Source organism: Suttonella indologenes, from assembly GCF_900460215.1.
Taxonomy (GTDB): domain Bacteria; phylum Pseudomonadota; class Gammaproteobacteria; order Cardiobacteriales; family Cardiobacteriaceae; genus Suttonella; species Suttonella indologenes.
In genome coordinates this window covers 219,181-276,851 of sequence record NZ_UHIA01000004.1, presented here as the reverse complement: position 1 = coordinate 276,851, position 57,671 = coordinate 219,181, and the positions used below count along the sequence as shown (strand labels likewise).

Sequence of the window (57,671 nt, the reverse complement as noted above, 5' to 3'; positions counted from 1 at the left end):
TGCTGTAGCTGATCAGCACCGCTACGATGAGTATCAAGCTTTGCCCGAGGTATTTGCCGAAGACGATTTGCCAGCGCGCCACGGGATAAGACAGCAGAAGCAGCATGGTGCCGTTTTCGATTTCGCCGACCAAACTGTCATAGGCGAGCAGCAGGGCGATAAGCGGCAGCAGGAAGATGTTGAGGCTTGCCAAGCTCACGATGATGATGGCGATGGGATTGGCTTTCACATTGCCGACCGGCGCGCTGCCCAAAAAGACGAGGCTGAGCGCAAAGAGGCTGAGCAGGCAGGTAATGGCTAAGACCCAGCGGTTGCGGATGCCGTCGGTAAATTCTTTGCCGGCAAGGCTGAGTAGGGCGTTCATTGGCTGGCTCCTATGTTTTGGGCGGCTGTTTCTGCTTCGCTCATCGGGGCGCGTTGCAGGAAAGCGGCGTATAAATCGTCTAGGGTGGGCGGCAATATGTCGATTTCGCGCGGTGTGAGAGCGGCAAAGAGTTCCGCCAATACGGCGGTTTTTTCGCTTTGCGAGACAAAGCGGCGCCATTGGCTGTCGCTGATTGCCTGCCACTGCGGCGGTAGTCGGCTGTTCGGCTCGGTATAGCAAATTAGCTGGGTCGGTAATTGCGCCTGTTCGCGCAGTTCGTAGAGATTGCCGTCCGCCATTTTGTGTCCGTGTTTCATGATGACGATGCGATCCACTTGCCCGACCAGTTCGGAGAGCGCATGGGTGGAGAGCAATATGCTCGCGCCTTTGCCGCGCAATTCTTGCAGCAGTTCGTAGAATTGCTGACGTGAGGCGGGATCGAGCCCTGTGGTGGGTTCGTCAAAAAAGAGGATTTGCGGATTGCCCAATAGGGCTTGCGCCAAAGCCAGACGTTGGCGCATGCCTTTGGAATAGGTGCCGACGCGGCGTTTGGCGGCATCGGCAATGCCTACCTGTTCCAGCAATGCCATATTGTCGCGTTTGGATAATCCTTTTAATTTACTGAAGAAATTTAGGGTTTCAATCGCATTGAGCGAGGGGTAGAGTGAAACGGTTTCGGGCAGATAGCCGATTTGGCGGCGCAGTGCGTAATCCTGCGGAGATTTGCCGTTGATGCGGATGTGTCCGGCACTGGGCTGGATGATGCCGAGCATCATTTTGATGAGGGTGGATTTACCCGCGCCGTTATGTCCGGCAAGGGCGATACACTCGCCTTGGGCGATGCGTAAATTAACCTGATTGACCGCGGTGAAACGGCGGAAGGTTTTACTGAGGTTTTCAATATCAATGCTGTGCATGGTTTGGTGGTGCTTGTGGAATGGTCATGAGGGGATAGGGGTCGCTGACGCCGCCCGGCAGCAGGCTGGGAAATTGCTGCTGCGCGTATTTGAGTAATTGGGCGGAGGGACTGTTAATCAGCAGTTTGGCAGAGGGCGCGCGCCATAGCACTTGATCCATCAAATTATTGGGTTTGTAGGGCGTGTCGGCAATGCCGTCGCCGTTTAAATCAAAGGCGCTGTGGTCGCTCCAATAATTGCCCTGTCCTTCGTGCTGCCACAGGACTTCGCGCGTGCCCACATACATGGCTTGGCTGCGGTTGTTGATAAAGGCATTGTTGGCGATATGGTTTTTTTCCGATCCGGCGGTGAAATGGATGCCGAGGAGGCTGTTTTCAAAGCGGTTGTAGAAAATCTCATTAAAATTTGCGTTGTAGATAAAAGTGGCTTTGTTGACGTCATCGACTTCATTGCCGATGATTTGCGCGTAATTGACGCTATTAAGCATTACGCCGTGTTCTTTCGCTTGCTTGATGCGGTTGTTGATGACGCGGATGCGGTTGGAAAACATCAGCACATAAGCACTTTCAACTTGTTCCGCATGATTGTCGCGGACTTCGCTGTCTTCGGTGTACATATAATGCACGGCAAAGCGCAGGTCGCGGAAATAATTGTTTTCAAATAGATTGTGTTTGCTGGCATTGGTGGCGATACCGTCGCGTCCGCCGCTGAAACGGTTGTGGCGGATAATGCTGTGGGGACTGCGCCATAAACTCACGCCGTCGCCGCGGCTCGCCATACGCGGTTCATTGCTGTTATTCACACGGTTATGCTCGACGATTGCCTGATTCGGACCCCAGACGTAAATGCCGAAGAGGTTGTTTTCTAAATTGTTGTGATGAATATGGGCATGATGGGCGATTTTGTCGAGAAAAATGCCGGAATCCATGGTTCTGAGTGTTTTGCCCGAATTGTGGATGTGCAAATGCGCCAGTTCGACCTGTTCGGCTTTGACCCAAATCACATGTCCTTTGCCATTGCCGATAATGCGGGAGACGCCGTTTTCCGCACCGATGATTTGGATGGGGCGCGTGATTTCGATATTGCCCTGATAATCGCCGGCGGCTAATAAGAGGCGGTCGCCGTCTTGGCTGTTATCGATAGCGGCTTGTAAATCTGCGCCGCTTGCTAGTGGAATATCGGCTGCCAAGGCGGGCAGAATAGAGAAAATGACGGCCGAAGCCATCATTTTCTTGAAGATAGAAAGCACTGTCTGCATTAAGAAGCGGCTTTCTTAGGTTTGACAAGCATGCGTCCGGACATTTCCATATGCAGAGCGTGGCAGAACCATTGGCAGTAGTACCAATAGACGCCGGGACGCGTGGCTTTGAAAGTGACGGAAGAGGTTTGCTGCGGTCCGACTTCCATAGCAATGCCGTGGTCGCCCAATGTGAAGCCATGCGTGAGGTCTTCAATCAGCTCTTTGTTGGTCACATAAACGGTGACTTCGTCGCCTTGCTCGACTTCAAAAGAATTCAAGCTGAATGCCGGCGCGGTCGCGGTCATATAGACGCGCACTTTGTTGCCGTCGCGGATAACGTGGGCGGATTCGTCCAGATTCACGCCGTCGGCTTCCGCCTGCTTACGTGCATCTTCCCAGTACGGGTCGTTTCTATCCCAAATGCTGATCGGATTGACTTTGGAGCGGTGGACGATAATCATATCGTGCGGCTCGGCAAAGCTCGGGCCGTCATGCACCAATTTCATGTGTTCGCCGGAAATATCGATCAATTGATCGTTTTCAGGCTTGAGCACGCCTACGTCTAAGAAGCGGTCTTTTGAGAATTTGTTCAGAGAGACTAGCCATTTGCCGTCCGCTTCTTTGGTTTCGCCCATCGAGCTGTGGTTATGACCCGGCTGATAATGCACATCGATTTTTTCGATAATCGGATCCACGTCTTCGCCTTTGTATTGGCGGATGGCTTTGTCGATGTTCCATTTCACCATTTGGCTGTCGATGAATAGGGTAGTGAAGGCATTGCCCTGACCGTCAAAGGCGGTATGCAAAGGTCCGAGACCCAATTCAGGCTGGGCGACAATCACGTCTTCTTCGGTGATTTTGTCGTCAAAGAAGTCGTCTAATTTACGCACGTCAAGCACGGTAACGGTCGGCGACAATTTGCCGTTTAAAATGATGTGAATACCGTCCGGTGCCGCATTACAGCCGTGCGGCGAACTGGGCACGGAAATATAGCGGGTGTAAGGGCTGCCGTGCGTGCCGTCCACGACTTTAACGCCGTTGATTTCTTCGTAATCGCCTTTTTCCAAAGCCTCTTCAATGCGTTTGACATTGAAGATAACCACCCAGTCGGTTGGGTTTGCCGACATCGCGCCGACGTCAAAGCCTTTTTCCGAGTTGTAGCAGGTAGAGAAGACGTATTTGCCTTGATAGTCGGTGTCGAGGTTATCAAGGTTGCCGTCCACACGCACTTGGTAGCGAATTTTCATGGTTTCCGCATCAAGGGCGGTCATCATTGTCCAGTAATCTTTTTCAGGCGTATCGCTGTCTAAGATGGTACCGTCATTGATGGTCGGCACGATGTGCTCGCCGTTGGCAAAGACCACTTCGGTTTTAGGAAAACGTTGCGGACGCAGACCGTGAATACCCTGTACGTTCGGGATTTCGGTGATTTTATCGGTTTTCATCACATCGCAGCGGATACGCGCCACGCGGGTATTGGCTTTATCGTTAACAAAGAGATATTTGCCGTCATAAGTGCCGTCTGTGAAAGACATATGCGGATGGTGCAAATCGCCGTTGAAATACACGCCGCCCTGATCTTTCAAAAACTCTTTGGTTTCAGGCAACATGCCTTCTTGCATGATTTTGATACTTTCATTGGTTTGCCCCCAACCGGTTGCGCTGCAACGGTTGAATACGGGAATGCGCAGCATTTCGCGCATTGAAGGCAGGCCTAATACGCGGACTTCGCCGGTCTGACCGCTGGAATTGAATACATAGTATTCGTCGAGCTCACCGGGATTGACATGAATGCTTTGTCCTTCATGCTTGCCTTCTTGAGCGAAAGCCTTAGGCAGTACCGCGCCGCCGGTGGCAACTACGCCGCCGGTAGCAGCCGCAGCACCTAAAAAGCCGCGACGCTTAAACTTCATTTTTTCTTCTGACATACTCTGTCTCCTTCATTAATTAACGAGGCATAATGAATGCGAACAACTCATTATACGGGATTGTGAACACCGACCGCCGCCTCGTTTTCGGCAAGTCGCTGGGCATTTCTTTTCGCTCGGGCTGCGTATTTCTGCTGCTTTTCGATTTCAAGCAGCAAGTGCATGCAGCGCTGTTTGTCGTGATACAGCACTTGGCAGTTCAAGCATTGGATACATTCGTTTTCATTGATATTGCCTTCGGGGAAAATCGCCTCCACCGGACATTCTTGAGCGCATTTTTGGCAGGGATTGCCGCATTCCTGATAGCGTTTGAGCCAATTGAAGAGGCGTAATTTGGCGGGAATCGCCAAAGCCGCGCCCAAAGGGCAGAGATAGCGGCAGTAGAAACGCTCGATAAATAAGCCGATTGCCAGCAAAATCAGGGCGAAAGCCACATAAGGCCAAGCGCGTTGGAATTTTAAAATAATCGATGTTTTAAAGGGTTCGACTTCTGACAAATGCTCCGCCAAGCCCAAATCATACAGAGAAAAACCGAATAATAATAAAAAGATGATGTATTTCAGCGCGGTCAGACGTTCATGCACACGGAAAGGAAATTTGATTTGTTTGACGCCGAATTTTTTCGCGACGGCATTAGTCAGCTCCTGCAAAGCGCCGAAAGGACAGAGCCAGCCGCAGAAAGCGCCGCGATTCCATAGCAAAGCACCGAAAGCCGTCGCGCACCAGAGCATAAAAATCATCGGATCCATGAGGAAATACGACCAATCAAAGCCCGAAATTAAAGAATTGGTAAACGTCAGCACATTGACCACCGATAATTGCGCACCCAAATAGCCGCCGATCCAGAATAAAGTAAAGCAGAGATAGGCAATGCGCAGCCTCTTGTAGAAAACTTGATGTTGGGCAAACCAATCTTGGAACATAAAGATAGCAATCAGCAAGACTAAAGCCGTGCTCAATATGGCGATATGTACGGTTTTGCGCTGCCAAGCATCGCGGGCGATTTTAGCTTGAATACTCTCTTGCTGAACGGAAGCCGTATTTTGCGCCGCTGATACTTCAGTCTTTTCCGCGCTGTTTTCCGCAGCGGCGGGCGGTGGTGCCACATAATCGGGATTGGCGCGTTTTGACAATAAATGCTCGGGCAGACGGTAAGGCAGATTGAAAGAAATGAATTCCTTGCTGGTCGCCCCTGTGGCGCGGTTGGATAAAAGCGTCAAATTCCAATGGTTTAAAGGATTGAATTGATTGTCTTCCGTCACGGTAAACAAGGCGATTTCCTTAAATTTCGGCGCGCCCGCCACCATGATATCGCCGACGCGGCGGTGATTGCGGTCGCGGAAATGGAAACCGGCGCCGTCTTGTTCGACCTTAATGCGGTCAAAAATCCCGCCGCGCACATAGCCCGAACCTTTGAAGGAATACAAACCCTCGCCCGCCACCAAAATCAAAGACTCGTTTTCTTTCAAGCGGCTGCTGGCTTGCTGATACAGCGCATCGCCCAATAAAACCTTGCCGAGCGCCGGATGGCTGACCAATGCGGTGTATAAATCGATATAGGTATCTTCAGGATTATCGGACTCGCTGATGCCTGCCGCCTGCGTTTTGCCCGCATCGCTAAAGGCTTGATTAACCTGCCCTACGCTTAAATGCAAATGCGCGATTTCGCCTTTGGCAATCATCTCCTGCCAATTGGCAGCGGTTGCCGCCTCTGCATTGATATCAAATAAAAATTCCGGCACCGCCGCCGTTTGCGGACTGCTTTGCGCCTCATTCTGCAATTGGGCGGCAAGGGATTGCACGGCGCGGGCAATGGTTTCATTGATCACCATCACGGTAACCGTCGCTCCAGAAATGACCTCGGGCACGGGAATATCGCGCTGACTGATGAAATTCCGACCGCTGTATTGCTTCATGAAATCATTGATTTTTTGCTCAGGGATGCCGATGAGGACAATCGGCTCGGAATGCTTGACCAGTTTGACCGCACGAATCACAAATTCCTTGTCCACGCCGATTAAAATCCGAATCGGTTTGCCGGAATAGCCGCCGCTGTTGACATAATCGGAATTTAAAAACACATAGCCTAAGACTTCCTGCCCTTTCAAAACCGGCACTTGATGAGGATTTTTCTGCACCTCGCCGTAGCCCTCCGCCTCGGGGAAAAACTCGGTGGCCGGTACGGTGGCGATAAATTCTTCTAAGGTGGATAAATTGGATAAATAGGCCTTCTGCTCCGCCATATCGGCATGGCTGAGCGAAAAAAGGTTGAGTAAAATCACAATCAATACGCAGAACAATGTTTTCATGATGATTTGGAATCGTAATAAATTTTGCCGAATTGTAAGCTTTCGCCCATGTTTTGTACTTGATATGCATCAAGCGCTTAATAAAATTTTTATAATATTCAACAGAGAAACAAAATACTCAAGCACGCCATTATTGCTTGAGATATTTGCCGATCACTTGCGCCATCGTCTTATGCTTGACCTGCGAGGTAAAAACTTCCAAACGCTCGCGTTCAGGTGAGAGCAAATACGTCAAACTGCTATGATAAACGCCATAGCCCAAAGGCAGATCAGGCGGCGCAACCTCTTGCCCCTGATGTTTATAGCCGAAAGTGGCGCCATAAGCAGAGGCCATTGCCTTCAAACTCTCATAGTCGGCGGTTAATCCCAAGATGCGTTTGTCAAAATAACCCACGTATTGCTGCAAGCGCTGCAAATCATCATTATTCGGATCAATGCTGACAAAAATCACCTGCAATTTTTCGGGATGCTCTAGCAATTTCAAGGTTTGCGCTATTTCATATAATACCGTCGGGCAAATATCCGGACAGGAAGTGAAGCCGAAAGTCAGCAAAATATATTGTCCTTTAAAATCACTATCGCTGACCTCTCCTGCATGACCTTGCAAATTAAATTGATAAGGCGAGGCAAAAATAGGCTGATTTATAAAAAACAAGAAACACAATAACAAATATTTTTTCACCGCAAACTCCATAAGCAACAAATACAAATACAAACGATTGCGATTAGATTTTGAACAACCGCAGACGTATTAAGGAATCTTAGCTTAAAATACTTCTTAAGGTAAGGTGATTAATTAAATTCATTTAGAATATTTTGTTATTTTTATTTTCACGACTTAAAAAATATTAATATAGCCGAAGAGTTTAAAAAGAGTGACAGCTTCGCCTCTCTTTTCCATACTCTCTACCGTCTGCAATTTGCCACTTGTATCAGTTTTCAATTCTTCGACGATATGACAGATAATTAATATCAACATAATCCTACATCGCATCGTTAGCTAAGCATAAAAAACGCCCTACCGCTAAGACAGGGCATTTTTAAGCGCTAAACTTTACGTCCGCGCCAAGACCGTTTTAACCGATTCGGCAAAATATCGAATCATGTCATCATTGCGCAAACCGGCAAGGTTAATCCGCCCGGTGCCGACCATATAAATGGCGAATTCTTCACGCAAGATCTGCACTCGCTCCGCACCCAACGGCAGCAATGAAAACATGCCGTGATGACGGGTAATGAAAGACCAGTCGCGACCGCCGGCATCCGCCATTGCCGCCTGCAATTTCTCACGCCGACTGCGGATAAAGCCGCACATATCGGCAAGCTCCTGTTCCCAATCGGCTTTCAAAGCGGCGTCGTTTAAAATCGTCGCCACAATTGCCGCTGGATGGTCGGGACTCATGGAGACAGTGGTACGGGTAGCGGCATTGACCTGCGTTTGCAAAGCACTCACTTGCTCGGCATTTTCCGCCACGCTGATAATCACGCCGCTGCGATCGCGGTACAAACCGAAATTCTTCGAGCAAGACACCGCAATCAAAGCCTGCGGCACGTTTTTAACCACATGGCGTACGCCCCAGGCATCGTCCTCCAAATTCTCGCCCAAACCTAAATAGGCAAAATCAATAATCGGCACAAAGCCTTTTTCATTAGCCAATTGCGCGATTTTTTCCCAATCTTCGCGACTAAAATCCGCACCGCTGGGATTATGGCAGCAGCCGTGCAATAAGACGCAATCCTTGTCGCCCAATTGCGCCAGAGCGGCAAACACCTTATCGCGCGCCACTTCGCAGGTTTCGGGATCCAGATAAGGATAGCGGTCAAATTTCACGCCCGCCGCCGTAAATACCGCCATATGATTACCCCAAGTCGGGTCAGGAATCCACAAAGTCGCCTCAGGCTGCACGGCGGCAATCACTTCGCCGATGACGCGCAAAGCGCCCGTGCCGCCGGTGGATTGGTTCACGCGCATGCGCGCGCCGTCAAAAGCATCGCCTAAAACCAATTTACCCATCGCGGCATTGAACTCGGGATTACCCGACAGCGGCTGATATTTCTTTGTGCTTTGGCTTTCCCATACGCGTTGTTCTGCCGCTTTTACGGCGCGCATGACCGGCGTATTGCCCTGCTCGTCAATAAAAATCCCCACCCCGACATCAATCTTGTGGCTGCGCGCATCATCGCGGCACAACTGAGAAAGACGCAAAATAGGATCGTCTGGCAATTGCTGAATTTCACGAAACATGTTTTTTACTCCGTTTGATTTTGGGATAAGGATTTTGCTGCACGCGCAGAAGCTGCGTGCGGCTCAGTATATCAATAAGACTGCGTTTTTGCGGAGAAAGATACGCGCTACCATAGATAAGCGGCAGCGGCAGCAATAGCGCCGCATACAGCGTGCCGCGTTGCTCGATAGTCAGGACTGCCGACAGCCACAGCAGCGTAAAAGGCGCAAGTGCCAAACCTAGGGCAATCGCCCACCGCCACAGCACCCGCCCGAAAGCCGGCGCATGCCCACTGCCGTCGCTTAAGACCAATTTCCATGCGCGCATGCCCAACGTCTGCCCTTGGCGCGAGCAGAAATAAGCGTAAAATCCGCCCCATAAAGCCAGCATTGCCAGACGCAACAGCTGCAATTTCCAACCTTCGCGAATCGGCTGCGCCGCATTCAACGCAAAAGCGACGAAGCCCAAGGCAACCAAACAGCCTACAATCAATAAGCCGTCATAAACCATGGCGGAAAAAATGCGCAGCATACCTGCCGGTTCGCCGATAAGTTTTGCGCTGTTGCCGATAGGCGCTGTCGTCTGTTCTGTTTTCACTGCCGTTTCGCCGCTAAAAACACTTATCCTAGCATATTTATTCCGACATGCCGCCCTGTGGTAGAAAAACAAGTTACTCAGATTAACTGTTGTAAAAAAACTACTTCATCGCATCAAAGACTAGTCGGCAGCGAAAAAAAAAGTTACACTACGCAAGTTTTTTGCATTCAAATTATAGGGAAATCTATGGCATTGCGCACTTCTCGTTGCATTCTCACAATAGCCGTTTTAGGGACTTTACTCACTGTTGCTCAAGCACAACAAATTGACGCGACTGAGGATAGTATTTTTGACGAGGCGCCGCCAAGTCTGGCGGATAATCTGCCGCCGGATGCCAATCCGGAAGACATCTTAAACGCTCAAACTATTGAAGCGGAGACAGTCGTCCCTGCACAACCCAGCATCCGCAGCGAGATGATGCCCTTCAACAGCCGCCGCATTCATCTGATGGAAGCCTTGCAACAGCCGCTTAGCAGCGTATCTATCAATCACAATGCCGTAAAGCTCAATCAGCCGCAACTGGTGGCCGAATTTTACCGGCGCGAGCAATTCCCGACCATTTGGACGCATGAAACCGTTCCCAATCCGATTATCGCGCAATTGCAGGAAGCGATTAAGGCATCCGCAGATGATGCCTTAAACCCTAATCGGTATCACGCAAACATTATCAATTATTTACAAGCCGGCACACATTATCAGGACATCACCGCTCTAGAGATTTTGCTCACCGATGCTTGGTTGTCCTTAGTCTATGATTTGGCCAACGGCATCGTGGATGCGAAAAAAATCGACCGCACATGGAATGCGCCCAAAGTCAGCCATGAGCAATTAGCCGCTTGGTTGGCAGAAGGCATCAATGCGCAAGACGTACTGAGCCCGATTCAGGCAATCAATGCACAAGATACCGCCTATCAAGCGCTCAAACAGCAATACATACTCAACCGCGATCAGCAGCTCAAAACCGATGATTTGGTCATCAATATGGAGCGTATTCGCTGGATGGCGCAGGATTGGCATGAGCAGCGCTACATTTTCGTCAATATTCCTTCTTATGAAGTCACCGTCGTTGAAAACGATAAAAACATCTATCAAACCAAAGCGGTTGTCGGACGCAAAGACCGTGCAACCCCGCGCTTTGTCGATCGTATGCGCCATGTGGTCATGAGTCCGACATGGACAGTGCCGCCCACCATTATGCGCAAAGACAAACTGCCGCAACTTATCCGCAATCCCGCCGCCTTTAACGGCAGCTACGAAGCCATTTCGCCCGGCGGCAAAGTCGTCAGACCCAGCGATGTGAATTGGAGCAGCGCCGGCACCAGTTACCGCCTGCGGCAGAAACCGGGCGGTCAAAACGCCTTAGGACGCGTCAAATTCCTCTTCCCTAACGAACATGCCATCTATCTGCACGACACCCCAAGCAAAGGCTTGTTCGGCAGAAGCAATCGTGCGCTCAGTTCCGGCTGTATTCGTCTGCAAGATCCCATGGATTTTGCCAACCTGCTCTTAAAGGGCAGTTCATGGACGCCCGAGAAAATCAAAACCGCCAGTAATCAAAGCAAAGAGCAATGGGCGAATCTACAAAAGCAAACCCCTGTATATTTAGTCTATTGGACGACTTGGGCAGATCCGAGCGGTAATATTCGCAGCGCAAAAGACGTGTATGAACTTGACGCGAAGCTCACAAATGCCTATAAAAAGGCGCTGGTAAATTAATCAAAGAGAACAATATGACCCCATTTAGTCCTAAAAACAGCTACAGCTACGAAGAACTCATCGAATGCGCCAAAGGCAATCTGTTCGGTGCAGGCAATGCCCAATTGCCGCTGCCGAATATGCTGATGATCGACCGCATCGTCAGCATTACCGCCGACGGCGGCAAATACGGCAAAGGCGAAATCATCGCCGAATTGGATATCCGCCCCGATTTATGGTTTTTTGCCTGTCATTTTGAAGGCGATCCCGTTATGCCGGGCTGTCTCGGCTTAGACGCCATGTGGCAATTGGTCGGCTTTTTCTTGGGTTGGTCCGGCGGCAAAGGGCGCGGACGCGCACTGGGCTGCGGCGAAGTCAAATTTGTCGATCAGGTGTTGCCGAGCAATAAAAAAGTCACTTATCGTATTGATATGAAACGCGTCATTATGCGCAAACTGGTGCTCGGTATTGCCGATGCCACCTTAAGCGTGGATGGCAAGGAAATCTACCAAGGCACTGATCTGCGAGTGGGATTATTCACCAACGAAGAACAGCAGCCTTAATCATTAAGGAGAATCATGAAGAGAGTCGTCATCACCGGCATGGGCATTGTGTCCAGCCTAGGCAATAACATCAAAGAAGTGTTGGATTCATTGCAACATTTGAAATCCGGCATCCGCTTTTGCGAGACCTACCGCGAATTAGGTCTGCGTTCGCAAGTACATGGCAATATTAAAAATCTGGATTTCAAAGAGTTTATCGACCGCAAAGCCCTGCGCTTTATGAGCAGCGCCGCCGCCTATTGCTACATCGCTATGCAGCAGGCTATCGAGCAAGCCAAGCTGACAAAAGCCCATATTTCTCATCCGCGCACCGGCTTAGTCGTCGGCAGCGGCGGTGCGGCGGCATCAGTGCAAGTCGAAGCGGCGGACATTCTACGCAACAGCGGCGTCAAACGTATCGGTCCTTATGCCGTGACCAAAGTTATGGGCTCGACCACTTCCGCCTGCTTAGCCACGCCTTTTGAAATCAAGGGCGTCAACTATTCCATGAGCAGCGCCTGCTCAACTAGCGCGCACTGCATCGGCCATGCGGCGGAACTGATTCAAATGGGCAAGCAAGATATTGTTTTTGCCGGCGGCGGCGAAGAAGAACATTGGGCCATGACTTCCCTGTTTGATGCCATGGGTGCGCTTTCCAGCAAATACAACGATTCCCCCGAACTCGCCTCGCGCGCCTACGATGCCGATCGCGACGGTTTTGTCATCTCAGGCGGCGGCAGTATTTTAGTGCTTGAAGAATACGAACACGCCAAAGCGCGCGGTGCGGAAATCCTCGCCGAAGTCACCGGCTACGGTGCGACCTCCGACGGCTACGACATGGTTGCCCCCTCCGGCGAAGGCGCGGTACGCTGCATGCAAATGGCACTCGAAACCCATAAAGGCACAGTGGACTATATCAATGCGCACGGCACATCCACACCCGTCGGCGATATGCGCGAACTAGAAGCGATTAAAGAAACCTTCAAAAACCAAGATATTCCGCTAATCAGCTCGACCAAATCCCTTTCAGGACATGCCCTAGGCGCAGCAGGAGCGAACGAAACCATTTACAGCCTGCTGATGATGTTAAATGACTTCGTTACCGCCTCGGCGAATATCTTCACGCTTGACGAAGCGGCGGACAAACTGCCGATTGTGCGCGAAAACATTCATAAAACCCTTAATGTCGTCATGAGCAACAGCTTTGGCTTCGGCGGCACTAATGCAACCTTGATTTTGAGCCGTGTTTAAAAAAATCATTCTCCTTATCTGCTTGGGCGCAATCGGCGCCCAAGCACAGCAGACCAGCTATGATAGCTACGGACGCTTAATGACCGATTACGAACAAGTCCAACGCGACCGTGAAGCCGGCGTTTTACAACGCGGCGGCTACGATCCGCACGCTGCCGCCGTGGGCGCCGCGCAAAGACAGGCACGCGCAGGCAATGCACCTACCATTGGCAACAGCAACACCCCCAATCAAAACGGCATATCCGACCGCAGCATCTACCGCTGCAAAAACCAAGGTCGCGACGTCTATGTCGATGAAGACGGCAAACGCAAATTCAGCCAATGCCAACTCATCCGCCGAGGCAAAGCCGAAGAAGAATTCGTCGCACAGCAAGCCCCGACTCAGGCCGACCCTAGCCGCGCCGATGCGCAAACCCATCTCGTACCTTCTGCTTACGCAAGCACGCAAGCCCCTGCCGAGGAAGCGGCATTCAGCCAAGCCGAAGTCCATATCCCTACGATTAACGCGCAAGGCAGCGGCAATCTGCCTTGCAGCGGTGCAATCCTGTACAAAGGCAGCACCTATATTTTCAGCGAACACGAACCCTGCCCGATTCCGGCAGACGTATTTAATCAACGCCGCCCCATTGAAGCAGAACCCAATTACTACTTGGAATAAACATGCAATTACACGAACGCCCCAAACTCGTTCCGCCCGACGGGCATAACAAAGTCTTACTGCATTCCTGCTGCGCGCCCTGTTCGGGCGAAGTCATGGAAGCCATGCTCGCCAGCGGCATCGATTACACCATTTTTTTCTACAACCCCAACATTCATCCGCGCAAAGAATACAATCTGCGCAAAGATGAAAACATCGCCTTCGCGGAAAAATTCAACATCCCCTTTATTGACTGCGACTACGACAGCGACAACTGGTTTGCCCGCGCCAAAGGCATGGAATGGGATCCCGAACGCGGCGCGCGTTGCAGCATGTGCTTTGACATGCGTTTTGAGCGCACCGCCTTATATGCGCATGAAAACGGCTTTCCCGTCATCACCAGTTCTTTAGGCATCAGCCGCTGGAAAAACATGCAGCAAATTAATGAAAGCGGTATTCGTGCGGCAGCCCCCTACCCTGACGTGCAATATTGGACCTTCAACTGGCGCAAAGGCGGCGGCAGCCAACGCATGATAGAAATCAGCAAACGCGAAAAATTCTATATGCAGGAATACTGCGGTTGCGTATATTCCCTGCGCGACACCAATGCGTGGCGTATCAGCAAAGGACGCGAAAAAATCAAAATCGGCGTCATGTATTACGGCGAAGACGATACGCCTGAACAAGCCTAAGCGGCGGCATACGGCGCCGCCTTCTCAATCCAAGAGGCTTTATTTTTAGCCCGCAATGATGCAAAATACCGCGTTTGTTTTTAAAATCAGCATAAAAACAAAGTGATAAAAAGGCTTTGTTGAATCTATCGAAGGGAGTAATGCTATGAATATTGACAGTATTTTGAAATTAATTGAAGAAGAAGAGGTTCGCTTTGTCGATCTGCGCTTTACCGATACGCGCGGCAAAGAACACCACATCAGCAGCCCCGCCTCCAGTATCGACGAAGATTTTTTTGAAGAAGGCAGAATGTTTGACGGCTCTTCTTTTGCCGGTTGGAAAGGCATCCACAACTCGGACATGATTTTGATGCCCGACCCTGCCACCGCCTACATCGACCCCTTCTATCAGCATAAAACCCTCGTCATCACCTGCGATGTCATCGAACCCGATACTATGCAGGGCTATGCCCGCGATCCGCGCTCCACCGCCCGCCGTGCCGAAGCCTATCTGCAATCCTTAGGCATTGCCGATACCGCCCTTTTCGGACCCGAAAACGAATTTTTCGTCTTTGACGAAATGAAATTCAGCAGTGCCGCACATAAAGTCATGTTTGAAATCATCACCGAAGAAGGCTATTGGAACGGTGAAAAAGACTATGACACCGGTAATAGCGGGCATCGTCCCAGACAGAAAGGCGGCTATCTGCCGGTAGCGCCGGTGGATTCGCTGCAAGATTTGCGCGCGGAAATGTGCGAACTCTTGGAGCAAGTGGGACAAAGCGTGGAAGTGCAGCATCATGAAGTCGCCACGGGGCAATGCGAAATCGGTGTGCGTTTCAACACCTTAGTACGCAAAGCCGATGAAGTTCAGCAGTTGAAATACATTATTCACAACACCGCTCATGCCGCCGGCAAAACCGCGACCTTTATGCCCAAGCCCATCGTCGGCGATAATGGCTCGGGCATGCATGTGCATATGTCTTTGGTCAAAGACGGCAAGAATCTCTTTAGCGGCGACGGCTACGGCGGCTTATCCGACATGGCGCTTTACTACATCGGCGGCATCATCAAACATGCCCGTGCCTTGAATGCCTTTACTAATCCTTCAACCAACAGCTACAAACGTTTGGTGCCGCATTTTGAAGCGCCGGTAATGTTGGCTTATTCGGCGCGCAACCGCTCGGCTTCGGTGCGCATTCCTTATATTACCAATCCTAAGGCGCGCCGCATTGAAGTGCGTTTCCCCGATTCCAGCGCCAATCCCTATTTGGCATTCGCCGCCCTGCTGATGGCAGGCTTAGACGGCATCAAAAATAAAATCCACCCCGGCGAAGCGATGGATAAGGATTTATATGATTTACCGCCGGAAGAAGCGGCAAACATTCCGCAAGTGGCGTTTTCATTAGAACAAGCCTTGGACGCGCTGGAAGCCGACTGCGATTTCTTAAAACAAGGCGGCGTATTTAACGACGATTTACTTGAAGGCTATATTGCCCTCAAACGAGAAGAAGTGGCGAAAATGCGTTTGCAAGTCCATCCTTTGGAATTCGAACTGTACTACAGTTGCTAATACAAAGTTGCTAATACAAAATTGAAGCGGCAAGATCAAATTGCCGCTTTTTTTATCTTCATCTCTCGCTAAAATCCTTAAATGCCGTCGTCGTCGATGACGACAGGATTGTTTTTTATCCGACTTTGCAATAAGGCGGAGTAGCGGGCGATGCTGTCGCGGGTGTTTTGCACGAGGTTTTCGGCGAAATCCGCCACGTTCTCCGCTTCGTCGCGTTCCATCACGGCTTCAATCAGCATGGGCAGATTCATGCCGCTGATGATTTCGCAGTCGGGGCGTTCGTTGGCAATCAATGCGGCTTGGCGGAAGGGGGTGCCGCCCATGATGTCGGTAAAAATCAATATCGGCTTGTCTTGGCAGGCGGCGACGATGTTTCGCAGGGATTGGGCAAGACTTTCGCTGCTCATGCCTTCGGGGAAGTTGAGGCTGTGGCAGGCGTTAACTTCACCTGCCAAGAGTTTGAGTCCTGACAGAAGACCGTCGGCGATTTGTCCGTGCCCGCAGATGATGAGATGTATCATTTTGCTTCCTTATTAATCTGTTTTCATTCGGAACAAGGCGTAATGCCCTGCCCCGATTTACCGAAAAAGCACAGGCGGCGCTTGGCGCCGCCTGTCTATTGTCGCTTAATTGCCCCAAGGTTTGCCGAATAAATTGCCGCGTTCCATTAAGACGGCAGGGTCGATGATTTCCCAGCCGAACATGGTTTTCAGCAGCACCGGCAACAAGGTGCAAACTAAACCGAAGACAACGGTCATGATGACCAATTTCAGCGGTGAGCTGCCTTTTTTAATCCGCCACAAAATGAAGAGCGTCCATAAGAGCGGCAGCAATGCCGGCATGATTTTATCGACCAAATCGCCTTGCAGGGTGTAGACAAAGGTGGCGTCGCCGGCTTTGCGTACCAGTTGCAGACCTGATTCCAAGCGGACATAGCTGGCGGTCATCGCGCCGATTACCATCAAACCGACGATTGAGGCGGCATGCGCCAGTTTTTTGGTTTGGTCTTTGAGGTTTTTAATCGCCGATACGCCCATTTTGTAGCCGTAGCTTGCCAAGCCGAAGCGCAGGGAGAAATGCACGACGTTAAACAGCACAAAGAAGAAGATCGGCCCCAGCCACGAACCTTGCAAGGAGAAGGAAGCACCGATGCCGCCGCAGATAGAGAGCAGGGTCAGCCAGAATACGGCGTCGCCGATGCCGCCGCCCGGCCCCATGGTGGAGACTTTAATCGCGCGGATGGTGTCGATGCGTTCTTTGGCTTCTTCCATTGCCAGCACCAGTCCCGAGATGAAGGTCACCAAGAGCGGATGGGTGTTGAAAAATTCCAAGTGCATTGCCATAGATTTTTTCAGGTCGTTTTCGTTTTTGTGGATTTTGCGCAGCGAGGGCAAGATGCTGTATAGCCAGCCGTTTGCCTGCATGCGTTCGTAGTTGAAGGAGGCTTGCAGGAAGAGCGAGCGCCAAGCCATGCGGCGCAGGTCTTTCGGGGTAATGACTTTAGGTGCGCTTAAATCTTCATAAGCACCGCTGACGATTTCTTTTTGATGTTCACTCATTTTAGATACCCTCTTCATAATCTTCGGATTTATCGGCTTTGGCGCTGCCTTGCGGCACGGCTTCGCGCAGATAGTATTCAATCAGGGCAAATGCCACGCCGACTAAGGCAATCGCCAGCAGCGGTTGTTGGAAATAGGCGGCGAGCAAAAAGCCCATGAGGAAGTAGGCGATGTATTGGCGTTGTAACATGATGTTAAGCAGGATGCCGAAGCCGATTGCCGGCATCAGTCCGCCCGCCATTTGCAGTCCGTCGGTAATCCATTTCGGAATCAGGCTGACTAAGCCGCGTGCGGCTTCCGCGCCGAAGTAAATCGCTGCAAAGGCGATGAAGAAGTAGAAGACGAATAAGATGCTCATGCCGAGATAGTTCAGATTGGCAATGCCTTTGAAATTCAGGGTTTGCGCATATTTATCCGCGGTGCTCATCAGCGGCGAGAAGGCGGTGAATAAGAAGGTGATGCACATTTGCACGAATACCGCCGCCGGTATCGCGACCACAATCGCCTGTTCGGCGGTTTGTCCTGTGGCAATCACAAAGGCGGTGCCGATGATGCCGCCCAGCACCACGTTCGGCGGCTGCGCGCCTGCCAGCGGCACCAAGCCCATCCACATCAGCTCGAAGCTCGCTCCTGCGACCAAGCCCGCCTGCGGATTACCTAAGAGCAAGCCGACAATCGGACCGGCGATAATCGGGCGGTGGATATGGGTAAGCACGTTAAAGAGGTCAATCCCTGCAATCCCTGCAAAGATGGCGACCGCCAAAGCCTGCCAAAGGCTGAATTGGGCAATGATTTCTGTGGCTTCCATGGTTTACTCCGTTTCAAGCAGTTGAAGAATCGGCACTTTTTTATCATCGGGCGTGCCTTGTGCGGTACAGGGAACGCCTTTTGCTTCCAGCGCCTTAAAGCAGCGGACATCGTCTTCGGTGACGGAAATCACTTTCGAGACTTGCCGCTTGCCTTCGGCAAAGTGCAGGTTGCCGACGTTGATTTTGTCAATCGGCACGCCACCTTCTACCAATTTCAATGCGGCTTGCGGATCACGCACAACCAGAAAAATTTTCTGTCTGTCCGCCGCTTTGTGAATCACATCAATGGTTTTCTGCAGGCTGAAGAAACGCGATTCCGCACCGCCCGCAATCGCCATTTCCATCAGGGCTTGCTGGGTTTCGTCATTCGCCAGCTCGTCATCGGCGACGAGAACCAAATTCGCGCCCAGCCAATTTGTCCACGTCATCCCGACCTGCCCGTGAATCAGGCGGTTATCGATGCGCGTCAATAAAATATTAGGCATATCTCTCTCCTTTTTTATGATGTCGAATAAGGGTATAGGCGAACGCCTTTCACCACGCGGTTCACTTGTCCGCTGGGGTTGGGATTATCGGGGGAAATGCGGCGTTCAATCGCGGCACGCAGACCGAGCAATTGCGCGTATTGCACCGCCAAGACCGCCAGATAGTCGTCGCTGAAGCTGTCGCCTGCCGCCGCATAGGGTAGCGCAATGACGCTCGGATGCGCCGCAATATCCTCAAAACGCGCAAAAAATTCCGCACTTGCCGGCACGACGATTGCCGCCGCGCTGCCGTCATTGGCTAATTCGCGGATGATGTCGGCGTCAAATTGTTGGGTATAGGCATGATTGCTCGGCAGAACCATAACCGCCGTTTGCGCATTAATTAGGGATTTCGGTCCGTGTCGGAAGCCGAGCGAGGTTTCCGCCATGGTGGGAATCGCGCCCGCGGTCATTTCCAAAATTTTCAGCGCACATTCGCGTGCCGCGCCGTAAAGCGCACTACTGCCTAAGAAAATCAGACGCTGCGCTTGTAGCAAGGTGTCCGCCGTCGCGCTGTGATAAAACTGACGGTTAATCTGCTGCGAAGCCTCGGCAAGCGCGCTAAAGTCCGATGCCGCCAATCCGAGGGCTTGGCGGCATAAGGCGGCGGTGTAGAGCGTCATGGTAGAAAAGCTGGATGTCATGACAAAGCTGGCGTCATGGGTTTGCGGCGGCATCAGCAAACTATAGGTGCGTCCGTCCAGCGCCAATTGTCCCTGTGCATTGCAAGTTACCGCATAAGGCTGCATTTTTGGCGCGACAATCGCCAGTTTTTCAATACTGTCCACACTTTCCGGCGAATTGCCCGAACGCGCAAAGGTAAAGAAAATTCCTTCGGCATGACGCGGCAGACGGTCGGCAGGTTGGGCGACAAAATCGGTGCTGGCAATCGCTTGGCAATGCGCGGCGGCAAGCGGCGCAATCAAGGGCGCGACAATATCGCCGACATAGGCGGAAGTGCCGGCGCCGCTAAAGATGACCGTCGCCTGCGGATTGTTCAGCGCAGCGGCAAGCGGCTGCAATGCGGCTTGATCATGCTGTAATAATTGGGGAATTTCCAACCAAGCCTGTGCCTGTCCGCTGATTTCCCGTGCGGTGGCTTGCGCGCCCTGCGCCTGAAAATAAGCAATATCTTTGTCTGCAATCATGCGCCTGCTCCGTCTGTGGCTGAATAATAGGGCTCGAGAGCAAAGCGGATATGCTGCTCAATCAAATTGGCGGCACTGAAGGCTTCGCCGTGATTGTGGCAGACTTCTACCGCCTGCGGCAGATATTGATGCAAAACGCCGTAAGGCAGCTCGGCTTGGTCAAAGGCTTGATGGAATTTGGCAATTTCTGCCTGCACCGCCGCCTGCGGCCAGTAATAACGCATACGATCGGACAGACTGTAAACGCGCAGCAATGCCTGCTGCTGCGCATCGCCGTGATAATATTTCTGCCAACGCGAAGGCTCGGCCAGCATCGTGGCTTCCATGACCGCCGCCACATCGGCAGCCGCATCGGGATAAACCGCCAGCAAGGCGCGGTTAAGCGCATACAGGGCTTCGCGATAAGCGAAAGTCAGCGCCGGTCCGACTTTTAAAATCGCAAAATGATCGCGCACCAATTGGGCGAGATGATGGCGGCTTTGGTAATCGGTGGAATGCGCTTCAAAAACCGCATGGGGGAAAGTCTCCGCCAAAGCCACCAATTCGCGCGCTTTTTCAGGTACATAATCCACCACTTGCAGATGATCGAATTCCACACCGGGCTGCACCACCAAGCCGATAACGCGCGGCCAAACCGCGCTTAAACCTTCCTGTGCAAAGACTTCCTGATGCACCGCCAAGGTTTTTGCCGCAGCAGCGGCGGAAGTCGGCGTAATGCCCTCGATATCTTCCTGCGCACCGCCCGGCACCGGCACTTCCGTGCCCACGATATAGACAATATCCTGATTCGGCGCGGCGGCTTCGGCAATTTTGCACAAACGCGCGGCACGGGTGGCAACGGTCAAATCGTCCAACGGCACAGGGTCGTCGGCGCAGCTCATACTGCAATCCAAATGGATTTTCTGAAAACCTGCCGCCGCGTATTGGCGCAGCAATTCTTCCGCCTTGTGCATCGCTTCTGCCGCCGTTTCGTGCTGCCAAGCATTCGGCCCGAGATGGTCGCCGCCAAAAACCAGTTTTTCCAAAGGAAAACCGCAGTCGGCAATCAATTGCCGCGTTTGGGCGATAAATTGCGCAGGGGTCAAACCCGTATAACCGCCGAATTGATCGACTTGATTGGATGTGGATTCGATTAAGAGAACGGCATCATGGGCTTTAGCGGAGGCAGCGGCAGCGCGCAACACCGCCGGCAAAGCACTACATACGGAAGTGATGCCGCCTTTGCCGCTCCGCTTATGCTCGGCGACGCGCTCGGCTAAAAGATGTGGCTTCACAAATACTCCTTTCTGCTTTAGCAGGTCATGTTTCAACACACAGAGCGACACATAAAGCGTCGCTCTACGTGTTGCCCTGAATTGGAAGAGGTTACACCTCTCCCACAAGATTATCCTCCCTAAAGGGTTTCAACCAGTAAGGAAATTTTGATGAAATCAGCAGCGGCAACATCATGCGGCGTTTTCATCACAATCGGCATCATGCGGCGCGACTTTGTTAAAAAACCTTTAGGTTTTGAATTATAGTCTTGTCAATATACAAATACAAACAGAAATGCTCAAAAAATTTTCTATTTTCTGCAAAAACAAACAAATCAAAGTATTAGCGGCGATAAGAAAAAAGAATTAGCGCTATTTTTTTATCTTTTCCTTGAAGCCGATGATTACAAAGCGTAAACTTTTTCAGGCGGCAAAATCGCCTTCCAACAATGGCGCGATCCGCAAGACAAGCAATGGATAAAAATCGAATATTTCTACCAAAGCACCGAGCAGCTGCGCCAAGCGCAAGCGCTTAGCGACAGCAATCCGCCGCAGCGCGTCACTTTGGAAATCGCCAACTGCCCTGTGAATACGCAAGGCTTCTGCGCCTTAGAAGATTTCAAACAAGCCATGCGCAAGGCTTTGCAATAATCTTCCCATAGAAAAAACCGCCGCTATAGTCTCTTCAGATTAAAATGATATGCCTTAACACAACATATTGAAATATTTTTCAATATGTTGAAAATTTTTATTGTCTCATTTTAATCTGAAGAAACTATAAATAGCGGCGGTTCTCATTTGTCGATGAGGCATGGCGGGATTAAGGTCGCCAATAAAAATCCTCTTCGTCTTTCACTTCTTCCATGACCACATAGCTGCGGCTTTCAATCGCGGCAGGTAATTGCAGCAAAATCCCGCCCAAGACTTCGCGATACGCCGCCATATCCGGCAGACGCAGTTTCAGCAGATAATCGTATTCGCCGCTGATGAGATAGCAACCTAGCACCTGCGGAATTTTGCGCACTTCGCGGCGGAAATCATCAAAAGTATGCCCTGATTTGCTATGTAGCTTCAGCTCCACAAATACCAGCAAACCCAAACCCAAAGCGGCAGGATTCAACCTTGCCTGATAACGCAGAATCACGCCGCTTTGCTCCAAGCGGCGCACACGTTCCGTTACCGGCGACACGGACAGTCCGACTTTTTCCGCCAAAGCCGTCATCGACAGACGGGCATTGCCTTGCAGCAATTGCAGAATCTTATGGTCAATTTTATCTAATTGCATATTTTTTCCTGTTTATTAGCCGAATTACCGATGAAAAACCTTTTTTTACGACAAAAATAAGTGAAAAATATTTTAGCACTTGCTTAGACTATAAGGCTTATTTTAAAGAGGAGTGATGAATGAAAGTCGTGATTTTAGGCGCAGGTGTGGTAGGGATTGCCAGCGCATGGTTTTTGCACCACCAAGGACATGAAGTGTTAGTGATTGACAAACATATCGGCGCAGGCTTGGAAACCAGCAAAGCCAATGCCGGACAATTATCTTTCGGCTATACCACGCCTTGGGCGGCGCCGGGGATACCACTGAAAGCGGCAAAATGGCTGCTGCGCAAACATTCGCCGCTGATTATGCGCCCCGACGGCAGCCGCTTTCAGATGCAATGGCTGTCGCAGATGCTCGCCAATTGCAGCGAAGCGCGTTATAAGGAAAATAAGGCGCGCATGGTGCGGATTTCCGATTACAGCCGCGCGATGTTTGCCGAATTTCAGGCGGCAGGCATTGATTACGAAGGACGGCAGAAAGGTACTTTGCAGATTTTCCGCAGTCAAAAAGAAGTCGATGCCGCGGCGAAAGACATGGAGATTTTGGCGCAATACGGCGTGCCGTTTTCCCTGCTCAATCCGCAGGAAATGTTTCAATTCGAGCCGGCATTAAGCGGCGCCGCCGCCCCGATTGTCGCCGCCCTGCATCTGCCGCAAGACCAAACCGGCGACTGCCATTTATTCACCACGCGCACCGCGGCACGCCTGCAGACCGAGGGCGTACAGTTTTATTATGAACATGCGATTGAAGGCTTTAACACGCAGGGCGGCAAAATCGAAGCCGTGATTGCCGGCGGCAAAACTTTTACCGGCGATGCCTTTCTCTCCGCCTTAGGCGCTTACAGCCGCCCCATGCTGCAAGCCCTGCACTTGGATATTCCCGTTTATCCCGTCAAAGGCTACTCTCTCACCTTGCCGATTATCGACACCGACCAAGCTCCGCAATCCACCATTATCGACGAAACCTATAAAGTCGCCATCACGCGCTTAAACGAACGCATCCGCGTCGGCGGCATGGCGGAACTCTGCGGCTATGATTTGCAATTGCGGCAGAAACACCGCGAAACGCTGGAATTGGTCACGCGTGAGTTATTCCCGCAGGGCGGCGATATGGCACGCGGCGAATTTTGGTGCGGACTGCGCCCCAACACGCCCGACAGCACGCCGATTATCGGCAAAACGCCCTATGCCAACCTCTTCCTCAATACCGGACACGGCACGCTGGGCTGGACGATGTCCTTAGGCGCAGGACGTCTGATTGCCGACATCATCAGCGGCAAGACGCCGGAAATCGAAGCGGAAGACTTGGGATTGTCGCGCTATCGTCGAAGAGGCGGAGCAGTCGCATAAAGCCGCACTGTTTCAATTCTTCGGCGACACACATGATGGAGAATATAGTCAAAGAATTGAAAAAGTATTACGGCGTTGGCTCGCCTTGCCGTACGCTCTTGTACTGTCTGCGGCTCGCCGCCTTGAACTACTTTTTCACTTCTCCGACTATAGCAAAGCGCATACACTGCTTACTTTTTAAGCAGAAAATTTTTATTATTGCTATTTCATTCGTCTAGCAAGATTTACACAGCTTTTCCTGCCCTATGCACAGCATTATTGTGTTTATTGCGCGATACTGCCCCCGCCGCTATATTCTCATGCAGCAAAATATGGCGTAAAAACAAGACGGCTTTTGACTGCGCATTTTTTAATCAGCACAGATTTATTGCAAAGGCATAATGGACTTAGCGAGCTATGCACAGCTTTTTCCCTTTCTCAGACACAAGACTTGTGCATTTGAGGGACAAAACATGTTTTACTGGCATCTGCCTTGCGGTAATAGGGAAAATCTCTTGCAAAAACAATAGGGATTTTTGCTGTGTATTTTTTGAGCATTACAGATTTATTGTTGCCCTTTGAGTGTCTTAAGCTGCTTTCCCACAGGCTGTTCCGCTTTATGCACACAGGGATTGTGCAAGATCGTGGATAAAAAATCGCCCCGCATTTGCGAGGCGATTGCAATTAGAAAAATGCCTTTTTGCCGTATTGCGCCAGTATGCCTTGAATGCGTTGCAAGGTTTCTGCGGGCGGCGGCAATACGCCTTGTAATTTGTAGGTATCGCCGAATAATGCCCATTTATGCGCGCCCAGTTCATGATAGGGTAGCAGCTCGACTTCCAGCACGTTTTCCATCGGGGCGATGAATTCGCCCAAGAGATGGGCGGTGGCATCGTCATCGGTATACCCCGGCACAACGACCAAACGCACGCGCACACTTTGCTTGCGCTCGGCTAGGTATTGCGCGAATTTCAGGGTTTTATCCACATGCACGCCGACCAAGGCTTTATGCCGCTGCGGATCGATTTGCTTTAAATCGAGCATGACGAGGTCGGTATGATCGAGCAAATAGTCCAGTTTTTCATCGTAGAAACGCGCATAGCCGTTGGTATCGAGGCAGGTATTCAGCCCTGCGGCGCGGCATTGGGCAAACCATTGTCCGATGAATTCATATTGCAGTAGCGGTTCGCCGCCGGAGGCGGTTACCCCGCCGCCGCTGGCTTTAAGATAGAAGCGATAACTCATGACTTCTTTCATCAATTCCGCAACGGTAACGATTTGGCTGGTGTCGCTTTGCAAAGGCCAGCTGTCGCGGTTATGACAATAAAGGCAGCGCATCAGACAGCCTTGGAAAAAGGCGATGTAACGCAAGCCCGGCCCGTCGACCGCTCCGCAGGTTTCTATGGAATGCAAGATGCCTTCTGTTTGCACGATGTCCTCACTTTTGAAAAAAAGAAGCTGAGGTTGTCCCCAGCTTCTTGTTTAATGTGATCAGCGATAATTATAAACTTTTTGTGAACGTTCGGGTAATCACGTCTTGTTGCTGCTCACGGGTCAATGAATTGAAGCGCACCGCATATCCTGAAACGCGGATGGTCAATTGCGGATATTTATCCGGGTCTTCCATCGCTTCTTCCAGCATTTCGCGATTCAGCACGTTGACGTTCAAATGTTGTCCGCCTTCGATACCGGCGAAGCTGTCATTTGCCGCTTCATGGTGGAAGTAACCGTCCATCAAACCTGCCAAATTGCGGCTGCGGGTTTGCTCGTCTTTTCCTAAGGCACTGGGCACGATAGAGAAGGTGTAGGAAATACCATCTTTCGCATAGGCGAATGGCAATTTCGCTACCGAGGTCAAGGAAGCTACCGCACCTTTCACATCACGACCGTGCATCGGGTTCGCGCCCGGTCCGAAAGGCGATCCTGCCTGACGACCGTCAGGGGTAGTACCGGTTTTCTTACCGTAAACCACGTTAGAAGTAATGGTTAAAACGGATTGGGTCGGAATGGCATTGCGATAGGTTTTGAGTTTGTTCAGTTTCGCCATGAAACGCTCAACCAAATCGCAGGCAATTTCGTCCACGCGGTCATCGTTATTGCCGAATTGCGGATAATCACCTTCGATTTTGAAGTCAATAGCGATATTGTTTTCATCGCGAATCGGGCTCACTTTGGCATATTTAATCGCTGATAATGAATCCGCCGCTACAGACAAACCGGCAACACCGCAAGCCATGGTGCGAATCACATCGCGGTCGTGCAATGCCATCAATGCCGCTTCGTAGCTGTATTTATCATGCATATAGTGAATGATGTTCAGCGCGGTCATATATTGCTTTGCCAGCCAATCCATGAAGTGATCCATTTTTTCCATGACCACATCATAATTCAAGACTTCGTCCAAAATAGGCTCGGTTTTCGGGCCGATTTGGGTTTTCAGTTTTTCGTCCATACCGCCGTTGATTGTGTATAACAAGGTTTTGGCTAAGTTGGCGCGCGCACCGAAGAATTGCATTTGTTTGCCTACGCGCATCGGGCTGACACAGCAAGCGATGGCATAGTCGTCGTATTCAAAGTCCGGACGCATCAAATCATCGTTTTCATACTGCACGGAAGAAGTGTCGATCGAAACTTTCGCGCAGAAATGTTTGAAGTTTTCAGGCAGAGCTTCCGACCACAGAATCGTCATATTCGGTTCTGGAGAAGTGCCCATGTTATACAGGGTTTGCAAGAAGCGGAAGCTGCTCTTGGTGACTAAAGTACGGCCGTCCAAGCCCATACCGGCGATAGATTCGGTCGCCCACATCGGATCGCCTGAGAATAATTGATCGTATTCCGGCGTGCGCAAGAAACGCACCATACGCAGTTTCATCACCAAATGATCAATCAATTCCTGTGCTTGCGATTCCGTGATTTTGCCGGCTTTCAAATCGCGCTCAATATAAATATCCAAGAAAGTCGATACGCGACCAAAGGACATCGCAGCGCCGTTTTGCGATTTAATCGCCGCCAAATAGGCGAAATACGTCCATTGAACGGCTTCTTGCGCGGTTTCCGCAGGGCGGGAAATATCAAAGCCGTATTTTGCCGCCATTTCTTTCATCTGACCCAAAGCGGTATATTGATCTTTGATTTCTTCTCGCAGACGAATCACTTCATTCAAATCATTACCAGCTTCCAAATCCTCTTGCAGAGAATTGAATTGCGCGACTTTATCCTGCATCAGGCGGTCAATACCGTAGAGCGCGACGCGGCGGTAGTCGCCGATAATACGTCCGCGACCATAAGCATCCGGCAAACCGGTTAAAATGCCCGCTTTGCGGCAGCGCAGAATATCCGGCGTATACACATCAAACACGCCTTCATTATGCGATTTGCGGTATTTGGTGAAAATCTCGCTGACCATCGGATTGAGCTTGCGACCGTAAACCTCGCAGCTGTTTTCCACCATGCGCAAACCGCCGAAAGGCATAATTGAACGCTTCAAAGGCGCATCCGTTTGCAAACCGACAATGGTTTCCAAATCTTTTTGAACATAGCCGGCTTCATGCGAAGTGATGGTAGAAACCGTATAGGTATCAATATCATAAGGCGCATGGGTACGGTTTTCGACCTTAATCATTTCCGCCACTTCCGCCCATAAGGTATTGGTGGCTTCTGTCGGACCGGCTAAGAAATCGGCATTGCCCTCATAAGGCGTGTAGTTTTTCTGAATAAAATCACGCACATCAATTTCATTTTGCCAATTACCGGCAACAAAACCCTGCCATGCGACCGGAGATTCTGGAATATCTTTCATAACATACCCTCTGTTTCTAACAAATAAACTAAAAATTTGATGGTTTTTATTTTATCTTTTTTTGCGCGGCTCTGCAAATCGAATCTGTGCAACCTGATGAAAATTCATTAAGATATAAATTGATAAAGCAAAAATCATTTTGAAAACGTATTTTTATTGTTTGGCAAAATTACGCCCATATGTTTTTCTATTCTTCAGACAATCCCTGATTTTCCGCATCGGCATTTGTCTGCACGCATAGAAAAAGAAAATGCTAAAATTTTAATAAATAATCGGCAAGGAGCGCCGCCATGAACGCTGAGATGTTATTTGTTTTTGCCTTATTCGTATCAACCATTATTATTTTTTTAAGCGATCGTTTCCGCATGGATATGGTGGCATTGGGCGTGGTGGTCGCGCTTGGAGTTTCCGGCATTCTCACGCCGCAGGAAGCCGTCAAAGGTTTCGGCGATAACATCGTCATCATGATTGCCGCCTTGTTTGTGGTCGGCGAAGGAATTTTCCGCACGGGCGTGGCAAGCGCCATCGGCAATGTGATTGTGAAGCTGGGCGGCAAAAGCGAAGTGCGGCTCTTATTGGTGCTGCTGCCGGTGGTTTCCCTGCTCTCGACCAGTATTTCTTCCACCGGCACGGTCGCCATTTTGATTCCGATTATTCTCAATATGGCGCGCAAAGCCCAGCTGCACCCTGCCCGCCTGCTGATGCCGGTGGCATTGATTACCCTTGTGGCGGGCACGACCACACTCATCGGCACGCCGCCGAATATCATCGTCAGCGAAGAACTCAGCAAGGCGGGACGTGCTGGCTTCGGCTTTTTCGATTTTACCACCATCGGCTTTATCTTAGTGGCGGTATCTTTAGTGTATGTCTTTACGCTTGGGCGGCTTTTATTGCCCAAATATCCGCTAGACGGCAACAGCGGCACACACAGAAGCCTAGCCGATTTTACCGCCCGCTATGAATTAGACGGGCAATTGCACAAACTCTACATTGCCAACGACAGCCCCGTCATCGGGCGCACGATTACCGAACTCAGCCTGCGCAGCGGCTACAACGTTACCCTTTTTGCCATTGCGCGCAAAGGACGCCTTGCCAGCGAATTCGTGCCGGCAATGCTCAACACCCTTATTGAAGCCAACGACGTGCTGTGGCTTTACGGACAAGAAGCCGACATCGCACGCCTGTGCCAAGAACAGCATCTGCGCGCCCAAAACTATATGCCCTCGGAAATGCAGCGCATTCAGCACGGCTTCGGCTATATGGAACTACTGCTGCCGCCCGATTCGGCCTTCATCGGCATGACTCCGGCAGAAGCCGCCTTCCGCCGCCGCTACGGATTAAACAACATCGCCCTGCGCCGCATGGGCAAAGTCCTCGCCACCCAATATAATGAAACGCGACTCGAAGCCGGCGACCAACTTCTCTTTGCCGGCGCATGGTCGCATATCCAAGCCATGAGCAGCAATCGCGATTTGATTATCCTGCAAACCCCTGCAGAAATGGACGACGTCGCTCCGCATGAGAAAAACGCCCCGCTTGCCGTGATCATTCTGCTTGCCATGATTGCCGCCATGGCATTTAATTGGCTGCCCAATGTGATTGCCGCCCTGCTCGCCGCCATGCTGATGATTATGGCGGGCTGCGTCAGCGTCAAAGAAGCCTATCAATCCCTCAATGAAACCAGTCTGGTGCTGATTGCCGGCATGCTGCCCCTGGCACTGGCCATGCAAAAAACCGGCGGCATGGATTTTGTGGTCAATGCCATGCTGGATTTCTTCGGAGAAATGAGCGGCATCACCTTGATGATACTCATCTTTGTGCTGACCAACATCCTCAGCCTCTTTATCTCCAACACCGCCACCGCCGTATTGGTCGCGCCCATCGGCATCCAAATGGCGCAGCAATTGGGCATTGCCCCCGAGCCAATTATGCTCAGCATGGCAATCGCCGCTTCCACCGCCTTCGCCACCCCGATTGCCAGTCCCGTCACCTCGCTGATTGTTGCTCCCGGGCGTTACCGCTTCAGCGACTTCGGACGCGTAGGGCTGCCTTTGCAATTCTTACTCCTAATCATGACCGTCATCATCGTACCCTTATTTTTTCCCTTTTGATAAGCTTCTTATACAATAAACGACTTCGCTAAAGAGAGGTAACTATGGCAAAATTTTTAAACACCAGCGGCACATCTTATTATTTGGAAGAATTGATAAAAAATGCGCGCGAACGTTTGTTTCTCATCAGTCCTTATCTCAAACTTAATGAACGCATCAAAGAATTTTTAGAAGACAAAGACCGCTTAAAAATCGACGTGCGCATCGTCTATGGCAAAAGCGAACTACAACCCGCCGAAGCCAATTGGTTGAAAAAACTCAATTACGTTCGCACCAGTTACTGCCCTAATCTACATGCCAAATGCTATATCAATGAAGATGCCTGCATCATCACCAGTCTGAATTTATATGAATACAGCCAAATCAATAATAATGAAATGGGCGTATATATCAGCCGCGAAGAAGACCATAGCGTATATCAAGATGCCTATGCCGAAGCTCAACGCATTATTCGCATCAGTGATGAAGTCAAAATCTCACTAGATGTCGTCGATAAAGACCGCCCCGTAGGCGAACCTGCCGCAACAGAGGAAAACAAATCGCCGTATCAGGGACTAAGCGCTGCAAAACTGGCAGATAAATGGCAAATCGGCACTGCAGAATGTAATCAAATGCTTTGCGATATGGGCTTGCAGACACAGGAAGGCAAACACTTTCATTTGACAGAAAAAGGTAAAGAAGCCGGTGCGATTCTCAAAAAAGGACGTTTCGGTTGGTTTATCGTCTGGCCCGAAGATCTAAGCTTACCGTAAGTGCGATTCAAATCCTCAATAAACAGACAAGTGCGTATTTCATCACTATAATGCTCGCCCTTTATCAACCATAAAGACCTTAGAATGACTGAAAACCGTCGTCCGATCAGCTCGCGCGAGCATCCGCTCGTGCAAAGAATCGCCGCCGCTTTGGCGCGTCACCGTCGCATCAGCCCCAATCAAATTTCCCTGCTCAGCATGGTTTTTACCGCCATCGGCGCTACTTTGCTGGTATTTTTTCCCAATCCCTTTACTTTTATCTGTGCCGCTTTGACGGCGCAAATGCGCTTATTATGCAATTTGTTTGACGGCATGGTCGCGGTCGAAGGCGGCTGGAAAACGCCGGTAGGCGAAATGTTCAACGAATTGCCCGACCGCGTATCCGACAGTCTGTTCTACATCGCCTTGGGCTATGCCGCGCAATTGCCTTGGCTGGGCTATCTCGCCGCCTTATTTGCCGTCGGCACCGCCTATAGTCAAGGAATCAAAAAACAGTTACACTAAAACTTATGGCATACTCAAAAGATTACAGACAAATGATATTGAACAAGCTGGCATCAGGTCATAGCTACAGAAAGCTTGTTGAAGAATATCGACTCAGCGCAACAACTATTCAACGTTGGAAGAAAAGCATAGAACGCAAGAAGTACGAACGCAAACCGGCAAAAATCGATAATGAAGCTTTAATGGCTGACGTCCAAGCTTATCCTGATGACTATTGCTATGAACGGGCAAGACGCTTTAACTGTAGCGACAGAGCTATTGCCATAGCATTAAAACGTGTCGGCATTACTCGAAAAAAAAGACCTTAATTCATCCGAAAGCAGACAAACAACAGCGCCTATTATTTCTTAAGCAGTTAGCGGCATTTGAAGCTGAAGGCAGAACCCTCATTTACTTAGATGAAAGCGGCTTTAAATCTCATGACAACAGAGCTTACGGCTATTCCCATAAAGGCTGCCCTTGTTTAGAAAAGTACAACTGGCAACTCAAAAATCAAAGCAATGCTATTGGGGCAATACATAAGAACAAGTTGTTTGCGGTAGGACTTTACGATTGCAGTATTAATAGTGATGTATTTCATTGTTGGGTAGAAGAATTGCTGTTAACACAATTGCCTGAAAACAGCGTCATTATTATGGACAATGCCAGCTTTCACAAAAGACAGGATACCCAACAGCTTATCGCAGATGCGGGACATCATATTTTATGGCTGCCGCCATACAGTCCGGATCTGAACCCAATCGAGAAAATGTGGGCTTGGCTTAAACGTAAACGCAAGGATTGGCGATTAAATTGCATCGATAAACTATTCTTTTACTTCCTGTGGATTTGTAACTCTTTTTGATTTCCTTGACTATATATCCGCGTATTCGGCGGCAGCCTCGGCTTGGCGCAAAGTTTTCGCGGGCCTTTTGCCAAACAGCAGCGTATGGCGGTATTTACCCTTGCCTGCCTATGCGCCGCATTCTTAGCTATCTGGGATAAAGCCGTTCTGCCTCTGCAAATCGCCGCTTGGCTGATTGCCTTAGGCAGCGCTTTAACTTGCCTGCTGCGCATTCGCGACATCGCCCTTGCCTTAACACGAAGAGCCGCCCCATGAATTTCATCAAACGCCGCCTTGCTTGGCTGACCGACCAAATATTATGCCTGTTCATCTCCTTTCTTACCGGCGTGCGCCCGAAAAGCGAAAGGGAAATTCCCTCCATGCCGACCCATGCCACCGTGTATTACGCCAACCATGCCAGCCACGGCGATTTCCTCCTGATTTGGGTCTCGCTGCCGCGGCGTTGGCGCAAACACGTCCGCCCTGTTGCCGGTGCGGATTACTGGCTGAGCAATCCGATTAAACGTTTTGTGATTACCTATGTATTTAACGGTCTTTTGGTCGCACGCGACGGCAACAATCCCCAAGCCAGCACCGAAAAAATGCAAGCCGCCCTGATGCGCCGCCAATCCATCATCATCTTCCCCGAAGGCACGCGCAATACCGATGAAAACTGCACCCTACAGCCCTTCAAATCCGGCATTTACCATCTGGCAAACCAAGTACCGCAGACCAATTTCGTCCCCATGTGGATAGAAAACATCAACCACGTCCTGCCCAAAGGTAAAGTTCTACCCGTGCCTTTGCTCTGCCAAGTGCATATCGGCGAACCGCTGACCATCCGCCCCTATGAAGGCAAAGAAGAATTCATCGCGCGCTGCCACGCCGCACTGCTTGCCCTCGCCCCTCAACATAAGGAAAACGCATGATGCTCGCCACCGACTCCCTCCTGCCGCAAGTCTCGCACATCTTTATCGGCTTATTTTTGATTTTGCTCTGCGCCAGCTTTATCGGCATCAGGCTTAAAAACCGAAAAGGCAATACCGCCACCATCGCCAATCTCAATGCGCGGATTTACGCTTGGTGGCTGATGAGCATCGTGCTGCTACTCGCCTTCTTTTTCGGCAAATTCGGCACGATAGTTTTGTTTTATCTCATCTCATTCGCCGCCCTGCGCGAATTCATGACCCTCGTCTATCGCCGCCGCGCCGACTATTACAGCATGCTGTGCTGCTTTTATCTTCTGCTGCCCATTCAATATTATTTCGTGTTTTCGGAATGGTACGGCATGTTTTCCATCTTCATTCCGGTCTACGGCTTTCTATTCCTGCCGATTGTCGCCAGTCTCAGCGGCGAAACCTCGCTTTTCCTCGAACGCACCGCCAAAACCCAATGGGCGGCAATCGTCTGCATCTTCTGCCTCTCGCACGTCCCCGCCCTGCTTTTTCTGCAATTGGAAGGCATCAATCCCAATAGCAACATCATCTTATTGATTTTCCTGATTACGATTGTCCAAGCCAGCGACGTCTTGCAATACATTTGGGGCAAACTGATTGGCGGTGCAAAAATCATGCCCGCCCTCTCGCCCTCCAAAACCATTTCCGGCACCGTCGGCGGTATCGGCTCCGCAGTCATTTTTGCCATGCTGCTCTCGCCGCTGACGCCCTTCAGCCTTTGGCAGGCCGCGATTATCGGCTGCGCCGTCTGCATCATGGGTTTTCTGGGCGGCTTGGTGATGTCCGCCATCAAACGCGACCACGGCATCAAAGATTGGAGCAATCTTCTGCAAGGACACGGCGGCATGCTCGACCGCGTCGATTCCATCTGCTTTGCCGCGCCGATTTATTTCCATATCCTGCGCTATTTTTGGAAGGGATAACTTACAAATTGTAAAATAATTTTTCTTATTTTTAGAAAAATTTAGTCAAATACATCTGTTTTTTCAAAGTACATAAACACTCTATAATTTCCCCTAATATCAGGGGAGATTATCAGCAGATTATTGTTTTAGGGTCTGTTGAGCATTCATATCTTAAGCCATTGATAAGCAAAGGATAAAGCCACATTATTTTCAAAGTTTCTTTTTAGCTTAACCTGAGTTCGGGATAAGCCACCTCTATTTAGCAGCCGCCAAAGCATTCTTCCCAAACATCTGCGGCTTATACGCAAACAAGCAATATGCCGTTAATCCAGAAATCAGATTCAACAAAAATCCCTTCTCTAAACGATGGCGAGTATGTTCAATTTGGCATAGATTCTTTAACTGATCAAAAATCGTTTCAACAACACATCTTTGTTTTAACAACCTTTTTTGTTCAGGACTTTGGGGCGGGGATTTCATATTCTTTTTCTTGCCTGTCAGTAAAGTGATGTTGTATCTCTTTTCTAAGCAATCGCTTAACTCTTTGCTGATATAGCCTCTATCCCCAACCAACAATCCAAATAGTTTGTTTGCCATTTGTCGTAAGCCTTTACGGTCATCAACATTGCCTGGCGTTAGGCAGAAATTGACTAGCTCTCCTACATGATTAAACACTGCATGAAGTTTAAATCCATAGAACCAACCCATGCTGCTTTTGCCACGTTGAGCAATGTTTTTAAACACTTTATGCCTATGAATTCGACGATTGTGACAAACAGATAAGATGGTGGAATCCACGATACTGATGCCTGTACATTTCCCCATTTGAGTACTGAGAAAAACCAACATAGCAGGTAATGCACGTTGTGCTAATTCGATAAATCGATTGTAGCTTGGCATGGTGGGGAATGCTGTTTTCCAAATGGTTTTAATTTGCCATAGATAGTAGCTTTTGGAATCACGTATGCGGATATGATGGAAATAGATCCATACGGTAATGATTTCGGAAGTACTGATAGAGGCTTTTCGGTTTCTGCTGTTGGGTTTGCTGATGAGTGTGCGGTTAAAGTCTGCTTCAAATGTTTTACAAAAATCATCTACTTGGCAGAAAAGTGTTGTAAGATGTTCCATGTTAAAGGGCTTTTGTAATGGTTTGTTTTGTCAAAACAGTAGATTATCACAATTGCTCTTTATTTTTTAGTGGGGTGCTTATCCCGAACTCAGGTTATCCCTAGTGAACGCGATGAGTTATTTGATAAATTAAAAGAAGGGGTGTATCAGCCGATGATGATGCCAGAGCGAGATAGAAAACAAGCTGACCGCATTGCGGTAAAAAATCTTAGAAGTTAAGATGATGCGTTTTAAATCATAATTTAAAACATTAACTGTTAATCCAAAAAGGAAAATCCATGAAAGCTCAATGTTTATGTAAAGCCGTTACCATTGAAACAGCGGACAATCAAGAAATTCACGCTTGCCATTGCAATAACTGCCGTAAATGGGGCGGTTCGGCAGGTTTTACGGTAATGGTGCAGAGCATAAAAACCAATGATACCGACCACATCAGCACTTATCAGAGTGCTGAATGGGGTGAGCGAGCATTTTGCAAAACTTGTGGCAGTCATCTGTATTTTCATCAGTTTGGCACGGATAATTATTATGTTTCGGCAGGATTGTTTGATGAGGTGGATTTTAAATTGAAATCACAAATCTTTATTGATAAAAAAGCGGGCTATTATGAGCTTGCTAATGACACGCCAAAATTAACAGAAGCTGAATTTATTGCCATGGTAACAGGCGAGTAATAAGTAATCCGACAAATTAATATTATGATATTATCAACTACCCATTATAACACTAAACACAAATAAAAATCAGCACCATTGAACTAACAGACACTCAAAAACAAGCACTTGAGCAAGGCTACAAACTAGGCGAAACAGCAGTCTATCGACAACGATGTCATCTCATCCTACTCAAAAGCCAAGGCTACAAAGCTAAAGATATAGCCAACATACTAGACACCAACATCCAAAGTGTCTATAACTGGGTCAAACGCTACCGAGAGCATGGCATACAAGGACTACAAACCAAACTAGGACAAGGCAGAAAAGTCATACTCACCCATGAGCATGAACAAATCGTCAAAAACTGCATCAATCAGGAACGCCAACGGATCAAACTCATCATGGACGAACTGACTGAACAAACAGGTAAACAATTTAGCCAACGCACCCTTGAGCGTTTTTTAAAAGTATTGGCTACACCTACAAACGCATCCGAATGCGACCAAAAGGGCAATTTGCGATGCTTGAAAGCTTAAACCAAAACAACCACATCGACCTATACTACGGCGATGAAACCAAAATCAGTCAAACAGGCTATGTACCCTATGGTTGGCAACACAAGGATGAAAACATCAGCATTCCTGTGCAACGGGGTAAAGGTATTAACTGTTTTGGTCTACTCTCAAGAACCATGCAGTTTCATTACCAACTAAGCGAAACGAATATAACGGCTAATGATATACTTACCTTTATTGATGAGATATCATTAAAAATTAACAAATACACGGTACTTGTATTAGATAATGCCAGAGTCCATACTGCCAAAGTGCTTCAAAAGCGGTTAAAGATTTGGCAACAGCGTGGTTTGTTTATCTTTTATCTACCCCCTTACAGTCCACAGCTTAATATTATTGAGCGTTTATGCAAAGAGATAAAACAAGGCTGGCTTAGACCGTGTGATTATGTCGATTTCGATTCACTGCGTTACGGTGTAAATCGTGTTTTTGCTAATATCGATTCAACGTTAAACTTGAACTTTAAACGGTTTAATAATGTAATTATTTAATTTTGTCGGATTACTTAGAACCAGCTAATGGATTACTATGGATATAATTACCTTGCTTTGATATTAGCAACTCAGGGCTCGCACCAAAAATAAAAAAACAATCTTTTAGAGGTAAAATAAAATTATATGCGTTAGAGTTTTTTTGTAATAAATTCCGAATAAAGCATTCAGGTTGTAATGGTGCCTCAAACCAATAATCAATAGCTTGAGACAGAACAATTTTTTCTAATTTAGTGTTTTGAAATTTCGATTTGCATTTTTCAACAGTATTTTTAAATTTACCCACATCGACTAGAGATTGTTTTTTAAGAAGTTTTGGAACTTTTGAGTCTGTAACATTGCTAAAAAATTTGCTCTTTGAATTTATGTGGTCTTCATAAAAATGAAGTGAACAAGGTTGATTGGTATCAAAAGGTATACAACCAATCATAATAGGATTGCTGTTTTGAACACAACTATGTTTTTTAATATTCAAAAATTTTCTTTCAATATCCTCATGTAATTTCTGCCAATCACTAGCAGGCGTACAGATAGTGCTAATATAATTCAGCCCCAATATATGATGTGCAGGTGTTGAAAAATAGGAATATTTTTATTGTATAAATTTTCCAAAGATAATATGTTGTATATATTCATAATTTTTTGAGAGCTCTAATATGCTTGCTAGTATATAATAATGCCAGTCAGTTAAGAGATTTTAGAGCAATTCTTGAAAACTTTCATTTTTTAAAAGTCGCTATTTATGCGGATATTTATTTTAGAGAAAATCAATTTACCACCAAATTTTTCCTTAACTGACTGGCATTATGCTAGTATATAAGACGTTATTTCCTATAATATTATTACAAATGATAATGATTATCAATATTATTTGTAAGATTATTAATTTTTTTGTAGTTAAGTACCATAAAAGTTAGCTTCTTCAAAAGTTTTTCTCTTTCCTCATGATTAATAAAATAAAAATGTCCTCCATTAAAAGATGTGCAACCTAACCACTGTTCAGTATATTGTTCCCATTCATACATCATATCTACATCTACTATATCAGGGTCATGCTTACCATAAAATACAGCCAAAGGTATGTTAGTTTTTTCAATAGATTCTTTGATTAACTGATTGCTTATCTCAAAATCATGGCGAATGATATGAAGAAAAAATGCTAGAGCATCGCTGTTGTATAAAATTTCATTGGGAAAATTTCCATAACGCTTTAAGTGAAATAAAATTTGCTCATCACTTGGGGGGGGTATGATATTGAAGATGTTGCATTCCTTTATTAATAGGACGACCACTAATTACTATAAACATCAGTTTATCAATGACATGACAATGATAAAGATTAGGCAACACTTTCCAAATTAAAGCACCACCAAGGCTATGACCAAAAATAATATAAGGTAAATCAGAATATTCTGATATATATTTTGAAATTTTGTTTGCCAAATAATTGGAGTCTTTTAATAAAGGCTCATTCATTTTCGAGCCATGACCAGGATAGTCAATAGACACTACATTAATTCTAGAATCTATTGTTTTTTCCAATTAGCGTAGATACTGGCACTACTACCTGCAGGTGGCAAACAAAACAAGTTACATTGTGTATGTTGCAAAGCTATACCTCAAAATAGTTAAGATAAGTAAATGAAAATTATTTAAGGTTTTCCGCTCGTTCTGAGTCTGTCGAAGGGTAGGAAAACCATTATGGTTCGACAAGATCACCAGGAACGGTTTCAAATTGTCCTATTACTTAGGTCATAAATTTTATCAGTCTTCCAAATATCTGATAGGCGATGGGTAACAAAAATAACTGTGGAATTAAGTTTATTTATGTTTTTTACTACCTCAACTTCTGTGCCTTCATCAAGGGCTGAAGTCCCTTCATCTATAATTAAAATAGGGGCATTCTTTATTATAGCTCTTGCTAGTGCTACCCTTTGACGTTCGCCACCAGATAACGCTGTTCCCTGCCTACCTACATGGTAATAGATACCGTCAGGAGAACGTTGAATCAGGTCTGTCAAAGCTACTTGCTTTGCAACATTCTCAATTTCTTCATCTGTGGCCTGTGGCTTTCCAATACGAATATTTTCAGCCAATGTACCTGTAAAAATAATAGGTTCTTGTGGCACGTAAGCAATATGTTTGACAAGTTCATCATAGGGAAATTCTGATAATCGAATACCACCCAAACAAATATATCCTTCTTTTGGATCATCAAAACGTAGTATTAATTCAAGTAAAGTGCTTTTACCACTGCCACTTTTACCTGTAATTTGGAGATGGGTTTGGTAGGGGATAATAAGATTGATATTGCTTAGGATTGGTGAGTGGTTTACTTGATGGATGGTAATTTCAAATTTCTTTCTATCTTCAAGTGTTTGATAGGTACTTAAAGTGTGCGATACAACTGTATTATCAGGTTCATTCAATGACGGTATATAATATAATTGGCTATATTCTGAGAATAAATGTTTTATGTCATTAATACTGAAAGTAGCGGTAGCCAATTGTTCAAGGGGAGCTGCCGCCCTTGTAATAAGCACAATTATAGCTAAGATTTGTGTCTCTATTCTGACACCTGCAAACCATAAATAACCAATTAAACCTGCAGTCGGGAGTACACTAGCAAATAATGAAATACCTGTTGCTAGAGCTGCTATTGAATTAATACGGCTAAAACTATCACTTTGACGTAGCCATTCATTTTTCAATGGTTGCACAGCTCCATCTATGCCTTTAGATGTTCGTAGCAGCTCAATGTGTTCTACGAAATTAAGTATTGATTGATTAGTAAGCAATTCAAGTTGATTCCGATTTTTATCTACCCTTAATAAAAGAAACTGACCATACCATTGTAGAGCAAATGAGAAAAAAAGCAGACCAAATGCCCAAATTGCAACTGTTTTTTCTGTCAACCACCCTAAACTTACGATCAAAAACAACGCTAAACTTGGTGAATGAATAAACATTTGTAACTGATGGGCGGGAATGCTCATAAATTGAGGGATACTTTTTCCCGCCATACTTGCAACTTTAGTGCGGTTGGCTTGATTAAGCCATGATAGTTTGGCAGAAGCTAATGCTGTTCCCAAGCCTTGATATAAATCACCTGCGAGCCTAACACCTGTCAAGTAACCCTGCCGACTCACTAAAACAGTAAGTAATACGGCTATAGTAGCAGACACAAGCACATTAAAAGGTGATAAATTATTCAAGATTGAAAATGACAATACCGTATAAGCAATTGCTTCTGCTAAAGCGACCGACAGCCATCCAATACTAACAACTAATAATCGCTTATGAGCAAGTGGTGGCAAAGAAATAACGATATATCGAAAAAATTTGTGTATAGAGCTAAACATTAACAGATAACCTTTTTATTTTGCTTGATAGGCGTATAACCACCTAAATTTATGTGGTTATCTGCACTAGCTATAATTGTTTTATCATGTGTTACTACGATTAAAGTTTTGTTGTTGGTGATAATATGAGTACGTAATTCATTCATCAATTGGTGAGCATTATCAGCATCTAATGCACTAGTTGGTTCATCTAGCAAAATAATATGGGCATTTGAAAGAAATGTTTTGGCAACACATAGACGTTGACGTTCACCGCCTGATAATAGGTGAACTGGACTATCTAATTGAACGTCAAGTCTAACTCTATTTAGAGCCAAGGTAAGCATGTCATCTGTCACTGAATCATTAACCATTTTTAAATTATCCTTAACCGTTAAAGGTATGATATCGCCACCTTGAGGAATAAACAAAATAACTTCTTGACGACTTTGGCTATCTATTGTCAAAAGTGGATAGTCATTAATATAGACCGTTCCCTTAGTTAGAGGTTCAAACCCTGCTAGTACTTGTAATAGCATGGTTTTACCTGTACCACTTGGTGCAGTAATGGCAGTCATAGTTCTAGGTACGAATTGGTAACTAAGATTTTCAAATAATATTCTGTCTTGAAAGATTAATTGACCCTGAACAATATGAACCTTGCAAGCCTTTGATAAGTCACCAATAACAGATTCTTTACCCATATCTAAAATTGGTTGATTTAAGAAATGAATTAATCGCTGAGCAGAATTTTTTGCAGTAGCAACATAGTCTAAGCCATGACCTAACTTAAGTGCAGGAGTGACAAATGCCAAGCTAAAAAACAAGGTTGCTGCCAAAGTTGAAGTGTCGTAGTCGTAAGCAACCACATAGGCAATGGCGAAAGTTGCTATAGCTTGTAACAAAGATACCGCTAGCCCAGCCATGGTTGCGACTTTACTCACCCACATGACCATATTTTGACTAAATGTCATCGTTGCATGGTCATAGTTTTTTAATGCAAATGATTGACCTTGCCAACCATTAAATATTCGATGGACACGAATACCTCGTGTGTAGTCATCCACCGCCGTGATAATATCTCCCATGACTTGCATTCGAGCTGTACCATCACGGGCTGTTACTCTGGGCACAATAACAAGGTAATATAATGATGCAAGAATCGCTGGTAATAAAACCCATAAAGATTGCCATCCAACCATTGTTAGTAACAAGGAAATTGACAATATTGGTACGATAAAAAATGCTACCAATTCATTTGGCAAATGTGCCAATAGATGATGTAAACTATCAATGTCTTCTTTAATTAACTTTTTTAAGTCATTATTGTCTTGAATAGCTAACCTACTTGCAGGCAGTCTTACCATGTGTTCAATGATAAGTTGACGCATCGTAATTGAGAAAGTTGCCTCAGCAGAATGGGAAATATAAGATACCAATCCTGTAGATACTGCCCCTATAAACCACAATACCACACTAACTATTAACCAATAAAGATGCTTATTAGCTATCAGCTTAACAATGCTCCAGAATCCTAGTACCATAGCCACGCCACTAATGCAAGCAAATAAAACACTCAAAAATAATTTTATTCTTAATGGATATAAAATAGGCTTAATTTTCGGATTCGTTAAAATTTCATATAAGTTGTTAGCTTTCATAGGTCGCTATCACAGTCGAAAGAGGATTGGTTTTGTAAATCATTAACAATATCCATAATTACGCTATCAATTTGGTGAGTGTCTTTGTGATGAGGCAATATAAGTAATCCGCCAAATTAATGTTATGATATTATCAACTACCCATTATAACATTAAACACAAATGAAAATCAACACCATTGAACTAACAGACACTCAAAAACAAGCACTTGAGCAAGGCTACAAACTAGGCGAAACAGCAGTCTATCGACAACGATGTCATCTCATCCTACTCAAAAGCCAAGGCTACAAAGCTAAAGATATAGCCAACATACTAGACACCAACATCCAAAGTGTCTATAACTGGGTCAAACGCTATCGTGAACATGGCATACAAGGGTTACAGACTAAACCAGGACAAGGCAGAAAAGCCATACTCACCCATGAGCATGAACAAATCGTCAAAGACTGTATTAGCCGAGAACGCCAACGAGTTAAACTCATTATGGATGAACTCACTGAGCAAACAGGTAAACAATTTAGCCAACGCACCCTTGAGCGTTTTTTAAAAGTATTGGCTACACCTACAAACGCATCCGAATGCGACTAAAAGGGCAATGTCACCTAAAACTATACCAACTTAAAAAAACAGCAACTTGCCATACTTGAGAACTTAAGCCAAAACAGCGACATCGACCTGTATTATGGTGATGAAACCAAAATCAGTCAAACAGGCTATGTACCCTATGGTTGGCAACACAAGGATGAAAACATCAGCATTCCTGTGCAATGGGGTAAAGGTATTAACTGTTTTGGCTTACTCTCAAGAACCATGCAGTTTCACTACCAACTAAGCGAAACGAATATGATGGCTAATGATATACTTACCTTTATTGATGAGATATCATTAAAAATTAACAAATACACGGTACTTGTATTAGATAATGCCAGAGTCCATACTGCCAAAGTGATTCAAAAGCGCTTAAAGATTTGGCAACAGCGTGGTTTGTTTATCTTTTATTTACCGCCTTACAGCCCACAGCTTAATATCATTGAGCGTCTGTGGAAAGAGATAAAACAAGGCTGGCTTAGACCGTGTGATTATGTCGATTTCGATTCACTGCGTTACGGTGTAAATCGTGTTTTTGCTAATATCGGTTCAACGTTAAACTTGAACTTTAAACAGTTTAATAATGTAATTATTTAATTTTGTCGGATTACTTAGAGGTAAAAAATATGTCAGATACAGCATTGATAGCATTACAAAACAAGATTAAAGAAAAACAAGATCAAGACCCATATATTGCGGCAAAGATTGCTTCGCCTGCAATTTTATCAAAAGTTCAATCTTATTTAGCGGATGACAAAGAAGTGAACGTAGAAACTGTTTTTGCAACATTGGGTTCATTAGCAGGATATGCATGTCAACAGAGTGCTTTATTAAATCTAAAAAATAACGACGAAGTTGCTCAAGACTCTATAATGAGTGTTAATGATAGAAATGGTAATACTTATTTATATGGAAGGGCTATAAATAGACCATTGATTGAAAATAGTTTTTCAATTTGGTCATTAGTGGGTGGTGCAGTCCAATCTTATAACGAAAATTTACCTGATATCGATGAAATGGTTACACATACAACTGAATCCATTGGAACACTTGAGTTTGGTAAACCCCGTTTACCTAGAGGACTTTTAGTACCCTACTTACCAAAAGAGTTATTAAAATTCTGGTTACCAATTAAGCTTGAAATTTTAGATGTATTACCTGTTCCTACTAATGATTGGGGAGTTGCTTTTGGACTTGCTATTCAAAGTTTCATAGATCAATCAAAAAGTGTATTAGCTCCAAGTATTGCAGCGAAGGTAGTTATGGAATGTGCGATACCAATGAGCAAGATAACTATGAAAATTAGCTAGCTACAATCAATATCTAACTTAAGTTTTTAAAAAATAAACAATTAAATTACAGAAAGAGTATTTATGAATTATGTAAATGTTGAAATCCCACAAGAAAATCGAGTTCTCTATGAAGTTCAATATGGTTTTCTTAAAAAGTTTTTTAATGTAAGAAATTTAACAATTGATGAAAAAGAACACAGTTTACTTTTCTTGGAAAAGAAGGAAAGGCAAGACATGTATTCAGATGATCTTGAGAAAAAATATGGTGAGTATTTAAGGCGTTGGTTTATATTTTTTTTCAGTGACTCTCTTATTCGAGTTGAAACTATAACTCCTAAAGCTAAATTCAATAAAGAACAAACATACTATTTCATAGTTAGAAATGTGGAGTTGTTAAATACAAGTAAATTTGATAAGAATATCTTTATCAACACGTTTACTAAAGCAATGAATGTTAATCGTGGATCAGGGATTTACTTAGATCCTAAAGCATCTGAATACAAATTTGAAATTGATTTTTCGGAGATGAGTCTATGAAGTCTTATACAGATATTGATTTAAAAAATGCAGAAAATGATTTGTTAGAAAGAACTCAAAATAAGGAAGGACAGATACTCCGTGAAGAATTAACTAAGTTTATTAATGAACAATCAGTTCATGTAGACGGTAAAACAACTGTACTTTGGGCGGGTTTTTATGATCAAGCGTCTGCAATTGCAAATACAGATAATGGAAATATCCGTATTTTAAATAAAACCTTAGCAAACGATATACTAGGGTCTATTGAACATTCATATCTTAAGCCATTGATAAACAAAGGCTAGAGCCACATTATTTTCAAAGTTTCTTTTTAGCTTATCAAAGCGTGTGGCAATCGCTCGATAATCTTTAATTTTGCAAAAAGCGTTTTCAACTAAATGCCGAAACTTGTATAAATACCAGTCCATATGGTCATTGGATTGCTTACTATAGTCGGAGAAGTGAAAAAGTAGTACAAGGCGGCGAGCCGCAGACAGTACAAAAGCGTACGGCAAGGCGAGCCAACGCCGTAATACTTTTTCAATTCTTTGACTATATGTTGATGGGCTTTGATGTGGCTATCATCAATAAAGACCCATTCCATGTCTGGTTGGTTTATTACTTTGTTAAACAGTAAAATGAGCTTGTTATTGGCTGACCAACGGTTGAAGGCTTTGTAAACTGTATTGTGTTTCCCAAAATATTTGGGTAGGTCTCGCCATGGTAAGCCTACTCGCATTCGATACAATACACCTTCTACAGTCTTTCGTAAGTTGGGTTTGTCATACAAACCAATTTCAAGTGAAATGGGTTTAAGTCTTTTATATTGCTTATCATTTAGCGCTTATCATTTAGCATGAGTCTGGGCTTAGTCATAGCGAGTAGTTCTCTTTTTGGGTTAGAGCTTAAAGTGTACTATCTCGCTATTTTTTTGACAAAATTTTCTTTTTCAATGTTCAACACGCCCTAACATTGCTAGAAAAACATCGTCAGAAAAACATCGTTATAAAAAACATTTGCCAACATCAATCACAACACAAATGACCACACAAACAACTTGGCAACCATTGGACAGTTCGTTTATCATGATGAATGCCATTGAGCGAATGCCACTGACGCATTGACGCATTAAGGTACATTTTTTTACGGCAAGTTTTGTCATGTGAGGAATTTATGAACACCCCCATCAAGCATACCATGAGCCATATCATGAACCATGTTACTAAAAATCATGCGGCTAAGGGCAGTATTGCCCTTATCAGCGTGTTGTTGTCCGCTTGTGGGCAAATGAGCAACGCTCACGACAATGTGACGAATGGCGATGCGGTTACTCACAGTGACATGGCAGGTAAAACAGACAGCAAAGACATGTTGCCATCTAAAACGCTCAAAAACTTGTCTGCCTTGCCACAAATTACCGCTCATTTGGGTGAAACAGGCAAGCAAGTCATTGATGCCGATAAACCCACCTTGGTGAAGTTTTGGGCGAGTTGGTGCCCACTGTGCTTGGGGACTTTGGCAGAAACCCAAGACTGGCGACAAGACCCTGCCTTTGCAGGGCTGAACATCATCACCGTGGCAAGCCCCAGCCATTTAAATGAAAAACCTGCTGATGAGTTTCGCCAGTGGTATGCTGGCGTGCAGGGGGATTATCCTAAATTGCCAGTGCTGCTTGATGATTCAGGGGAGCTGATTGCTCGTCTTGGCGTGCAAGTGTATCCAAGTTGGGCGATTTTGGATAAAAAAGGCAATTTGGTGCGTCTGATAAAAGGCAACCTGACCACTGAGCAAGCCCAAGCGTTGGCGGCAAATGCAGATAAGGATTTTGCTGATTTAAAGGGCAAAAATACCCCCAGCGTGGTTGCCAATGCCAAACCAGTCTCATCAGCCAAAGCGTTTTATAAAGCCGATGGTTCGCCCATACGCACTAAAACCATTTATTTGGCAGGCGGTTGTTTTTGGGGCGTGGAAGCTTATATGGAGCGGATAGATGGTGTGGTTGATGCCGTGTCAGGCTATGCCAATGGCAATACCGACAACCCAAGTTATGAGCAAGTCATCGCAGGTTCGGGTCATGCAGAGACAGTTAAGGTAACTTATGACAGTGATAAAATTGACTTAGCAACTTTACTGGCATACTATTTTCGAGTGATTGACCCCACCAGTGTCAACAAGCAAGGCAACGACCGTGGTGTGCAGTACCGCACAGGCATCTATTATCCTAAAGACAGCACAGTAGAAGATAAAGCCGTCATTACCAACGCTCTGGCACAATTACAGAACAAGCACAAATCCTCCATCGTGGTAGAAAATTTGCCACTACGAAATTTTACCCAAGCAGAAGATTATCATCAAGATTATCTGAGTAAAAACCCCAATGGTTATTGTCATATTGATATCAGCTTGGCAGATGATGCCCTACCGACCGAACCATCGCAGAGCTTAGCACCTGCCAACAGCATTGAACAAGCTCTTGACCCCAAGCGGTATCAGACATATAAAGACAAAAATCTTAAAAACACACTCAGCAAAGCCCAATACAACATCACCCAAAATGGGGGTACAGAACGGGCATTTAGCCATGAATATGACCACTTATTTGCCCCTGGTATTTATGTCGATGTGGTCAGTGGTGAGCCATTATTTTTGTCCACAGACAAATACAATTCAGGGTGTGGCTGGCCAAGTTTTACCAAACCGATTGCCCCACAGGTCATCACCCAGCACAACGACACCAGCTATAACATGATACGCACAGAAGTTCGCTCACGAGTGGCAGACTCCCATTTAGGGCATGTGTTCCCTGATGGTCCTAAAGATAAGGGAGGCTTACGCTATTGTATCAATGGCGGTGCGTTGCAGTTTATTCCTGTGGATAAAATGCAGCAATCAGGCTATGGTGTGTTTGTGCCAAAAATTAAGATGAACAATGAAAACTAAGATGAAAAATTAAACATCGGTTCATAAACAGCCCACTCAAACGCCCACAGTTCCCCACATACCCACTTGCCACATGCCCACTTGGTTGGCGTTGCTATTGACGTTAGCCATGGTGATGCTGTTTTTGCTGTTGATGGGTTGGCGAGTGTGGCGTGGTTTTGCAGGTGGTTTGCCAACGTGGCTCACCACCGCCAGTAGTTTGTTGTTGATCAACTAATCAGCTTGTTTCATGACCTTTTTCTGCGTGGCTCACCAACGCCAGTAGTTTGTTGTTGATGGAGAGTGGGTTTGCTTTAATTACAAAAGAAAATCCGTAAGCAAGTATCCTGGGCTATCCGTGATTTTAATATGAGGCAGATTCAAATATGAAGTGCAACGCACCCTAAAACCCTGTTTTTATTTTCAGATCTTACAATAAGGAGACTTAATGAACCAATATTGCCTGCCTTTAGGGCTTGCGATTACCCTATGTGCCGCCTGCTCCCAATCGGAAGAACAAGCAAATACCGCCTACCCCGCAAGCACTGTCGGCGTTTCAATGAGCGCAACCGAAACGAACGCTTTTTTTAAAGACATGTACCAATCTTTTGAGCAAGCCGGCAAAGAACAGCCTGCGCTCAAATTACTACTGCAACAAGCCAATAATGATCAAAACCTGCAATACCAACAGCTTGACGGCATGATTGCCCAAGGTGCGAAAGCCTTAGTCGTCAATTTGGTGGACGTCTCTGCAGGACAAGAATTCGTCAATAAATATTGTGCCAAAGGCATTCCCGTGGTTTATATCAACCGCAACCCCGGCGATAAAAATCTTGCCGGCTGCCATAACAGCTATTTCGTTGACGGCGACGCGGCTTTAGCCGGCGTTATTCAAGGCCTGCAAGTGCTCAAACATTGGAATGCCAATCCTCAATGGGATAAAAACCAAGACGGCGTGATTGCCTATGCTTTATTGGAAGGCATTCCCAACCATGCCGGCGCCATGGCACGTACCAAATGGTCGGTAGGTACGATGCAAAACTATCCCGCCCTCGGTTTGCCGGTACAGAAAATCTTCCAAGAAACCGCTCTATTTCGCCGCGACAAAGCGGCAGAAGTGGTGGAAAACTGGATACAATCGCCCGAATTCAATCAAATAGAAATCTTGCTCGCCAATAACGACAATATGGCGATCGGCGCGATTGATGCCTTGAAAAAACACAATATTTCACTGCCTGTTTTCGGCATTGACGGCGGCGCCATCGGTAAAGACATGGTACGTGCCGGTGATATGGTGGCAACCGTATTTAATGATTACGACAATCAGGCCAGAACCGCCTTGCGCTTAGCCGCGAATTTAGCCGCCGGCGAAGAGGCGATGAAAGGCATTGATTATCGTATGGAATACAAAGTAATAAATGTTCCCTATCAAGACCCCGAAGCCGGTAAATAAAGATATTTGGAGAGATTGATGTTTCAACACACAGAGCGACACATAAAGCGTCGCTCTGTGTGTTGCCCTGAATTGGAAGAGGTTACACCTCTCCCACAAGATTATCCTCCCTAAAGGGAGGGGTTTCAACCAGTAAGGAAATTTTGATGAAAGCCACAACCAAAAAACCGTTTAAATATCGCAAGTATTTATCCCTCATTATTTTAGTCGTCATGTTTCTGCTGCTGACGATTTCGACCTTATTGCTGAACTATCTATTCGCCGCACGCTTTGCCCAATTGGCTCAAGCGCTTGATGTTTCCGGACAACAAGGGACAATTACGCAACAATTATCCAAAAACCTCTACGATATTAATCTATACATTCAAGAAGCCTTGGCGCAAAAAGCCCCGCTCTCTCAAACGGCGCAGCGGGAAGTCAAGCTAGAGGAATTACCGCAAATTGCCATTTATAAGATTGCGGAAATTCAGGCGCAGCGTGATTTATTTACTCAAGGCTTAGCGGCATTCCAAAGAGGTGGCAGCATCAGCGGCACAGACGGCAACAACGTAAATCTATCTCCTGCCGACAATCCTGCGGCGGTAAAAAGCTTGGCGGAAACCCAGAAGATTTGGACGCCTTATCTGGGTTTGCTCGATAACTTCATTCGCGATACGCAAAAAGGCGTGGTATCGGAGCAAACCAGTAACTATCTGGTCGATTATTCGCGCCTGTATAATCAGGCATTATTGACCGAAGCCAATCACCTATCCGCCGCCTTGGATACGGAAATTGCCAAACAATCCAAATTATCCGAACAAATTCAATTGGGCGGCTTGGTTTTGGCATTTCTCTTATTCTTCTTCATCGTCTTCGGCGCTCTGCGTCAATTACTGCAAGGCGACAGCCGCTTAGCCATTGCCCGTCAGCAGACCACCGATATTTTGGATACGGTAAATGAAGGCTTATTCCTGATTGACAAAGAATTGGTGATTTCCGACGAATATTCGCGCAGCTTGGAATCGATTTTGCAGAAAAAAGATCTGCAAGGCAAAACCTTATTAGAAATTTTGCAGGGCTCGATTTCAGAAGCGGATTTGAACAATGCCAAATTATTCGTCGATCAGCTATATAACGCTTGGGTAGTGGAAGAATTAATCCAAGATTTAAATCCCTTAAAGCAAATTAAGACCAATATTTTGGCAGACGACGGCACGGTAAAAACCAAATATCTGGATTTCAACTTCTTGCGCATCAACAATGGGCAAAACGATGAAGTGAATAAGGTATTTGTCAGCGTGATCGATGTAACCGAAGCGGTGCTTTTGGAAAGAAACCTTGAAAAAGTAAGAGAACAGCATGACCGCGAATTGGAAATGATCGGCACTATTTTATCCATCGATCAACAGCATTTATTGTCATTCATTGCCAATACCAAGCAAAGAATCGATAAGATGAACGAAGTCTTAAAACAAAAAGTGCATGGACGCATGGGTTTGCGCGATAAAAACAATCTGCTCTTTCGCGAAATGCACAGTCTGAAAGGCGACGCTTCGGCTTTGGGCTTGGAAGGCTTTGTTAATGCGGCGGAAAGACAGGAAGAGCTCTTAAAAGAATTGCAACAGCGTACCAATCTGAGCGGCAATGACTTCCTGTCCTTTACCGTAAACTTGGAAGAAATGCTGGAATTAAACCAATTCATCAGCAATTTGATCGAACGCCTGCGCATCATGGGCCGCAGCATGAACCATGCCGAAGAAGGCACCAATACCTCCGCAAATCTGCAGGCAGACAAAGCCATTGCGCAGACGCATTGGAAAGTCTATTTCGAACAGTATGCGCAAAACATTGCCCAACGCTACGGCAAACAGGTACGTCTGCAATGCGAAGGCTTCGACGAAGTCTATGCGCAAGACGAGCAATTCACGGTTTATAAAGATATTGCCGTCCAGCTTTTGAAAAATGCGATTGCGCACGGCATCGAAATGCCCGAAGTGCGCGAGGCGGCGGGCAAACCGGCGCAAGGCACGATCAAGCTCTTGCTGCGTAACAACGCCAAAGGAGAATTGTGCTTAGGTATTGAAGATGACGGACAAGGCATTCAATTGGATCAATTGCGGCAAAAAGCGGTAGAAGCCGGTTTGGCAAGCGCCGCCTCGGCGCAGCAGATGTCCGAACAGGCGCTGTACGGCATCATGATGACCTCCGGCATTTCCACCGCCAAACAGCAAACCCAAGATGCCGGACGCGGCGTAGGTATGGATATTGTGGCGGATTTGATAAAATCCGCGCAGGGCAAATTAAGCGTAACTAGCAAGGAAAATCAGTTCACCAGAATGGTGGCGATTTTTCCTTCAAATTAGAGGATAAAATATGGCATATACCTTAATGGTTGTTGATGACTCCAATATCATCCGTAATCGAATCACCAGAAGTTTTGCTGATTCGGACATTCAAATCGTCGCCTCTGCCAAAGACGGCGAAGAAGCGGTAGCAAAATTCGATCAATTCCGCCCCGATTTGGTCACCATGGATTTAACCATGCCGCATATGGACGGTTTGGAATGTATCAAACAGTTAGTGGCAAAAGGAACGGGCGTGAGCATTTTAGTCGTCTCCGCCCTCTCTGACAAAGCCACCGCTTTATTGGCTTTGCAATATGGTGCGCGAGGATTTATTTGCAAACCTTTTAATGAAAATGACATTAAAACGGCTTTGGAAAGAATGATTGCCATGCAGGAAAAAGCGAAAAAATAAAGCGCTGACAAGAAAAAAGAGCGGTCACACTGTGCCGCTCTTTTTTCTTGTCTTTATATAGTCTCTTAACTTCAAAATAAGATTATTCTAAGCGCTTCTCCTGACAAAATGTGTATCTCTAAGTCTCATTTTGAAGTTAAGGTACTATATTATTTTCGGAGAAGTGTTTCAACACGTAGAGCGACACATAAAGCGTCGCTCTACGTGTTGCCCTGAATTGGAAGAGCTTACACCTCTCCCACAAGATTATCCTCCCTAAAGGGAGGGGTTTCAACCAGTAAGGAAATTTTGATAAACACATATGAATCCTTGGACAATCCGCACCGCAGAAGAAAGCGACGTCGCCGCCATTACGCGCATCTACAATCATTATTCCCTACACTCCGTCATCAGCTTTGACGACAGCCCGCAATCCGAAGCGCAGAAACTCGCGCAAATGCGCAGCATTCTTGCCCATGGCGAATATCTGATTGCCGAAATGCAAGGCAAACTTATCGGCTATGCCTATGCCAAACCGTGGATGGAGCGCCCTGCCTATGCGCACAGTTTTGAAAGCACGATTTATTTGGACGCCGAACGCTCGGTAGAACGCTGCCGCGGCTTGGGCGCCGCCTTATATCAAGCCTTGATAGACAAACTTGCCGCGCGCGGTGATGTGCATGTCTTAATCGCCAATCTGACCTTGGGCAACCGTCCCAGCGAAGCCCTGCATGAGAAATTGGGCTTTCGCAAAATCGCCGAATTTCCCGAAGTCGGCTTTAAATTCGGACGTTGGCTGGGCATTCAATATTATGCCTACTATTTCCCCAAGCCATTATAGTCAAAGAATTGAAAAAGTATTACGGCGTTGACTCGCCTTGCCCTACGCTCTTGTACTGTCTGCGGCTCGCCGCCTTGTACTACTTTTTCACTTCTCCGAAATAGACGCAGCATAAAGCCGCTCTATCTATGGCGATTTATGATACCTTAGCCGCTTTTGCCGCTAGGCAAGGCGAATCTTTTATTCCATGAGTTACAGCACATGGCAGCTCGGTCTGCCGCAATCTTTAAACGCCGCACGCATCCTTTTCTACGACAGCGAATTTGTCCGCGAGCGGCATTATTATCCGAAACTGGCTTTGCTCCAGCTGTATCAGCCGGATTGGGCGCAGGTGCAATTATGCGATCCGATGCAGCAGGCAATGGAGGGACTGTGGGCGCAGCTTGCCGCCCATGAGGCACCGCTGGTGCTACATGCGGGCAGCCAAGATATCGAATTGATGTACAGCATCGGCGGAGTGCTGCCGCGGCAAATCCGCGATACGCAAATCGGCTTTGCCCTGTGCTATCCGCAGAAAGCAATCAGCTATGCCGATATGGTCGCGCATTATCTGGGCATTTTGCTGCCCAAAAGCGAGACCCGCAGCGATTGGCTGGCGCGCCCGCTGTCGGCGGCGCAATGCGATTATGCCGCCGATGACGTCTCACTATTGGCGCAAGTCTATCCTTTATTGGTGGCGGATTTGCAAGCCTTGGGACGACTGACTTGGTGGCAGGAAGAATGTGCGCGGCAATTGGCGCAAGCCCTTGCGCCGCCTGCGCCGCTGCCTTGGTACAAATTGCGCGGTGCGCCGCAGCATTTGCGCACCGCCCATTACGCCGCCGCACAGGCATTGACGGATATCCGCGAGCAGATTGCCGCCGCCAAAGATTTGCCGCGGCGCAAAGTCTTAAGCGATGAGGATTTGGTTGCTGCTGCACGCCGTCAGCCTGAAAATGCGCTGGATTTGGCGGAATTGCTGCCGCCGACGCATTCGATGCTGCAAGACAGCGCGGCGATTGAGACAGCATTTGCGCGTTATCGTCAAGAAAGTCCGCCGACCCCCGAACGTAGTTTGCGTTTGGCGGCGCGCGAGCAAAGCCGCTATCAGAAATTGGAAAAATATGTGCATCGCACGGCGGCGGCGCTCAATATCAGCGACGAGATGCTGGCAACGCCGCGGCAGATGCGCGAGTGGTTGAAAGACAAAGACAATGCCCTGCTCAATCAGGGTTGGCGGGCGGCATTTTTTCAGTCGATAGAGTTATAAGGTGTAGGTATGGAAAATCAAAGCGCTATTTCTTCGTATGACAATGCCGAGCGGGTCAAAGAGCCGCCGCGTTCCAGCGATGCCGAGCAGGCGGTCATCGGCGCCTTATTGCTGGACAATCAATGCTGGGACGAAGTCAGCGAGGTGGTGCAGGCGGAGGATTTTTATTATTACAACAACCGCCTGCTTTTCTCGGCGATTGCCGAATTAGCGGAGCGCAACGAGCCTTTCGACCGCCCGACTTTGCTCACGCGTCTGCGCGATAAGGAAGAATTGGACAAGGCGGGCGGCGACGAGTATTTGCGCCGCATCGCAATGGAAGTGCCAAGTACGGTCAATGCCGGAATTTATGCGCAAATTGTGCGCGAACAAAGCATTAAACGGCGTTTGATCAGCGCTGCCGGTGAGATTGCCAACAGCGCCTTTTTCCCCGAGGGGCGCGATGCGCGTACGATTTTGGATAATGCCGAGAGCAAAATTTTCGCCATTACCGAGTCTTTCGACCGCGGCGGCAATCAGGGTTTGATGAGTACGCGGCAAGTCTTGGCGGAAACCATCGATTTGATTGAAAAAATGGCGCAGATTGACGGCGAGGTAACCGGTATTCCCACCGGATTTACCGAGCTGGACAATATGACCAGCGGTTTGCAGCGCGGCGACCTGATTATTATTGCCGGACGTCCTTCGATGGGGAAAACGGCGTTTTCCATCAATATTGCGCAAAGCGTGGCTTTATTGGCGGAATTGCCGGTAGCGATTTTTTCCCTTGAAATGCCGGCGCGGCAATTGATGCTGCGGATTTTGTCTTCCCTGACTAAAATTCCGCAAAACCAGCTGCGCCGCGGTCAATTCAATCAAAATCACAATGCCTTCCAATATGCGGTCGGCTCGCAATTGATGAATGCGAAGATTTTTATCGACGACAGTTCCAATATTTCCCTGAACGAAATCCGCAACCGCTGCCGCCGCTTAAAACGCGAGCAGGGTGAATTGGGTTTGATTTTGATTGATTATATGCAATTGATGGAATTGCCTACCGGCGGCGGCTCTGATTTGAACCGCGCCACTCAAATCGGCGATTTGTCGCGCGGTTTGAAATTATTGGCAAAAGAATTGGAAGTGCCGATTATCGCGCTGTCGCAGTTGAACCGCTCCTTGGAAAGCCGCACCGACAAACGCCCGATTATGTCGGATATCCGCGAATCGGGGGCGATTGAGCAAGATGCGGATTTGATTATGTTTGTCTATCGCGACGTGGTGTATAACAAGCAAAACGCCAATCCGCGCGCGGCGGAAGTCATTATCGGCAAGCAGCGTAACGGTCCTATCGGCACGGTGCCGCTGATTTTTGAAGGCGAGTTTTCGCTGTTCCGCGATGCCGCCCCTTCTATTGATGACGACGATTATTAAGGAATGCCATGCGTCCATTGAAAAAAATCATTGACCTTGCCGCGCTGCGCCACAATTGGCAGGTTTTGCAGGCACAAGCGCCGCAGGCGCGCATAATGGCGGTGGTCAAAGCCAATGCCTACGGGCATGATGCGCTGAGCGTGGCGCAGGCTCTTGCCGATGTCGCGCCCTGCTATGCGGTAGCCTGCAGCGAGGAGGCTGTGGCTTTACGGGCGGCGGGTCTGCGGCAGGCGATTGTCTTATTGGAAGGGATTTTCAGTCCCGAGGAAATCGCCCTGTGCGCCGAGCAGGATTTGCAGCCGGTAATTCATCACCAGCGGCAATTGGATTGGCTGGCCGCCGCGCAAACGCCGCTCAAGGCTTGGTTGAAAATCGACAGCGGCATGCACCGCTTGGGCTTCGCAGCGGCGGAGAGCGAGGCTTTGTTTGCGCAGGCATTATGTATGCCGTATGTGGATTGGCAGGGTGTGGTCAGTCATTTTGCCTGTGCCGACAGCGAGGATTTGGCGCATGCAGAGGGACAATTGGCACAGCTACAACATCTGCAGCTGCCCGATACTTGGCAGCGCAGCTATGCCAATTCCGCCGCCATATTCCGCCTGCCGGCGGCGCAGGGCGAATGGCTGCGCGCAGGGATTATGCTTTACGGTCTTTCGCCTTTTGAAGACAGCTGCGGCGCGGATTTCGGTTTGCAGGCGGTCATGACTTTGCAAACCGAAATTCTTGCCACGCATTATTTATCGCAAGGCGAGAGCGCCGGCTATGCGCAAGGTTTTATTGCGCCGAGCGAGGGTTATCTTGCCACGATTGCAATTGGCTACGGCGACGGCTGGGCGCGGCGGATTGAGAGCGGCAAAGTGCCGGTCTTGATTGAGGGCAGGCGCTATTATTTGGTCGGGCTCGTGACGATGGATATGGCTTTGATCTGGCTAGGGGCGGAGAATTATCCCGCCGGCACGGCGGTGGAGCTGTTCGGCAAGCAATTGGCGGCAGAAGAGGTGGCGGCGGCGGCAGAAACGATTCCTTATACCTTAAGCACGATGCTGACGCCGCGGGTGCGTTTGGAAGTGCGCCATGGCTAAGGCGAAAACGCGTTTTGTCTGCCAGTCTTGCGGCAGCAGTTTTCCCAAATGGCAGGGCAAATGCGATGCCTGCGGCGAATGGAATACGCTGCAAGAAGAAGCGGTCGTCGAGACGAAAACGCCGCCGCGCGGCGGGCGCAGCGGCGGTTATGCAGGGGTTGCCGCCGGTCAGGTGCAACGTCTGCATGAGGTGGATTTACACCGCGATACGGTCATGCCGAGCGGTATCAGCGAATTCGACCGCGTTTTGGGCGGCGGTTTGGTACGCGGCAGTGTGGTCTTAATCGGCGGTGATCCGGGCATCGGCAAATCGACTTTATTGCTGCAAACGGTGCATCATTTGGCGCAGCAGGTGGAATGTCTGTATGTCAGCGGCGAAGAAAGTCCGCGGCAGATTGGTTTGCGCGCTCAACGTTTGGGTTTGTCGCGCGAGAAAATCGCCTTATACAGCGAAACCCAAATCGAGCGGATTTTAGCCACCGCCGAAGCGCATCAGCCGCAGGTTTTAGTCGTGGATTCCATTCAAACCCTGTATTCCGAAGCACTGTCCGCCGCCCCCGGTGCCGTCAGCCAATTGCGCGAATGCGCGGCGCAATTGGTGCGTTTTGCCAAAAACAGCGGTACGACGGTATTTCTCATCGGACATGTGACCAAAGAAGGCGCGATTGCCGGCCCGCGCGTTTTAGAACATATGGTCGATACGGTGCTGTATTTTGAAAGCGAGGCGGGCAGCCGTTTTCGTATGTTACGCGCGATTAAAAACCGCTTCGGGCCGGTGAATGAACTGGGCATGTTCGCGATGCTGGAAAACGGCTTGAAAGCAGTCAGCAATCCCTCGGCGATTTTCTTATCGCGCCCCGACGGCAATCAGGCGGGTAGCGCGATTTTTCCTGTCTGGGAAGGCAGTCGCGCCTTATTGGTGGAAGTGCAGGCATTGGTCGATGCCAATAGCGGCAATTATGCCCGCCGCGTTACGCAGGGCTTTGACGGCGGGCGTTTGGCGATGCTGCTGGCGGTATTGAATCGTCATGGCGGCATTTCCATGCACGATATGGATGTGTATGTGAATGTGGTCGGCGGGCTGAAAATCAGCGAAACCGCCTCGGATTTGGCGGTCTTGGCGGCGGCAGTCTCGAGTTTGCGCGGCAAAGCGATTGCGCGCGATACCGTGATTTTCGGCGAAGTCGGTTTGGCAGGAGAATTACGCCCCGCCGCCAACGGCGAAGCCAGAATTAAGGCGGCGGAACAACATGGTTTTAAGAAGTTAATTTTGCCGCGCGCTAATCTGCCCCGCGCCCGTGCTAAACTGAGCATCTATGCCGCAGACACCTTGTCTGAGGCACTTGAACAACTTAAAGAAATGGAAGAATAACGATGTCTGAAGCTGAAAAAATCAATTTGGCGGTCTTTCCAGTGGCAGGATTCGGCACGCGCTTTTTACCGGCTACCAAATCCACGCCCAAAGAAATGTTGCCGGTGGTGGATAAACCGCTGATTCAATATGCCGTCGATGAGGCTTATGCCGCCGGTATCCGCAATATGATTTTTGTTACCGGTCGTAATAAATGGTCGATTACCGAACATTACGATATGGCCTATGAATTGGAAACCGAATTGGCCAATCGTAATAAACAAGAATTTATTGACGTCGTGCATCGTATTAAGCCGCGCGATATGCACATTACCTTTATTCGCCAAGAAATGGCATTAGGATTGGGACATGCCGTATTAATGGCGGAACCGATTGTGCGTGATCGTCCGTTCGCCGTTTTATTAGCTGATGATTTAATTATTAATAGCAATGGCAACCCTGTGATGAAACAAATGGTCGAGCTTTATAATAAGCATCAGCAAGGCGTTATCGGCGTGCAGCAAGTACCGGATGAGCATACCCATCGCTACGGTATTATTACCGAAGGCGCAAAATTAGATGAACGTACCTCTACCATTGAAGGCATCGTCGAAAAACCGCGTGCAGGCACTGCGCTTTCTAATTTGGCG

Annotated in this window: 56 protein-coding genes and 3 pseudogenes (2 of these 59 only partly in view); 34 read left to right on the top strand and 25 right to left on the bottom strand. The window is 47.5% G+C overall.

From position 1 onward, the window contains the following. From DYC63_RS05365 to DYC63_RS05330, 8 genes are all read right to left on the bottom strand, one after another. A protein-coding gene (locus tag DYC63_RS05365; protein WP_115218294.1) for an ABC transporter permease subunit crosses the window boundary here: on the bottom strand, nucleotides 1–364 show its start. Its footprint begins 470 nt before the window's first position; the window shows 364 of its 834 coding nt (coding positions 1–364); its start codon is at nucleotides 362–364; its stop codon lies beyond the left edge, outside the window. Next, entirely contained in the window at nucleotides 361–1,281 is a 921-nt protein-coding gene (locus DYC63_RS05360) for an ABC transporter ATP-binding protein (RefSeq protein ID WP_115218293.1), read from the bottom strand. The genes DYC63_RS05365 and DYC63_RS05360 overlap by 4 nt, the downstream gene beginning before the upstream one ends. Beyond that, complete coding sequence (locus tag DYC63_RS05355; RefSeq protein ID WP_218564556.1) at nucleotides 1,268–2,506, bottom strand: nitrous oxide reductase family maturation protein NosD; 1,239 nt, start codon at nucleotides 2,504–2,506, stop codon at nucleotides 1,268–1,270. Before DYC63_RS05355 ends, DYC63_RS05360 begins: the two co-directional genes overlap by 14 nt. A gap of 32 nt (nucleotides 2,507–2,538) precedes the next feature. Beyond that, nucleotides 2,539–4,449 (bottom strand): TAT-dependent nitrous-oxide reductase, encoded by a 1,911-nt coding sequence (gene nosZ, locus DYC63_RS05350; protein ID WP_115218291.1) that lies wholly within the window; start codon nucleotides 4,447–4,449, stop codon nucleotides 2,539–2,541. 50 nt (nucleotides 4,450–4,499) lie between these two features. Next, nucleotides 4,500–6,758 carry a NosR/NirI family protein gene (locus DYC63_RS05345; protein WP_115218290.1) on the bottom strand — a complete coding sequence of 753 codons (2,259 nt, stop codon included), beginning with the start codon at nucleotides 6,756–6,758 and terminating at the stop codon, nucleotides 4,500–4,502. Nucleotides 6,759–6,888: 130 nt separating this feature from the next. After that, complete coding sequence (locus DYC63_RS05340) at nucleotides 6,889–7,440, bottom strand: SCO family protein (protein ID WP_172459429.1); 552 nt, start codon at nucleotides 7,438–7,440, stop codon at nucleotides 6,889–6,891. A gap of 372 nt (nucleotides 7,441–7,812) precedes the next feature. After that, nucleotides 7,813–9,003, bottom strand: a complete 1,191-nt coding sequence (locus DYC63_RS05335) for an amino acid aminotransferase (protein ID WP_115218288.1) — start codon at nucleotides 9,001–9,003, stop codon at nucleotides 7,813–7,815. Beyond that, the gene (locus DYC63_RS05330; RefSeq protein WP_115218287.1) at nucleotides 8,993–9,580 is read right to left on the bottom strand and encodes an RDD family protein; all 588 of its coding nucleotides are present in this window, start codon (nucleotides 9,578–9,580) and stop codon (nucleotides 8,993–8,995) included. The genes DYC63_RS05335 and DYC63_RS05330 overlap by 11 nt, the downstream gene beginning before the upstream one ends. A gap of 186 nt (nucleotides 9,581–9,766) precedes the next feature. Here DYC63_RS05330 and DYC63_RS05325 point away from each other — a divergent pair, with 186 nt between their 5' ends. The 6 genes from DYC63_RS05325 to glnA all read left to right on the top strand — a co-directional run bounded on the left by DYC63_RS05325 (nucleotide 9,767) and on the right by glnA (nucleotide 15,949). Beyond that, entirely contained in the window at nucleotides 9,767–11,296 is a 1,530-nt protein-coding gene (locus tag DYC63_RS05325) for a L,D-transpeptidase family protein (RefSeq protein WP_115218286.1), read from the top strand. A 14-nt stretch (nucleotides 11,297–11,310) separates the two neighbouring features. Beyond that, nucleotides 11,311–11,838 (top strand): 3-hydroxyacyl-[acyl-carrier-protein] dehydratase FabA, encoded by a 528-nt coding sequence (fabA, locus tag DYC63_RS05320; RefSeq protein ID WP_115218285.1) that lies wholly within the window; start codon nucleotides 11,311–11,313, stop codon nucleotides 11,836–11,838. A 15-nt stretch (nucleotides 11,839–11,853) separates the two neighbouring features. Then, nucleotides 11,854–13,068: a beta-ketoacyl-ACP synthase I gene (fabB, locus tag DYC63_RS05315; RefSeq protein ID WP_115218284.1), complete on the top strand. Its 1,215-nt coding sequence runs from the start codon at nucleotides 11,854–11,856 to the stop codon at nucleotides 13,066–13,068. After that, on the top strand, nucleotides 13,061–13,726 hold the full coding sequence (locus DYC63_RS05310; RefSeq protein WP_115218283.1) for a hypothetical protein: 666 nt from the start codon (nucleotides 13,061–13,063) through the stop codon (nucleotides 13,724–13,726). The genes fabB and DYC63_RS05310 overlap by 8 nt, the downstream gene beginning before the upstream one ends. A 2-nt stretch (nucleotides 13,727–13,728) precedes the next feature. Further along, entirely contained in the window at nucleotides 13,729–14,397 is a 669-nt protein-coding gene (locus tag DYC63_RS05305; RefSeq protein WP_115218282.1) for an epoxyqueuosine reductase QueH, read from the top strand. Nucleotides 14,398–14,542: 145 nt separating this feature from the next. Further along, the gene (gene glnA, locus DYC63_RS05300; RefSeq protein WP_115218281.1) at nucleotides 14,543–15,949 is read left to right on the top strand and encodes a type I glutamate--ammonia ligase; all 1,407 of its coding nucleotides are present in this window, start codon (nucleotides 14,543–14,545) and stop codon (nucleotides 15,947–15,949) included. 77 nt (nucleotides 15,950–16,026) lie between these two features. On the opposite strand, the gene agaF is transcribed toward glnA, so the two are convergent. The 8 genes from agaF to DYC63_RS05265 form a co-directional block, all read right to left on the bottom strand. Then, nucleotides 16,027–16,470: a PTS galactosamine/N-acetylgalactosamine transporter subunit IIA gene (agaF, locus tag DYC63_RS05295; RefSeq protein WP_115218280.1), complete on the bottom strand. Its 444-nt coding sequence runs from the start codon at nucleotides 16,468–16,470 to the stop codon at nucleotides 16,027–16,029. 105 nt (nucleotides 16,471–16,575) lie between these two features. Beyond that, nucleotides 16,576–17,508 (bottom strand): PTS system mannose/fructose/sorbose family transporter subunit IID, encoded by a 933-nt coding sequence (locus tag DYC63_RS05290; RefSeq protein ID WP_218564555.1) that lies wholly within the window; start codon nucleotides 17,506–17,508, stop codon nucleotides 16,576–16,578. 1 nt (nucleotide 17,509) lies between these two features. Further along, entirely contained in the window at nucleotides 17,510–18,316 is an 807-nt protein-coding gene (gene agaW / locus DYC63_RS05285; protein ID WP_072281010.1) for a PTS N-acetylgalactosamine transporter subunit IIC, read from the bottom strand. A 3-nt stretch (nucleotides 18,317–18,319) separates the two neighbouring features. Continuing rightward, nucleotides 18,320–18,802, bottom strand: a complete 483-nt coding sequence (gene agaV, locus DYC63_RS05280; protein ID WP_072281009.1) for a PTS N-acetylgalactosamine transporter subunit IIB — start codon at nucleotides 18,800–18,802, stop codon at nucleotides 18,320–18,322. 14 nt (nucleotides 18,803–18,816) lie between these two features. Beyond that, nucleotides 18,817–19,989, bottom strand: a complete 1,173-nt coding sequence (locus tag DYC63_RS05275) for an AgaS family sugar isomerase (RefSeq protein WP_115218278.1) — start codon at nucleotides 19,987–19,989, stop codon at nucleotides 18,817–18,819. Further along, entirely contained in the window at nucleotides 19,986–21,263 is a 1,278-nt protein-coding gene (locus tag DYC63_RS05270; RefSeq protein WP_115218277.1) for a class II D-tagatose-bisphosphate aldolase, non-catalytic subunit, read from the bottom strand. The genes DYC63_RS05275 and DYC63_RS05270 overlap by 4 nt, the downstream gene beginning before the upstream one ends. A gap of 473 nt (nucleotides 21,264–21,736) precedes the next feature. Then, nucleotides 21,737–21,874, bottom strand: coding sequence for a hypothetical protein (locus tag DYC63_RS12595; RefSeq protein WP_172459428.1), 138 nt, complete (start codon nucleotides 21,872–21,874; stop codon nucleotides 21,737–21,739). A gap of 188 nt (nucleotides 21,875–22,062) precedes the next feature. Continuing rightward, nucleotides 22,063–22,527: an Lrp/AsnC family transcriptional regulator gene (locus tag DYC63_RS05265; protein ID WP_115218276.1), complete on the bottom strand. Its 465-nt coding sequence runs from the start codon at nucleotides 22,525–22,527 to the stop codon at nucleotides 22,063–22,065. 119 nt (nucleotides 22,528–22,646) lie between these two features. On the opposite strand from DYC63_RS05265, the gene DYC63_RS05260 reads away from it, so the two are divergent. After that, a complete protein-coding gene (locus DYC63_RS05260) occupies nucleotides 22,647–23,918 on the top strand; it encodes a D-amino acid dehydrogenase (protein ID WP_115218275.1) in 1,272 nt (423 codons plus the stop codon). A gap of 663 nt (nucleotides 23,919–24,581) precedes the next feature. Here the strand turns inward: DYC63_RS05260 and pflA are convergent. Both pflA and pflB read right to left on the bottom strand, forming a co-directional pair. After that, nucleotides 24,582–25,331 carry a pyruvate formate-lyase-activating protein gene (gene pflA / locus DYC63_RS05250; protein ID WP_115218273.1) on the bottom strand — a complete coding sequence of 250 codons (750 nt, stop codon included), beginning with the start codon at nucleotides 25,329–25,331 and terminating at the stop codon, nucleotides 24,582–24,584. Between the two features lie 67 nt (nucleotides 25,332–25,398). Next, nucleotides 25,399–27,696 (bottom strand): formate C-acetyltransferase, encoded by a 2,298-nt coding sequence (pflB, locus tag DYC63_RS05245; protein WP_115218272.1) that lies wholly within the window; start codon nucleotides 27,694–27,696, stop codon nucleotides 25,399–25,401. A 290-nt stretch (nucleotides 27,697–27,986) separates the two neighbouring features. Here pflB and DYC63_RS05240 point away from each other — a divergent pair, with 290 nt between their 5' ends. The 8 genes from DYC63_RS05240 (at nucleotide 27,987) to DYC63_RS05205 (ending at nucleotide 33,765) form a co-directional block, all read left to right on the top strand. Next, a complete protein-coding gene (locus DYC63_RS05240; protein WP_115218271.1) occupies nucleotides 27,987–29,807 on the top strand; it encodes an SLC13 family permease in 1,821 nt (606 codons plus the stop codon). Between the two features lie 44 nt (nucleotides 29,808–29,851). Beyond that, nucleotides 29,852–30,559 (top strand): phospholipase D family protein, encoded by a 708-nt coding sequence (locus tag DYC63_RS05235; RefSeq protein WP_115218270.1) that lies wholly within the window; start codon nucleotides 29,852–29,854, stop codon nucleotides 30,557–30,559. An 84-nt stretch (nucleotides 30,560–30,643) separates the two neighbouring features. After that, entirely contained in the window at nucleotides 30,644–31,063 is a 420-nt protein-coding gene (locus DYC63_RS05230) for a CDP-alcohol phosphatidyltransferase family protein (RefSeq protein WP_115218269.1), read from the top strand. Nucleotides 31,064–31,068: 5 nt separating this feature from the next. Continuing rightward, on the top strand, nucleotides 31,069–31,371 hold the full coding sequence (locus DYC63_RS05225) for an IS630 transposase-related protein (RefSeq protein WP_112863885.1): 303 nt from the start codon (nucleotides 31,069–31,071) through the stop codon (nucleotides 31,369–31,371). Next, a complete protein-coding gene (locus tag DYC63_RS05220; protein WP_115217960.1) occupies nucleotides 31,332–31,907 on the top strand; it encodes an IS630 family transposase in 576 nt (191 codons plus the stop codon). Before DYC63_RS05225 ends, DYC63_RS05220 begins: the two co-directional genes overlap by 40 nt. A 42-nt stretch (nucleotides 31,908–31,949) precedes the next feature. Continuing rightward, complete coding sequence (locus DYC63_RS12880; protein WP_218564554.1) at nucleotides 31,950–32,162, top strand: hypothetical protein; 213 nt, start codon at nucleotides 31,950–31,952, stop codon at nucleotides 32,160–32,162. Continuing rightward, nucleotides 32,159–32,815, top strand: coding sequence for a lysophospholipid acyltransferase family protein (locus tag DYC63_RS05210; RefSeq protein WP_115218268.1), 657 nt, complete (start codon nucleotides 32,159–32,161; stop codon nucleotides 32,813–32,815). The genes DYC63_RS12880 and DYC63_RS05210 overlap by 4 nt, the downstream gene beginning before the upstream one ends. Continuing rightward, a complete protein-coding gene (locus DYC63_RS05205) occupies nucleotides 32,812–33,765 on the top strand; it encodes a phosphatidate cytidylyltransferase (protein ID WP_115218267.1) in 954 nt (317 codons plus the stop codon). The genes DYC63_RS05210 and DYC63_RS05205 overlap by 4 nt, the downstream gene beginning before the upstream one ends. A 237-nt stretch (nucleotides 33,766–34,002) precedes the next feature. On the opposite strand, the gene DYC63_RS05200 is transcribed toward DYC63_RS05205, so the two are convergent. Continuing rightward, nucleotides 34,003–34,878, bottom strand: coding sequence for an IS982 family transposase (locus DYC63_RS05200; RefSeq protein ID WP_115217505.1), 876 nt, complete (start codon nucleotides 34,876–34,878; stop codon nucleotides 34,003–34,005). A 141-nt stretch (nucleotides 34,879–35,019) separates the two neighbouring features. Here DYC63_RS05200 and DYC63_RS12875 point away from each other — a divergent pair. The 4 genes and pseudogenes from DYC63_RS12875 to DYC63_RS05185 all read left to right on the top strand — a co-directional run. Further along, nucleotides 35,020–35,097, top strand: a pseudogene (locus tag DYC63_RS12875) (NADH-quinone oxidoreductase subunit B); the annotation flags it as partial. A 59-nt stretch (nucleotides 35,098–35,156) separates the two neighbouring features. After that, nucleotides 35,157–35,552: a GFA family protein gene (locus tag DYC63_RS05195; protein ID WP_064649318.1), complete on the top strand. Its 396-nt coding sequence runs from the start codon at nucleotides 35,157–35,159 to the stop codon at nucleotides 35,550–35,552. 62 nt (nucleotides 35,553–35,614) lie between these two features. Continuing rightward, on the top strand, nucleotides 35,615–36,070 hold the full coding sequence (locus tag DYC63_RS13730) for a helix-turn-helix domain-containing protein (protein ID WP_115218266.1): 456 nt from the start codon (nucleotides 35,615–35,617) through the stop codon (nucleotides 36,068–36,070). Beyond that, nucleotides 36,055–36,600 carry a transposase gene (locus DYC63_RS05185; protein WP_172459427.1) on the top strand — a complete coding sequence of 182 codons (546 nt, stop codon included), beginning with the start codon at nucleotides 36,055–36,057 and terminating at the stop codon, nucleotides 36,598–36,600. The genes DYC63_RS13730 and DYC63_RS05185 overlap by 16 nt, the downstream gene beginning before the upstream one ends. Nucleotides 36,601–36,610: 10 nt before the next feature. On the opposite strand, the gene DYC63_RS05180 is transcribed toward DYC63_RS05185, so the two are convergent. The 4 genes and pseudogenes from DYC63_RS05180 to DYC63_RS05165 form a co-directional block, all read right to left on the bottom strand. Next, nucleotides 36,611–37,156 (bottom strand): chorismate-binding protein, encoded by a 546-nt coding sequence (locus tag DYC63_RS05180; RefSeq protein WP_172459426.1) that lies wholly within the window; start codon nucleotides 37,154–37,156, stop codon nucleotides 36,611–36,613. 286 nt (nucleotides 37,157–37,442) lie between these two features. Then, a pseudogene (locus DYC63_RS13520) lies at nucleotides 37,443–38,210 on the bottom strand (thioesterase II family protein). Between the two features lie 120 nt (nucleotides 38,211–38,330). Continuing rightward, a complete protein-coding gene (locus DYC63_RS05170; RefSeq protein ID WP_115218263.1) occupies nucleotides 38,331–39,962 on the bottom strand; it encodes an ATP-binding cassette domain-containing protein in 1,632 nt (543 codons plus the stop codon). After that, the gene (locus DYC63_RS05165; protein ID WP_115218262.1) at nucleotides 39,962–41,602 is read right to left on the bottom strand and encodes an ATP-binding cassette domain-containing protein; all 1,641 of its coding nucleotides are present in this window, start codon (nucleotides 41,600–41,602) and stop codon (nucleotides 39,962–39,964) included. The genes DYC63_RS05170 and DYC63_RS05165 overlap by 1 nt, the downstream gene beginning before the upstream one ends. A gap of 162 nt (nucleotides 41,603–41,764) precedes the next feature. Here DYC63_RS05165 and DYC63_RS05160 point away from each other — a divergent pair, with 162 nt between their 5' ends. From DYC63_RS05160 to DYC63_RS05140, 5 genes are all read left to right on the top strand, one after another. Further along, nucleotides 41,765–42,190 carry a helix-turn-helix domain-containing protein gene (locus tag DYC63_RS05160; protein ID WP_115218261.1) on the top strand — a complete coding sequence of 142 codons (426 nt, stop codon included), beginning with the start codon at nucleotides 41,765–41,767 and terminating at the stop codon, nucleotides 42,188–42,190. Nucleotides 42,191–42,241: 51 nt separating this feature from the next. Next, nucleotides 42,242–42,787, top strand: a complete 546-nt coding sequence (locus tag DYC63_RS05155; RefSeq protein ID WP_115218260.1) for a transposase — start codon at nucleotides 42,242–42,244, stop codon at nucleotides 42,785–42,787. A gap of 29 nt (nucleotides 42,788–42,816) precedes the next feature. After that, complete coding sequence (locus DYC63_RS05150; RefSeq protein WP_115218259.1) at nucleotides 42,817–43,500, top strand: hypothetical protein; 684 nt, start codon at nucleotides 42,817–42,819, stop codon at nucleotides 43,498–43,500. A 63-nt stretch (nucleotides 43,501–43,563) separates the two neighbouring features. Next, complete coding sequence (locus DYC63_RS05145) at nucleotides 43,564–44,019, top strand: hypothetical protein (protein WP_115218258.1); 456 nt, start codon at nucleotides 43,564–43,566, stop codon at nucleotides 44,017–44,019. Further along, complete coding sequence (locus tag DYC63_RS05140) at nucleotides 44,016–44,306, top strand: hypothetical protein (RefSeq protein ID WP_115218257.1); 291 nt, start codon at nucleotides 44,016–44,018, stop codon at nucleotides 44,304–44,306. The genes DYC63_RS05145 and DYC63_RS05140 overlap by 4 nt, the downstream gene beginning before the upstream one ends. Here the strand turns inward: DYC63_RS05140 and DYC63_RS13725 are convergent. After that, nucleotides 44,274–44,809, bottom strand: a pseudogene (locus tag DYC63_RS13725) (transposase). The gene DYC63_RS05140 and the pseudogene DYC63_RS13725 overlap by 33 nt on opposite strands. A gap of 401 nt (nucleotides 44,810–45,210) precedes the next feature. Between DYC63_RS13725 and msrAB the strand changes: the two are divergent. Next, nucleotides 45,211–46,941, top strand: coding sequence for a bifunctional peptide-methionine (S)-S-oxide reductase MsrA/peptide-methionine (R)-S-oxide reductase MsrB (gene msrAB / locus DYC63_RS05130; protein WP_218564637.1), 1,731 nt, complete (start codon nucleotides 45,211–45,213; stop codon nucleotides 46,939–46,941). A 36-nt stretch (nucleotides 46,942–46,977) separates the two neighbouring features. On the opposite strand, the gene DYC63_RS12590 is transcribed toward msrAB, so the two are convergent. Then, nucleotides 46,978–47,127: a hypothetical protein gene (locus tag DYC63_RS12590; RefSeq protein WP_172459425.1), complete on the bottom strand. Its 150-nt coding sequence runs from the start codon at nucleotides 47,125–47,127 to the stop codon at nucleotides 46,978–46,980. A gap of 241 nt (nucleotides 47,128–47,368) precedes the next feature. Here DYC63_RS12590 and DYC63_RS05125 point away from each other — a divergent pair, with 241 nt between their 5' ends. From DYC63_RS05125 to galU, 9 genes are all read left to right on the top strand, one after another. After that, nucleotides 47,369–48,373, top strand: a complete 1,005-nt coding sequence (locus DYC63_RS05125; RefSeq protein ID WP_218564553.1) for a galactose ABC transporter substrate-binding protein — start codon at nucleotides 47,369–47,371, stop codon at nucleotides 48,371–48,373. Nucleotides 48,374–48,519: 146 nt separating this feature from the next. Next, nucleotides 48,520–50,715: an ATP-binding protein gene (locus DYC63_RS05115; RefSeq protein WP_115218256.1), complete on the top strand. Its 2,196-nt coding sequence runs from the start codon at nucleotides 48,520–48,522 to the stop codon at nucleotides 50,713–50,715. A 10-nt stretch (nucleotides 50,716–50,725) separates the two neighbouring features. Continuing rightward, entirely contained in the window at nucleotides 50,726–51,109 is a 384-nt protein-coding gene (locus DYC63_RS05110) for a response regulator transcription factor (RefSeq protein WP_115218255.1), read from the top strand. A 301-nt stretch (nucleotides 51,110–51,410) separates the two neighbouring features. Then, the gene (locus tag DYC63_RS05100) at nucleotides 51,411–51,929 is read left to right on the top strand and encodes a GNAT family N-acetyltransferase (protein WP_115218254.1); all 519 of its coding nucleotides are present in this window, start codon (nucleotides 51,411–51,413) and stop codon (nucleotides 51,927–51,929) included. A gap of 187 nt (nucleotides 51,930–52,116) precedes the next feature. After that, a complete protein-coding gene (locus tag DYC63_RS05095; protein ID WP_115218253.1) occupies nucleotides 52,117–53,178 on the top strand; it encodes a ribonuclease D in 1,062 nt (353 codons plus the stop codon). 9 nt (nucleotides 53,179–53,187) lie between these two features. After that, nucleotides 53,188–54,588: a replicative DNA helicase gene (gene dnaB, locus DYC63_RS05090; protein ID WP_115218252.1), complete on the top strand. Its 1,401-nt coding sequence runs from the start codon at nucleotides 53,188–53,190 to the stop codon at nucleotides 54,586–54,588. A gap of 8 nt (nucleotides 54,589–54,596) precedes the next feature. Then, nucleotides 54,597–55,670, top strand: a complete 1,074-nt coding sequence (gene alr / locus DYC63_RS05085) for an alanine racemase (RefSeq protein ID WP_115218251.1) — start codon at nucleotides 54,597–54,599, stop codon at nucleotides 55,668–55,670. After that, nucleotides 55,663–57,042, top strand: a complete 1,380-nt coding sequence (gene radA / locus DYC63_RS05080; RefSeq protein ID WP_115218250.1) for a DNA repair protein RadA — start codon at nucleotides 55,663–55,665, stop codon at nucleotides 57,040–57,042. Before alr ends, radA begins: the two co-directional genes overlap by 8 nt. A gap of 2 nt (nucleotides 57,043–57,044) precedes the next feature. Next, on the top strand, nucleotides 57,045–57,671 hold the 5' portion of the coding sequence (gene galU, locus DYC63_RS05075; protein ID WP_115218249.1) for a UTP--glucose-1-phosphate uridylyltransferase GalU. It continues 261 nt past the right edge of the window; 627 of the gene's 888 nt are visible here — the first part of the coding sequence; the start codon lies at nucleotides 57,045–57,047; the stop codon falls past the right edge of the window.

Coding starts and splice junctions, on each gene's coding strand:
- DYC63_RS05115 (WP_115218256.1), top strand. CDS start 48,520: ATGAAAGCCACAACCAAAAAACCGTTTAAATATCGCAAGTATTTATCC.
- DYC63_RS05240 (WP_115218271.1), top strand. CDS start 27,987: ATGAACGCTGAGATGTTATTTGTTTTTGCCTTATTCGTATCAACCATT.
- glnA (WP_115218281.1), top strand. CDS start 14,543: ATGAATATTGACAGTATTTTGAAATTAATTGAAGAAGAAGAGGTTCGC.
- DYC63_RS05345 (WP_115218290.1), bottom strand. CDS start 6,758: ATGAAAACATTGTTCTGCGTATTGATTGTGATTTTACTCAACCTTTTT.
- DYC63_RS05185 (WP_172459427.1), top strand. CDS start 36,055: ATGCTTGAAAGCTTAAACCAAAACAACCACATCGACCTATACTACGGC.
- DYC63_RS05165 (WP_115218262.1), bottom strand. CDS start 41,602: ATGAAAGCTAACAACTTATATGAAATTTTAACGAATCCGAAAATTAAG.
- DYC63_RS05290 (WP_218564555.1), bottom strand. CDS start 17,508: ATGAGTGAACATCAAAAAGAAATCGTCAGCGGTGCTTATGAAGATTTA.
- DYC63_RS05100 (WP_115218254.1), top strand. CDS start 51,411: ATGAATCCTTGGACAATCCGCACCGCAGAAGAAAGCGACGTCGCCGCC.
- DYC63_RS05200 (WP_115217505.1), bottom strand. CDS start 34,878: ATGGAACATCTTACAACACTTTTCTGCCAAGTAGATGATTTTTGTAAA.
- DYC63_RS05235 (WP_115218270.1), top strand. CDS start 29,852: ATGGCAAAATTTTTAAACACCAGCGGCACATCTTATTATTTGGAAGAA.
- DYC63_RS05150 (WP_115218259.1), top strand. CDS start 42,817: ATGTCAGATACAGCATTGATAGCATTACAAAACAAGATTAAAGAAAAA.
- DYC63_RS05360 (WP_115218293.1), bottom strand. CDS start 1,281: ATGCACAGCATTGATATTGAAAACCTCAGTAAAACCTTCCGCCGTTTC.
- alr (WP_115218251.1), top strand. CDS start 54,597: ATGCGTCCATTGAAAAAAATCATTGACCTTGCCGCGCTGCGCCACAAT.
- DYC63_RS05210 (WP_115218268.1), top strand. CDS start 32,159: ATGAATTTCATCAAACGCCGCCTTGCTTGGCTGACCGACCAAATATTA.
- fabA (WP_115218285.1), top strand. CDS start 11,311: ATGACCCCATTTAGTCCTAAAAACAGCTACAGCTACGAAGAACTCATC.
- agaW (WP_072281010.1), bottom strand. CDS start 18,316: ATGGAAGCCACAGAAATCATTGCCCAATTCAGCCTTTGGCAGGCTTTG.
- nosZ (WP_115218291.1), bottom strand. CDS start 4,449: ATGTCAGAAGAAAAAATGAAGTTTAAGCGTCGCGGCTTTTTAGGTGCT.
- DYC63_RS05225 (WP_112863885.1), top strand. CDS start 31,069: ATGGCATACTCAAAAGATTACAGACAAATGATATTGAACAAGCTGGCA.
- radA (WP_115218250.1), top strand. CDS start 55,663: ATGGCTAAGGCGAAAACGCGTTTTGTCTGCCAGTCTTGCGGCAGCAGT.
- DYC63_RS05145 (WP_115218258.1), top strand. CDS start 43,564: ATGAATTATGTAAATGTTGAAATCCCACAAGAAAATCGAGTTCTCTAT.
- DYC63_RS05170 (WP_115218263.1), bottom strand. CDS start 39,962: ATGTTTAGCTCTATACACAAATTTTTTCGATATATCGTTATTTCTTTG.
- dnaB (WP_115218252.1), top strand. CDS start 53,188: ATGGAAAATCAAAGCGCTATTTCTTCGTATGACAATGCCGAGCGGGTC.
- DYC63_RS05355 (WP_218564556.1), bottom strand. CDS start 2,506: ATGGCTTCGGCCGTCATTTTCTCTATTCTGCCCGCCTTGGCAGCCGAT.
- pflB (WP_115218272.1), bottom strand. CDS start 27,696: ATGAAAGATATTCCAGAATCTCCGGTCGCATGGCAGGGTTTTGTTGCC.
- DYC63_RS05110 (WP_115218255.1), top strand. CDS start 50,726: ATGGCATATACCTTAATGGTTGTTGATGACTCCAATATCATCCGTAAT.
- DYC63_RS05095 (WP_115218253.1), top strand. CDS start 52,117: ATGAGTTACAGCACATGGCAGCTCGGTCTGCCGCAATCTTTAAACGCC.
- DYC63_RS12595 (WP_172459428.1), bottom strand. CDS start 21,874: ATGGCTTGTTTGAAATCTTCTAAGGCGCAGAAGCCTTGCGTATTCACA.
- agaV (WP_072281009.1), bottom strand. CDS start 18,802: ATGCCTAATATTTTATTGACGCGCATCGATAACCGCCTGATTCACGGG.
- DYC63_RS05205 (WP_115218267.1), top strand. CDS start 32,812: ATGATGCTCGCCACCGACTCCCTCCTGCCGCAAGTCTCGCACATCTTT.
- DYC63_RS05160 (WP_115218261.1), top strand. CDS start 41,765: ATGAAAATCAACACCATTGAACTAACAGACACTCAAAAACAAGCACTT.
- DYC63_RS05195 (WP_064649318.1), top strand. CDS start 35,157: ATGAAAGCTCAATGTTTATGTAAAGCCGTTACCATTGAAACAGCGGAC.
- DYC63_RS05260 (WP_115218275.1), top strand. CDS start 22,647: ATGAAAGTCGTGATTTTAGGCGCAGGTGTGGTAGGGATTGCCAGCGCA.
- DYC63_RS05305 (WP_115218282.1), top strand. CDS start 13,729: ATGCAATTACACGAACGCCCCAAACTCGTTCCGCCCGACGGGCATAAC.
- msrAB (WP_218564637.1), top strand. CDS start 45,211: ATGAACCATGTTACTAAAAATCATGCGGCTAAGGGCAGTATTGCCCTT.
- agaF (WP_115218280.1), bottom strand. CDS start 16,470: ATGATACATCTCATCATCTGCGGGCACGGACAAATCGCCGACGGTCTT.
- DYC63_RS05230 (WP_115218269.1), top strand. CDS start 30,644: ATGACTGAAAACCGTCGTCCGATCAGCTCGCGCGAGCATCCGCTCGTG.
- DYC63_RS05265 (WP_115218276.1), bottom strand. CDS start 22,527: ATGCAATTAGATAAAATTGACCATAAGATTCTGCAATTGCTGCAAGGC.
- DYC63_RS05335 (WP_115218288.1), bottom strand. CDS start 9,003: ATGTTTCGTGAAATTCAGCAATTGCCAGACGATCCTATTTTGCGTCTT.
- fabB (WP_115218284.1), top strand. CDS start 11,854: ATGAAGAGAGTCGTCATCACCGGCATGGGCATTGTGTCCAGCCTAGGC.
- DYC63_RS05125 (WP_218564553.1), top strand. CDS start 47,369: ATGAACCAATATTGCCTGCCTTTAGGGCTTGCGATTACCCTATGTGCC.
- DYC63_RS05325 (WP_115218286.1), top strand. CDS start 9,767: ATGGCATTGCGCACTTCTCGTTGCATTCTCACAATAGCCGTTTTAGGG.
- DYC63_RS05140 (WP_115218257.1), top strand. CDS start 44,016: ATGAAGTCTTATACAGATATTGATTTAAAAAATGCAGAAAATGATTTG.
- DYC63_RS05275 (WP_115218278.1), bottom strand. CDS start 19,989: ATGATTGCAGACAAAGATATTGCTTATTTTCAGGCGCAGGGCGCGCAA.